Annotated in this window: 41 protein-coding genes and 1 pseudogene (1 of these 42 running past the window's edge); 13 read left to right on the forward strand and 29 right to left on the reverse strand. The window is 71.9% G+C overall.

All coding sequences use genetic code 11. From position 1 onward, the window contains the following. Positions 1–21: the end of an ABC transporter substrate-binding protein gene (locus tag TR50_RS11430; RefSeq protein WP_042418721.1), read on the forward strand. The gene continues 1,641 nt to the left of window position 1, outside the view; 21 of the gene's 1,662 nt are visible here — the last part of the coding sequence; the start codon falls outside the window, past its left edge; the stop codon is at positions 19–21. Between the two features lie 20 nt (positions 22–41). Here TR50_RS11430 and TR50_RS11435 read toward each other — a convergent pair whose 3' ends face one another. Then, the gene (locus TR50_RS11435; protein WP_042418725.1) at positions 42–581 is read right to left on the reverse strand and encodes a hypothetical protein; all 540 of its coding nucleotides are present in this window, start codon (positions 579–581) and stop codon (positions 42–44) included. A 310-nt stretch (positions 582–891) separates the two neighbouring features. On the opposite strand from TR50_RS11435, the gene TR50_RS11440 reads away from it, so the two are divergent. Then, positions 892–1,560: a TetR/AcrR family transcriptional regulator gene (locus TR50_RS11440; protein WP_042418728.1), complete on the forward strand. Its 669-nt coding sequence runs from the start codon at positions 892–894 to the stop codon at positions 1,558–1,560. A gap of 424 nt (positions 1,561–1,984) precedes the next feature. Continuing rightward, complete coding sequence (locus tag TR50_RS11445) at positions 1,985–3,592, forward strand: amidohydrolase (protein ID WP_042418954.1); 1,608 nt, start codon at positions 1,985–1,987, stop codon at positions 3,590–3,592. 405 nt (positions 3,593–3,997) lie between these two features. On the opposite strand, the gene TR50_RS11450 is transcribed toward TR50_RS11445, so the two are convergent. Next, positions 3,998–4,750: a maleylpyruvate isomerase family mycothiol-dependent enzyme gene (locus TR50_RS11450; RefSeq protein WP_042418731.1), complete on the reverse strand. Its 753-nt coding sequence runs from the start codon at positions 4,748–4,750 to the stop codon at positions 3,998–4,000. 198 nt (positions 4,751–4,948) lie between these two features. Between TR50_RS11450 and TR50_RS11455 the strand changes: the two genes are divergently transcribed. Together TR50_RS11455 and TR50_RS11460 are read left to right on the forward strand one after the other, a co-directional pair. Next, positions 4,949–5,293: an antibiotic biosynthesis monooxygenase family protein gene (locus TR50_RS11455; protein WP_042418734.1), complete on the forward strand. Its 345-nt coding sequence runs from the start codon at positions 4,949–4,951 to the stop codon at positions 5,291–5,293. Between the two features lie 53 nt (positions 5,294–5,346). Then, positions 5,347–6,180, forward strand: a complete 834-nt coding sequence (locus TR50_RS11460; protein WP_042418738.1) for an alpha/beta fold hydrolase — start codon at positions 5,347–5,349, stop codon at positions 6,178–6,180. A 52-nt stretch (positions 6,181–6,232) separates the two neighbouring features. Here TR50_RS11460 and TR50_RS11465 read toward each other — a convergent pair whose 3' ends face one another. After that, a complete protein-coding gene (locus TR50_RS11465; protein WP_042418741.1) occupies positions 6,233–6,661 on the reverse strand; it encodes a DUF6221 family protein in 429 nt (142 codons plus the stop codon). Between the two features lie 186 nt (positions 6,662–6,847). On the opposite strand from TR50_RS11465, the gene TR50_RS11470 reads away from it, so the two are divergent. Beyond that, complete coding sequence (locus TR50_RS11470) at positions 6,848–7,249, forward strand: hypothetical protein (protein ID WP_042418745.1); 402 nt, start codon at positions 6,848–6,850, stop codon at positions 7,247–7,249. 77 nt (positions 7,250–7,326) lie between these two features. Here TR50_RS11470 and TR50_RS11475 read toward each other — a convergent pair whose 3' ends face one another. From TR50_RS11475 to TR50_RS11485, 3 genes are all read right to left on the reverse strand, one after another. Next, a complete protein-coding gene (locus TR50_RS11475; RefSeq protein ID WP_152648353.1) occupies positions 7,327–8,001 on the reverse strand; it encodes a vitamin K epoxide reductase family protein in 675 nt (224 codons plus the stop codon). A gap of 26 nt (positions 8,002–8,027) precedes the next feature. Beyond that, positions 8,028–8,912 carry a DsbA family protein gene (locus TR50_RS11480; protein WP_052440920.1) on the reverse strand — a complete coding sequence of 295 codons (885 nt, stop codon included), beginning with the start codon at positions 8,910–8,912 and terminating at the stop codon, positions 8,028–8,030. Positions 8,913–9,045: 133 nt separating this feature from the next. Continuing rightward, positions 9,046–9,717: a hypothetical protein gene (locus tag TR50_RS11485; protein ID WP_152648354.1), complete on the reverse strand. Its 672-nt coding sequence runs from the start codon at positions 9,715–9,717 to the stop codon at positions 9,046–9,048. A 155-nt stretch (positions 9,718–9,872) separates the two neighbouring features. Between TR50_RS11485 and TR50_RS11490 the strand changes: the two genes are divergently transcribed. The 3 genes from TR50_RS11490 to TR50_RS11500 all read left to right on the forward strand — a co-directional run bounded on the left by TR50_RS11490 (position 9,873) and on the right by TR50_RS11500 (position 13,852). Then, positions 9,873–10,553 carry a hypothetical protein gene (locus TR50_RS11490; protein ID WP_042418748.1) on the forward strand — a complete coding sequence of 227 codons (681 nt, stop codon included), beginning with the start codon at positions 9,873–9,875 and terminating at the stop codon, positions 10,551–10,553. 243 nt (positions 10,554–10,796) lie between these two features. Continuing rightward, positions 10,797–11,651: a hypothetical protein gene (locus TR50_RS11495; RefSeq protein ID WP_042418751.1), complete on the forward strand. Its 855-nt coding sequence runs from the start codon at positions 10,797–10,799 to the stop codon at positions 11,649–11,651. A 140-nt stretch (positions 11,652–11,791) separates the two neighbouring features. Further along, the gene (locus TR50_RS11500; RefSeq protein ID WP_042418765.1) at positions 11,792–13,852 is read left to right on the forward strand and encodes a phosphocholine-specific phospholipase C; all 2,061 of its coding nucleotides are present in this window, start codon (positions 11,792–11,794) and stop codon (positions 13,850–13,852) included. Positions 13,853–13,864: 12 nt separating this feature from the next. Here the strand turns inward: TR50_RS11500 and TR50_RS11505 are convergent, their stop codons facing one another. Next, on the reverse strand, positions 13,865–14,296 hold the full coding sequence (locus tag TR50_RS11505) for an ATP-binding protein (protein WP_052440922.1): 432 nt from the start codon (positions 14,294–14,296) through the stop codon (positions 13,865–13,867). A 252-nt stretch (positions 14,297–14,548) separates the two neighbouring features. Between TR50_RS11505 and TR50_RS11510 the strand changes: the two genes are divergently transcribed. Beyond that, positions 14,549–16,024: an MFS transporter gene (locus TR50_RS11510; protein ID WP_042418768.1), complete on the forward strand. Its 1,476-nt coding sequence runs from the start codon at positions 14,549–14,551 to the stop codon at positions 16,022–16,024. Positions 16,025–16,048: 24 nt separating this feature from the next. Here TR50_RS11510 and TR50_RS11515 read toward each other — a convergent pair whose 3' ends face one another. Continuing rightward, positions 16,049–18,109 (reverse strand): phosphocholine-specific phospholipase C, encoded by a 2,061-nt coding sequence (locus tag TR50_RS11515; RefSeq protein ID WP_042418769.1) that lies wholly within the window; start codon positions 18,107–18,109, stop codon positions 16,049–16,051. Between the two features lie 236 nt (positions 18,110–18,345). On the opposite strand from TR50_RS11515, the gene TR50_RS11520 reads away from it, so the two are divergent. After that, on the forward strand, positions 18,346–19,569 hold the full coding sequence (locus tag TR50_RS11520) for a multidrug effflux MFS transporter (protein WP_042418772.1): 1,224 nt from the start codon (positions 18,346–18,348) through the stop codon (positions 19,567–19,569). A 184-nt stretch (positions 19,570–19,753) separates the two neighbouring features. Further along, positions 19,754–20,962, forward strand: a complete 1,209-nt coding sequence (locus tag TR50_RS11525) for a serpin family protein (RefSeq protein ID WP_042418774.1) — start codon at positions 19,754–19,756, stop codon at positions 20,960–20,962. 1 nt (position 20,963) lies between these two features. Here TR50_RS11525 and TR50_RS11530 read toward each other — a convergent pair whose 3' ends face one another. The 20 genes from TR50_RS11530 to arc all read right to left on the reverse strand — a co-directional run bounded on the left by TR50_RS11530 (position 20,964) and on the right by arc (position 40,866). Continuing rightward, positions 20,964–21,578 carry a TetR/AcrR family transcriptional regulator gene (locus TR50_RS11530; RefSeq protein WP_042418777.1) on the reverse strand — a complete coding sequence of 205 codons (615 nt, stop codon included), beginning with the start codon at positions 21,576–21,578 and terminating at the stop codon, positions 20,964–20,966. 37 nt (positions 21,579–21,615) lie between these two features. Then, complete coding sequence (locus tag TR50_RS11535) at positions 21,616–22,395, reverse strand: ABC transporter permease (protein WP_042418779.1); 780 nt, start codon at positions 22,393–22,395, stop codon at positions 21,616–21,618. Then, on the reverse strand, positions 22,392–23,468 hold the full coding sequence (locus tag TR50_RS11540) for an ATP-binding cassette domain-containing protein (RefSeq protein WP_084700125.1): 1,077 nt from the start codon (positions 23,466–23,468) through the stop codon (positions 22,392–22,394). Before TR50_RS11540 ends, TR50_RS11535 begins: the two co-directional genes overlap by 4 nt. A gap of 195 nt (positions 23,469–23,663) precedes the next feature. After that, a complete protein-coding gene (locus tag TR50_RS11545) occupies positions 23,664–24,317 on the reverse strand; it encodes a PadR family transcriptional regulator (protein WP_042418783.1) in 654 nt (217 codons plus the stop codon). 70 nt (positions 24,318–24,387) lie between these two features. Then, positions 24,388–25,089, reverse strand: a complete 702-nt coding sequence (locus TR50_RS11550) for a transglycosylase SLT domain-containing protein (protein WP_042418785.1) — start codon at positions 25,087–25,089, stop codon at positions 24,388–24,390. 7 nt (positions 25,090–25,096) lie between these two features. Next, on the reverse strand, positions 25,097–27,988 hold the full coding sequence (locus TR50_RS11555; protein ID WP_042418787.1) for a DEAD/DEAH box helicase: 2,892 nt from the start codon (positions 27,986–27,988) through the stop codon (positions 25,097–25,099). Between the two features lie 93 nt (positions 27,989–28,081). Beyond that, positions 28,082–28,990, reverse strand: coding sequence for a twin-arginine translocase subunit TatC (tatC, locus tag TR50_RS11560; protein ID WP_042418790.1), 909 nt, complete (start codon positions 28,988–28,990; stop codon positions 28,082–28,084). A 100-nt stretch (positions 28,991–29,090) separates the two neighbouring features. Next, positions 29,091–29,384 carry a Sec-independent protein translocase subunit TatA gene (gene tatA / locus TR50_RS11565; RefSeq protein WP_042418795.1) on the reverse strand — a complete coding sequence of 98 codons (294 nt, stop codon included), beginning with the start codon at positions 29,382–29,384 and terminating at the stop codon, positions 29,091–29,093. A 114-nt stretch (positions 29,385–29,498) separates the two neighbouring features. Beyond that, a complete protein-coding gene (locus TR50_RS11570) occupies positions 29,499–29,726 on the reverse strand; it encodes a hypothetical protein (RefSeq protein ID WP_042418799.1) in 228 nt (75 codons plus the stop codon). A 222-nt stretch (positions 29,727–29,948) separates the two neighbouring features. Beyond that, positions 29,949–30,179 carry a hypothetical protein gene (locus tag TR50_RS11575; RefSeq protein WP_042382847.1) on the reverse strand — a complete coding sequence of 77 codons (231 nt, stop codon included), beginning with the start codon at positions 30,177–30,179 and terminating at the stop codon, positions 29,949–29,951. A 5-nt stretch (positions 30,180–30,184) separates the two neighbouring features. Continuing rightward, entirely contained in the window at positions 30,185–31,132 is a 948-nt protein-coding gene (locus TR50_RS11580) for a helix-turn-helix transcriptional regulator (protein WP_042418802.1), read from the reverse strand. After that, positions 31,129–32,133 (reverse strand): helix-turn-helix transcriptional regulator, encoded by a 1,005-nt coding sequence (locus tag TR50_RS11585; RefSeq protein ID WP_042418805.1) that lies wholly within the window; start codon positions 32,131–32,133, stop codon positions 31,129–31,131. Before TR50_RS11585 ends, TR50_RS11580 begins: the two co-directional genes overlap by 4 nt. A gap of 169 nt (positions 32,134–32,302) precedes the next feature. Further along, positions 32,303–32,674, reverse strand: coding sequence for an FKBP-type peptidyl-prolyl cis-trans isomerase (locus TR50_RS11590; protein ID WP_042418808.1), 372 nt, complete (start codon positions 32,672–32,674; stop codon positions 32,303–32,305). A gap of 43 nt (positions 32,675–32,717) precedes the next feature. Next, positions 32,718–33,722 (reverse strand): FKBP-type peptidyl-prolyl cis-trans isomerase, encoded by a 1,005-nt coding sequence (locus TR50_RS11595; RefSeq protein ID WP_042418812.1) that lies wholly within the window; start codon positions 33,720–33,722, stop codon positions 32,718–32,720. Positions 33,723–33,872: 150 nt separating this feature from the next. Continuing rightward, entirely contained in the window at positions 33,873–35,234 is a 1,362-nt protein-coding gene (gene pafA, locus TR50_RS11600) for a Pup--protein ligase (RefSeq protein WP_042418815.1), read from the reverse strand. 78 nt (positions 35,235–35,312) lie between these two features. Then, positions 35,313–36,083, reverse strand: a complete 771-nt coding sequence (gene prcA / locus TR50_RS11605) for a proteasome subunit alpha (RefSeq protein ID WP_042418817.1) — start codon at positions 36,081–36,083, stop codon at positions 35,313–35,315. A gap of 67 nt (positions 36,084–36,150) precedes the next feature. Then, positions 36,151–36,996, reverse strand: coding sequence for a proteasome subunit beta (prcB, locus tag TR50_RS11610; protein WP_042418819.1), 846 nt, complete (start codon positions 36,994–36,996; stop codon positions 36,151–36,153). A 39-nt stretch (positions 36,997–37,035) separates the two neighbouring features. Further along, entirely contained in the window at positions 37,036–37,254 is a 219-nt protein-coding gene (locus tag TR50_RS11615; RefSeq protein WP_042418833.1) for a ubiquitin-like protein Pup, read from the reverse strand. 173 nt (positions 37,255–37,427) lie between these two features. Beyond that, a complete protein-coding gene (gene dop, locus TR50_RS11620; protein WP_042418837.1) occupies positions 37,428–38,939 on the reverse strand; it encodes a depupylase/deamidase Dop in 1,512 nt (503 codons plus the stop codon). Between the two features lie 160 nt (positions 38,940–39,099). Then, positions 39,100–40,866, reverse strand: coding sequence for a proteasome ATPase (gene arc / locus TR50_RS11625; RefSeq protein WP_042418840.1), 1,767 nt, complete (start codon positions 40,864–40,866; stop codon positions 39,100–39,102). A 219-nt stretch (positions 40,867–41,085) separates the two neighbouring features. On the opposite strand from arc, the gene TR50_RS11630 reads away from it, so the two are divergent. Next, a complete protein-coding gene (locus TR50_RS11630; protein WP_042418842.1) occupies positions 41,086–41,388 on the forward strand; it encodes a ferredoxin in 303 nt (100 codons plus the stop codon). A gap of 106 nt (positions 41,389–41,494) precedes the next feature. Here the strand turns inward: TR50_RS11630 and TR50_RS46665 are convergent. Then, positions 41,495–41,938, reverse strand: a pseudogene (locus TR50_RS46665) (hypothetical protein); the annotation flags it as partial.

The raw sequence follows: 41,938 nt of genomic DNA on the forward strand, positions 1-41,938 counted from the left end.
CCGGGGTGCGCCCAGCACTGACCGCGTCGCAGGAGGCGCGGTCAGGAGAGACCGAGGCTCTGCAGGGCCGTCGTCCAGTCCGTGGCGATCGCGTTCTGCGCGGCGGCGAGCCGGACCGTGCCCTTGCAGACCGCGTTCTTGAGCTTGGTCTCCACCCCGTCCTTGGTGTACGAGGTGCCGCTGCCGACCGTGGTGTAGTGCGGCTCGGGCCACAGGTTGTTCGGGTCGCGCGGAGCGCCGCCGAGCTCCAGCGGGATGAAGTGGTCCTCCTCGTAGTCGGCCATGTTGGTGTCGCTGTAGCCGTACTCGGCGATCTGCTGCTTCTTGAGCGCGTTGGTGTAGGAGGTCGACGGCCGGATGGTCTCCGTCCAGCCGGAGACGCAGATGGTGGAGCCGATGGTGGCCTGCGTGACGTCCGGGTTGGTCGCGCCGGGCGTGCAGCTCGGGTCCGGCAGCGGCAGGTACGCCTCGGAGCAGATGGCCGCGGCATGGGCTGTGGAGCCGGTGCCGACGACGAACCCGCCCACCGTGAGGGCGAGTGCGGCGGAGGATATGAGCAGACGACGGACGGCGGCGGGCATGGACGACTCCGTTCTCGATGGGGTGCGTACATGACACCACCCGCCGGTGGAGACCGGAGGAGCCCTCGGCGGAACACCTGATGTCGGGTCAGTAACCGCTCAGTCAACGCGCGGAGACTCCCCAGGCGCCGCCTCGCGCGGCCTCGGCGCGGCGGCCCGCCCGCCGACCGCGATCTCCTGCGGAGCCCCCTGCGCGGCGCGTGGAATCGTGGACCCCATGACGCCTTCACGGTCCACCGCCCCACAGGAGCCGCAGCCCGCCAAGGGGGCGGTCTTGCCTATTGGTCGAGCATCCAATAGCGTTCAGGGCATGTCGCCGCCGAGTGCTCCCCCCAAGCGGGTCCGCAAGAGCCCCGAGGCGCGCCGGGCCGAGATCGTGGGCCGGGCCGCCACGATCGCGCTGACCGAGGGTCTGGAGTGCATCACCATGCGACGGGTCGCCGAGGACCTCGCGGTGCGTCCGGGGCTGATCAGTCACTACTTCCCCGTGGCGGAGGAGCTGGTGGCCGAGGCGTTCGGCACCGCCGCGAGCGACGAACTGGAGGAGCTGATCCCGGCCGAGCGGCCGATCGGCTCCGCACTGGACTCCCTGGCACGGTTCTTCGCGCTCTCGGCGGGCGCGCGGTACGACGACATGAGCCGGCTCTGGCTCAACGCCCGCCACCTGAGCCGGTTCCGGCCGGTGCTCGCCGAACGGGTCGCCGCCCAGGAGGCCGCCTGGCGCGACCGGATCACCGAGGTGCTGCGCGAGGGGACCGCCGAGGGCGTGTTCCGGCCCGAGGATCCGGCGGTCGCAGCCATCCTGATCCTGGTGGTCCTCGACGGCCTCGGCGTCCACGCCAACACCGACCGCAGCAACCGGCCCGCCGCCGTGACGAACATGGCCGTCACGACCGCCGAACGCGAACTCGGCCTCGCGAGCGGCACCTTGCTCGCGCTCGTGGAGGGAGCCGCCGCCTCGGCCGCTCCTACCGACTGACGCGCCTGCTGCCGGAGCCCGGGTGAGGACAGTCCGGCAGCCGCCTCCTCCGGGCACCCGCACCCGCACCCGCGCCCCCTCCCCCGGCTTTCGGCGGGGCCGCACCACACGTCCGGGCTCCGGTCATCAGGCCGGCCCGCCCGCGCTCCCCGGCCTTCGGCGGGCCGCCCCCACACGTTCGGCGTCCGCCCACCGGGCCGGCCCGGCCCGGCGCAGCCGGATGCCGCACGGCCGGTGCCGAGTCGAAGGAGGCCCACCGCGCGTCACTCGGCGCAGACCGACGGGGCGGCCCGAGCCGACGACCACCCTGCCCCGCACTCACCCCCACCCCTCCCAGGAGCCGTCCGTGCACCCCGACCACCGCGACCACCGCGACGAGCGCGAGCGCAGCGACCACAGCGACCGCAGCGCCGACCCCGACCTCGTGCTCCTCTCCGCCCGCCTGCTCGATCCGGCGACCGGCGGCTTCCTTCCGCAGACGGCGCTCGCCACGGCGCGAGGCGAGATCGTCGCGCTCGGCGACGACGGCGGGATCCGCGCGCTCGCCGGTCCCGCGACGACCGTGGTCGACCTGCGCGGCGCGGTCGTCACCCCGGGGCTGGTCGATGGCCACCTCCACCCGGTCTCGGGCGCGGAGCGGACCCGGGGCGTGGACCTGTCCGGCTGCACTGACCTGGACGGTGTCCGCGCGGCGCTGGCCGCGGCCGCGCGCGAGCTCGCGCCGGGCGCGTGGCTGCGCGGCTGGGGTCTGGACCCGAACACCTTCGGCGACCAGCCCGTCGCCGCCGCCTCGCTCGGCCCGGTGCTGGACAGCGTCCCGGCCCTGCTCGATCTCTTCGACGGCCACTCCCAGCTCGCGAGCGCCCGCGCGCTGGAACGGGCGGGCGTCGACGGACCGCGCTCCTTCGAGCAGTCCGCCGAGGTCGTCTGCGACGCGGACGGCCGGCCCACCGGCCTGCTGCTGGAGGACGCCGCCTGCGAGCTGGTCGAGGCGGTCGCGCCGAAGGCGACCAAGGACGAGATCCGCGACGCGACCGCCGAGGCGCTGCGCCGGATGGCAGCGGCCGGCCTGACCGGCGGTCACGCGATGGACGCGATCGGGGACAGCCTCGCGGTCTACGCCGAACTGGAGGAACGCGGCGAGCTCGCGCTGCGGGTCCGCGTCGCGCCGTGGTGCCAGCCGGGCGCCGACGAGCAGGCCGTCGCCGAGCTGATCGCGCTCCAGGGCCGAGGCGGCGCGCTCTGGCAGGTCGCGGGCGTGAAGATGTTCATGGACGGCACCATCGACAACGGCACGGCGTGGCTGGAACAGCCCGACTGCCACGGCCAGTCCACCCACGCCTTCTGGCCCGAGCCCGAGGCGTACACGCGCGTCGTCGCCCAGCTCCACGCGGCGGGCGTGCCGACCGCGACCCACGCCATCGGCGACGCCGCCGTCCGCCACGTCCTCGACTCCGTCGAGAAGGCGCGCGCCGACCACGCGCTCGTAGTGCGCCACCGGGTCGAGCACATCGAGACCGTTCCGGACGACACCGTCCGGCGCTTCGCCGAGCTGGGTGTCACCGCGTCCATGCAGCCGACGCACTGCTGTGAGTACACCCGGGCCGACCACACCGACAACTGGTCGCGGCGCCTGGGCGAGGAGCGGGCGTCGCGTGCGTTCCGCTGCCGTGACCTCTGGGACGCGGGCGTGCGGGTCGTCCTGGGCTCGGACTGGCCGATCGCGCCGTTCGCGCCGCTCGGCGTCATGGCCGGCGCCCGGCACCGCCGCCCGAGCGACCTCTCGCTGCCCCCGCACGGGCCGGAGCAGGCGTTGACCCCGCTCCAGGCGCTCCAGGGGTACACCCTCAACCCGGCCTGGGCGGCCGGCGACGAGGGCCGAGCGGGCCGCATCGCCCTCGGTCACCGCGCCGACCTCACGGTCTTCGCGGAGAACCCGCTCTCCGTCCCCGACACGGATCTGGCCGCGCTCCCGGTCCTCCTCACCGTCGTCGCGGGCCGCCCGACGCACCGCGACGCCGCACTGGGTTGACCGTCGCCGGGTCGACCGTGCGCTGGGCCGGCGGACCCGCCGAGGACGCGTCCCGGCCGGGCGGACCCGCCGAGGACGTGTCCTGGCCGGGAGGACGCCGTCCGGCCACGACGTTCCCGGGCCCGGCCCGGCCCGCCCGGCCCAACCAGACCCGTCCCAGCCCGTGCCGACCCGCCCGGCACTCCACCCGGCGGCGGTCACCCAGGGCCGCCGGCGGCGGCATGCCGGACCACCGCGGAAGCCACCGCCTCCCGGAGACGCGCGGTGCGAAGCACACGCGCAGCGGCGCCCACCGGCACGCACTGACGCCCGGTCAGGTTGCGCTCAGCGGTGCGGTCACCGCGCGACCCAGCCGTCCGCCCGATCCGGGACGGGCTGCCAGGCAGAAGGCGCAGAGGGCAGTGGTCAGCCCCACCCAGGGACGGGCGGCTGCGGCCACGGCGGCGGGCTGGGCAGCGGGCTCGGCAGCGGACCGTCGGTGGCCAGGCCCGTCCCGTCGCCGCGTCCGCTCAGCCAGCCGAGCAGCGCATGGCCCGTCCCGGTGACGGCGAGCCCCTCCGGGGCCGGCTTCCAGACCAGGCCGAGGTCGACCGCCTCGACGCGGGCCAGCGGGAAGCCGCGATCGCCGAGCGCGGCGAGGGTGGAGTCGAGGGCCCACGCCACGTAGTCCTCGGGCCAGTCGGCGGCGGTGTACCCGACGGCGAGGTCGACGTGGTGGGTCTCCAGCTCGCGTCGCGCCCGGTGCAGGACGAACCACGCCGGATGCCGCCATCCCGCGAGCGCGCTGACCAGCGTCGGCCACCGGTCGGCGGGCATCCCGGCCGCCGCCTCCAGCATCGCCTCCAGGCTGCCGCGCAGGTCTGCCGCCAGGGCCGCGGCGGACCGGTCGGCGCCTTCGCGCAGCGCGCGTTCGAGCGCGGCGGCGTCGGCGCGCGGACCCGGCTCGACCCCGGTCCGCGCCAGCCCCAGCAACCACCGGTAGACGTCCGCGCTGCGCGCGACGTGGGTGATCACATGGCTGCGGCTCCACCCGGGCAGGGCGGAATCCGCTGCCGCCTGGCGATCCGTCAGACCGTCGGCGGCCGCCAGCAGCCGGGCGGCCGCGCGGTCGACCGAGGCCAGCAGCGCGACGGGGTCGTCTCGAAGATCACGTGCCATGGCTCCGCACTCTAGAGGGCGCGTGAGCGGTGCGGGCGTCATCCGCCGCGAAAGCGTGACGCGCATCACGCGAGACGGGAACCGGCCCGGACGCTCGTACGTCCAACAGGCGGGACGTCCCCTCAGCCCGGCAGGGCCGGGGGTGACGCCCCGCCAGGCATCCGGGCTCCGGTGAGGCCAGGCTGGCAAGATGGGGCCATGAGCATCGTCAAGATCAACGCGCTCACCGTTCCGACGGAGATGCGCGCCACCCTGGAGCAGCGATTCGCGTCCCGCGCGGGCGCAGTGGAGAGCTCCGACGGCTTCGAGTGGTTCGAGCTGCTGCGCCCGGTCGAGGGCACCGACCAGTACCTCGTGTACACGCGTTGGCGCAGCGAGGAGGACTACCAGAACTGGATGTCCGGTCCCATGCAGGCCGCGCACGGCGGCGGCCAGGGCGGTCGGCCGCAGGGCGAGGGCGGCGGCGCGCCGAAGCCCGCCGCGACCGGCTCGACGCTCTGGTCCTTCGAGGTCGTCCAGCAGGCCGCCCCGAAGTCCGCCTGAGCCTGCGCCTGCGTCTGAGAAGTCCGAGCCCGAGTCCGGAGAACACCCGCACCATGCCGTACGCCACCGCGCCCGACGGGACCCGCATCGCCTACCAGGTCCAGGGCCCGCGCGGGAGCGGGAGCGCGGACGGAGGCGAGGGTGGAGATGAGGGCGGGGGCGTGCCGCTCGTCCTGCTCTCGGGGCAGTCGAACAGCCACCACTGGTGGGACAGCGTCCGCGCGGACTTCGACGGGACGCGGACGACCGTCACGATCGACTACCGCGGCACCGGCGACAGCGACAAGCCCGACGTGCCCTACAGCACGCCGGGCTTCGCCGAGGACGTCGTGGCCGTCCTGGACGCGCTGGGCCTGCCCCGCGCGGACGTCTACGGCACCTCGATGGGTGGGCGCGTGGCGCAGTGGGTGGCGGCGCGTCACCCCGCACGGGTACGGCGGCTCGTCCTCGGCTGCACCTCGCCCGGCGGCCTGCACGGCTTCGAGCGGGACCGGTCCGTCAGCACCGCGCTGGCCTCGCGCGACCACCGCGCGGCCCGCGCCACGCTGCTCGACCTGATGTACACCCCCGCGTGGCTGGCCACCCACCCCGGGCCGTACGGCACGATCGGCGACCCGCGGATGCCCGCCTACGCCCGCGGCCGCCACCTCACCGCCAGCCGCCGCCACGACGCCTGGGACGTGCTGCCGGACATCACCGCCCCGACGCTCGTCGTCCACGGCACCGCGGACCTCTTCAACCCGACCGCGAACGCCCCGCTGATCACGCGTCGCATCCCGAACGCCCGGATGCACCTGATCCCCGACGCCCGGCACGCCTACTTCGAGGAGTTCCGCGAGGTCGCGAGCCCCCTGGTGCTGGACTTCCTGGACGCGCCCGCCGACTGACCGAGGCCGTGTGACGCGATGACGCCGCACGTCATGACGTCATGACGCCGCGTCAGCCCGATCCCCCCTCGCCCCCGCCCTGCCCGGTCTGCGCCGACCAGCCCCAGGCCCGTGCCAGCGCGAGGACCGTCGGACACGGCCACTCCAGCGCCCGCCGGCCCGCGGCGGGGTCCGCGCAGACGGCGCAGCAGCCGTCGGCGTCGGCATGGTCGGCGAGGATGCCGCGTTCGGCCTCCACCCGCAGCAGCACCGCCTCCGGCATGTGCAGCCGGATGTGCGCCTCCGCGGCGCGCGTCTCGAGCGTGGACACCTCCTGCCCGGCGAGCAGGAACTCCACCGGATGGGTGGGCCACAGCAGCAGCGCCGGCTCACTCGCCGCCCGCGCCGCCTCCACCGCCCGCGCCTGCGCCTCCCGCAGGAACGCGACAGCCGGATGCACCGCCGCCCCACCGCCTCGACCCTCGCCCTGCACCGTGCCCACTCAGCCACCTCCCGCACGCCGGACCACCGACCCGCCTCGCCCCAGAGTCTCACCACACCCGCGCCGTCGGACGATCCGCGCCGCACGGCGCGGTACCTCACAGCCGACAGCGCATCCGGGGGCCCCGTGTCTCGTTATGCCACGTGCCACGGGGACAAGATCACAACGATGCGCTGGAGTGAACCCATGAAGACCGCACGCCTGGCAGGCATGGCCCTGGCCGCCACGTTGGCGCTGGTCGCTGGATCGCCGACCTCCGCGGCGCCGAAGCACCTCCACCTTGCCAACCGGGACGACCGGCAGTCCTTGACCGTGCACAAGGGCGACGAGATCACCGTTCAGCTCGCCGGCCGGCAGAGCGCGGACTCGACCTGGGCCTGGAGCGCCCCCACCTCCGCCGACGGCACCGTCCTCCGCCGGGACGAGGCCGGCACGGCGGCGGACGGTGACGCCAGCGCCGTGTTCCATGCCCGAGCCGACGGGACGACCACGCTCGACGCCCGGTTCCGCTGCGTGCCTCGCAAGGAAGGGCAGCCCTGCTCGCACGCGGTCGTGCCGTGGCAGGTCACAGTGAGGGCGCGCAGGTAGCGGCGGAGAGTCCCGCAACGTCCGAACTGCGGCTCCCCTCCGCAGAACCGCAGGTGGGAGCCGCAGTGGTCACGTCGTCACAGCAGCGTGCGCCAGTAGTACCAGAAGCGGTCCAGCACGAGCAGGGCGATGGTGAGGTAGCCCGCGAAGGGGACCAGCCAGTACCAGCCCGCCGCGGCGGTGACGCGGGCGCGGCCGCCGACGGGGAGGGGGATCGTGCCGGAGCGGAGGTTGTGGACCGTGGTGTACCAGAACAGCGGGATCATCGCCGTCCAGACCACCATGCAGTACGGGCAGACCGCGCCGATGGAGTAGAGCGTCTGGTCGATCAGCCAGCCGACGAAGCAGATGCCGAACAGCGTGCCCGCCTGGAGGCCGAGCCAGAACCAGCGCGGCAGGCGGACGCCGGTCAGCGCCACGACGCCGATCGTCACCACGACCGCGAACGCGCCCAGCCCGATGAGGGAGTTGGGGAAGCCGAAGGCGGAGGCCTGGTCGGTGCGCATCACCGAGCCGCAGCTGATGATCGGGTTGATGTTGCAGCTGGGGTTGTAGTGCGGGTCCTCCAGCAGCCGGATCTTCTCCAGCGTCAGCACGGTCGCGGCGATGAGCGCGATCGCGCCGGCGATCACCAGCAGCAGCGCGTAGCCGCGCGAGGCGGCGACGCGGGTCGTCGCCCAGCCGCGGTCGGGCTCGGCGGCAACCCCCGCGCCCGACGCAGACAGCGCGTCCGGCGCCTCCGGCGGGATCATCGGGTCCAGCGTCCCCCGGCCCGCCATCACTTCGCCCCGGTCGTCTGCTGGACCAGGGCCGTGTACGCGCTCGGGCTGATCGGGTTGCCCTGGCTGTCGAAGACGTTGATCTGCTTGCCGTCGAGCTTCAGCGTCGGCGTGCCCTGGACGCCGCTGGCGTTGAACGCGGCGGTGACCTTCTGCGCCCACGGGGCGTAGACACGGTCCTGGACGTCCTTGGTGAACTGCGGGGTGACCAGGCCCGGCACCTTCTTGGCCAGGTCCAGCAGGGTGTTCAGGTTGCCGAAGCCGTCGGTGGTCTCCTCGGGCTGGTTGGCGTAGAGGACGTCGTGGAACGCCTTGAACTTCGCCACACCGCCGTCGTTCAGGGCGGCGCCCGCGACCTCGAGCGCGTCCATCGACCCCGTGCCGCCGAGGTTGTCGTCCAGGAACGTCGCCATGTGGTACTGGATCTTGTACGTGCCGTTGTCGGCGAGCTGCTGGACCGTCGGACCGTCGGTCTTCTCCAGCTTGTCGCAGATCGGGCAGCGGAAGTCCTCGTAGACGTCCAGGGTGTGCTTGGCGTTCGGGTCGCCGTAGACGATCACGGTGTTGTCGCTGCTGGACACGTGCGCGGGCACGACGAGCTTCTGCGAGGCCGCGCCCGTGCCCGACGCGCCGCCGGAGGCGGCGCTCTTGCCGGACGAGGACGAGCCGCCGAGGTTGCTCACGACGACCGCGCCGACCGCGATCACGGCCACCGCGGCCGCGACGCCCGCGCCGATGCCGACGCGGCGCAGCCGCTGACGGCGCTCGTCCTCGGCGGCGCGGGCGCTGCGCAGTCGCTCTCGGGCGTCGGCGCTCTGGGGGTTGGTCCGGTTCCGGCCCTGGTTCTGGCTCTGGTTCTTGCCGTTGGTCTTGCTGGCGCTCATGGCCGTCCTCACACGGGTGGTGCTGAAGGGAGAAGGAAAGTGAGGGAACGGGCCCGGAGGGCAGGCAGCACGGAACGGCCGCGACGAGCGGCCGGGAGGAGCTCTCAGGCTCGGATGACGGGTGTGCTGCGGCTCAGCGGGCCCAGGCCAGGGCCGGCGGGCCGCGACGCGGAGCCGTGCGCGGCAGCGACTCCTGCGGGCCGAGCGCCTTGGGCCGGCGACTGACCGCCGGCGGGCACGGCGGCGCGGCCGGCGCGAGCAGCGGCGCGGCGAGCCGGAGCAGGAGCGCGCGGACGCGCGGGCGGATCGTGAGCGCGACGGTGGCGATCAGGCCGAAGAGCGCGGCCTCGCCGCGTCGCAGCCACCAGGCCGCGGCGAGCGCGAGCACCAGGTGCAGGCCGAGCAGCAGCAGCGCCTGTCCGCTGGTGAGCGCGATCAACGCGCGGGGGGCCTGTTCGGTGAGGCCGAGCAGCCCCGGGCGGATCGTGCCGCCACCGCAGGCGATCACGCCCCACCCCGGCAGGCCCGGCGCCGCGCCGGGTCCCGGCGGACAGCTCTGCTGTCCCGCGTTGAACAGCGCGTTCATCGCGACCTGCAAGGGCAGCAGCGTCAGTGCTATCGCCCAGTACCGCCGCTCGCCGCGGAAGACGACGAGCGCGGCGAGCAGAGACCCGCCAAAGGCCAGCAGTGCGACGTCCACGGGCACCGGTTCCCCGGTCACCGCGAGGCGTGCCCCGATCGGAAGCAGGACGGAGAGCGCGGCGAACACCGCCGCGCGCAGGAGCCTCAGCCCTTTTCCGTCCATCCTTCGGAGTATCGCAAACCTTCGAAGGAAAGGGACAGCCCGCCTCGGGTGAGCAGTTCCTGAGAAGCAGCTCCCGGGAAGCCGCGCGCGGCCTGGTAGCCTGCCCGGATCTTCGACCGGGAGGCGGGATGGCCGGAGTCAGGAGAGTCAGGGGCGTGACGGCCGGAGTGGCCGGACTCACGTTGGGCGCGACGCTGGCCGGGTGCGGGGGCGCGCCCGCCGGGCCGGTGGCGGTGGCGACGCACGCCACTCCGCCGCTGTCCGCCGGGGCGCTGCGGGCCGGTCTGCTGCCGGCCAGGCTCCCCCACGGCTGGGTCGTCCAGCAGGCGGCCGTGAACCCCGCGCCCGGCAGCCCTGCGGGGGTCACGCCCCCGCCGGGCTGCCAGGTGCTGCTCGGGGAGGACGTCGTCGACGACAGCGCGACCGCCGCGGGCGCCTCCGCCTCGGCCCGGGTCTCGCAGAGCCGCGGCGCGAGCGCGACCGAGACGCTCTACGCCTTCAGCGGTCGCGACGCGAGCACAGCCGTCGCCGCGATCCGCGCCCTCGTCCGTCGCTGCGCGAAGCAGGTCTCCCCGGACGGGACCACGACGGTCTTCTCCGTCACCGAGGGCCCCTCCCTCGGCGACGACAGCCTCGTGGTTCACGCGCGGCAGACGTACAAGGCCGAGCCGGGTGTCGAGCGGTTCGCGGACGCGAGCGTCGTCCGGATCGGGCACTTCCTCGTCTCGCTGTCCACCTTCCCGGTGTCGCGCGCGGAGAGCGCCGCCGTCGCGTCCCTGGTGCCCCTCGCCGTCACCCGGCTCGAGCACGGCGCGCACGTCACCCCCTCCCGCTGAGCGGACACCCCGCTGGGCGGATCCGGCGGCGGCCGGGCGGGGGCCGAAGGCCGGGGCCGCAACCCCGCGCACCCCCGCCGGACACCGACAGCCCAGGCACCGGAGTCGGGGCCGGCTCAGGCGCGAGCCCCGTGCCCGGCCGCCGCAAAGGCGGGGCTGAATGCCCGGGTCCGTCGCACAATGGCGGTGGAGCACACGGCCCGTCGTGTACGACGGGCCGTCAGGTGTCGTGGGGGGGACGACATGGCAGGTGGATTCCGGGCGTGGTGGAACGGGCAGCCGAACGACGCGGTCAGGCGCGCCCGGGCGGCGCACCTCGCGGAGCCGAAGCCGTGGTCGCGGGACGCGCAGGCGGCGCGCTGCCCGGTGACGGAGACGCGGCGGGAGTGGACCGGGAAGGCGATGCGTTGGTGCGTCCGGGAGTTCGGGCTGGACGCGGCGCGCCGACCGGTCGCGGCGCCGGGCGCGGGGTTCGTCCCACCGGGCTGGAGCGGCTCGCAGGAGCAGGTCCGCGCCCTGGTGGGGTGGGTCTGCGGGGTGATGGACGTGGACCCGGAGTCGTTCTCCGTGGAGTTCTTCCGGACGCCGGAGGGCGAGCCCAGCCGCAAGCGGCACGCCATCGGCCGCTACCGCCGCGTCGGCGGGCGGAACGTCGTCGAGTTGGACCTGCGCGAGGTGGGCGATCCCGAGCGGCTGGCCGGGGTCGTCGCCCACGAGCTGGGCCACAAGCGGCTGTTGGGCGAGCCCCGGCGGCAACGGCTGCCGGCGGAGGGGGAGGAGATGACGGATCTGGTCACCGTCTACCTCGGCATGGGGATCTTCACCGCCAACGGAGCGCGCCGCTTCGCCCGGGCCGCACGCGGCTGGTCCGCGCTGCCGCTCGGCGACCTGACCGACGAGATGCTGAGCGCCTCGACGCACGAAGGGCTCAGCACTGTGGGTTATCTGACGGAGACGGAGTTGGGATTCGCGCTCGCGTGCCTGTGCCGTCTGCGCGGTGAGAGCGAGCCGCCCGCGTGGGCGGGCGCGCTGCATCCGGGACCGCGTGCGGCGCTGCTCCAGGGCCTGCGGTACCTGGCCGCGCACGGTCTGGACTGACCACGAAGCATCACCTTTGGGTAACGAGTCTGGTCCAACCGTTCGCTTTGTTTCACCCCCCTGCCACTTTGTTACCCGCCAGTCGTCATCCGACTGCCGGACAGTCCCCTAGTCGAACCGTCTCGCCCCGGAGGACTCACGTGGCGCCCGTCACTCGCCGTACCTTCCTCGGCTCCGCCGCCGCCCTCGGCGCGGCGCTGGGCCTGGATTCGCTGCCCGGCACCGCGACCAACGCGGCCGCAGCCACCACCGGCACGATCACCGACGTCAAGCACGTCGTCGTGCTGATGCAGGAGAACCGCAGCTTCGACCACTACTTCGGCACGCTGAAGGGCGTCCGCGGGTTCGGCGACCGCGCGACGATCCAGCTGTCCGGGGGCTACAACGTTTTCGACCAGCCCAACGGCAGCGGCCGCCAGTACCCGTGGCAGCTGAGCGCGACCAGCACCTGGTGGTGGGGGGTCAGCAAGGAGCAGCTCGCCCAGTGCGACGGCTCACTCGACCACTCCTGGTCGACGCAGCACTCCGCCTGGAACAACGGCAAGATGGACAACTGGGTCTCCGCCAAGAACTCGGTGCGGACCCTCGGCTTCATGAACCGCTCGGACATCCCGTTCCACTACGCGCTGGCCGACGCCTACACGATCTGCGACGCGTACCACTGCTCGATCCTGTCCGCGACCGGCCCCAACCGCACCTACCTGTGGTCGGGTTGGATCGACCCGGCGGGCACCGCGGGCGGCGCCGCCTACGACGGCGGCTCCGAGTCGGGCCTGAAGTGGCAGACCTACGCCGAGTCGCTACAGAACGCCGGTGTGAGCTGGAAGGTCTACCAGAACGCCGGCGACAACTTCGGCGACAACGCCCTCGCCTACTTCAACCAGTTCACCAGCGCGGCCAGTTCCAGCCCGCTGGCGCAGAACGGCATGGGCTCGGTGCCGTCGACCGGCTCCACGCCGGACGACATCGCTGCCGCGATCAGGAACGACTCGCTGGGCAACACGCTTCCGCAGGTCAGCTGGGTGGTCTCGAACCAGCTCTTCTCCGAGCACCCGGACGGCCCGCCGGAGAACGGCGCGCACTTCGTCAACCTCGTCATCCAGGCCCTGGCCGCCAACCCGGACGTGTTCAACTCGACCGTCCTGTTCCTGAACTACGACGAGAACGACGGCTTCTTCGACCACGTCCCGCCGCCGGCCGCGCCGTCGGGCACGTCCGCGGAGTTCTACTCGGGCACCAACATCGGCCTCGGCTTCCGCGTCCCGATGATCATCGTCTCGCCGTGGACCCGCGGCGGCTGGGTCGACTCCCAGGTCTACGACCACACCTCCGTCATCCGCTTCCTGGAGACCTGGACCGCGGCCATCGGCAAGCCCGCCAACTGCGGCAACATCTCCGCCTGGCGCCGCCAGGTCTGCGGCGACCTCACCGGCGCGTTCGACTTCACCAACCCCGTCTACGGGCTGCCCTCGCTGCCGGACACCAGCGCCACCATCAGCCAGGCCACGGCGAACCTGCAGATCAACCCGGCTCCCGGCACCAACTCGATGCCCACGCAGGAGCCCGGCACCCGCCCGGCCCGCGCGCTGCCCTACCAGCCGAACGCCTGGGTCGACCGCATCGAGTACGACGCCAACGGCCAGATCCTGCTCTGGATCGACATGGCCAACCAGGGCCCGCAGGCCACCGCCTACGCCCACTACTCCATCTACGCCAACAACTACCGCAGCGGCGGCCCGTGGCAGTACACCGTCGCGCCCTACGCCAACGGCGCCGACGGCACGGCGACCGACTACTTCAACATCGGCACGAACTACGGCAACGGCCAGTACGACCTCACCTGTGTCGGCCCGAACCGCTTCCTGCGCCGCTTCCAGGGCAACGCGAACGGCGCGGGCAAGGGCTGCGAGGCCACCACGTACTACGCTCCCGCGCCGAACACCGGCCAGGAGGCCGTGTGGTTCAAGATGACCAACACCGGCTCCAGCACGGTCACCTACACCATCACCTCCACCAACTACCGCACCGACGGCCCCTGGACCTACCAGGTCGCCCCGGGCGCGACGGTGTCGGACTACTTCAACGCGGTGGCGTACGACAACGGCTGGTACGACTTCACGGTCACCGTCGACGCGGACTCCTCCTGGAACCGCCGGGCCACCGGCCACATCGAGACCGGCTCGGCCAGCGTCAGCGGCTGACACGGCTCAGGCTCAGGGCGCGCCGGCCCCGACGGGTGCGGGGCGGAGGTGGAACCAGACCCACTTTCCGTCCCGCACCCGGACGTACCCCCAGTCGTCGCTGAGGTCGCTGATCAGCCTCAGCCCGCGCCCGGACTCGGCGGTGCGGGCGGCGACGCCCGGCCGCTCCGGCAGTGGAGTGGCCGGGTCGGTGTCGAAGACCGCGCAGAACATGCCGCCGGTCCGGCGGTCGACGCGGACCTCGACCGTCACAGAACTCCCCCGGGTGTGCTCGACCGCGTTCGCGACGGCCTCGGTGACGAGCAGCTTGCCGCGGTCGGCGACGTCCTCGTCGCACGGGGCGAGCGCCGCGACCGTGTGCCGCGCCTGCGCCGCCGCGCGGACGTGCCGGGGCAGCCTCAGCACAGCGGCCGGCGTGCGGGGGTCAGCTACGCGGGCGGGCATCTCGATCGCTCCTCTGCGGGCCTGGGAAACGTCTGCGGGCCTGGGAAACGAACCCGGCACGGGCAGGGCGCTCGGGGCACCGGGTCCTCACCCACGACACTACGGACTCCACCCGCCGGATCAGCACGGCGTTGGGCCGCGGATCGGCGGCCGAAAGGCGTTCCATCGCGGGACTTAGGTCCCGCCATACGGAGGGTGGCCGTCCTCGTCGTTCCTCGTGCCCGCCGGGCCGCCGCAACATAACCTTCGTATATGACGCCCACGCCCTCCCTGCGGTACGCGTCCGGCCCTGGTCGCTGGGTCCTCGCGGCGACCGTCCTCGGTTCCGGCCTGGCGTCGATCGACGCCACCGTCGTGGGGATCGCGCTGCCCGCGATCGGGCGGGACTTCCATGTCGGACTGGCCGACCTGCAGTGGGTGGTCACCGCCTACACACTGACGCTCGCGGGCCTGCTGCTGGTCGGAGGCTCGCTCGGGGACCGGTACGGGCGCAAGAAGATCTTCCTGATCGGCGTGGTCTGGTTCGCGCTGGCGAGCCTGGTCTGCGGGTTCGCACCGAACTCGGCGACGCTGATCGGGGCCCGCGCGCTCCAGGGCGTGGGGGCGGCGCTGCTCACGCCGGGGAGTCTGGCGATCATCGAGGCCTCGTTCGTGCCCGAGGACCGGGGGCGGGCCATCGGCGCCTGGTCGGGGCTGAGCGGGGTGGCGACAGCCATCGGGCCGTTCATCGGCGGGTGGCTGGTGCAGGCCGTCTCCTGGCGGCTGATCTTCGCGATCAACCTGCCGCTGGCCGTGGTGGTCGTGGTGCTCGGCATCCGGCACGTCCCCGAGTCGCGGGACCCGGCCGCGGCGGAGGGCAGCGTCGACGTGACCGGCGGGGCGCTGATCACGCTGGGGCTGGTGGGGTTGACCTACGGCCTGATCGAGGGGCCCTCGCGGGGCTGGCAGAGCGCCGCCGTGCTGACCTCGCTCCTCGGCGGCATCGCGATGCTCGGCGCCTTCGTCTGGTGGGAGAACCGGACGCCGCATCCCATGCTGCCGCTGTCGCTGTTCGCGTCACGGCAGTTCACCGCCACGAATGCGGTGACCTTCGTGCTGTACGGGGCGCTGGGCGGCGTGCTCTTCCTGCTGCCGATCCAGTTGCAGCAGGTCTCCGGCTACAGCGCGCTGGAAGCGGGGGTGTCGCTGCTGCCGGTGACGCTGATCATGCTGACGCTCTCCGCCCGCTCCGGTCAGCTCGCCGGGAGGATCGGGCCGCGGTTGCAGATGAGCGTCGGGCCGTGCCTGGCCGGGGTCGGCATCGCGCTGCTGAGCATGGTGGGCAGCTCGGGCTCCTACCTCACCGAGGTGCTCCCGGCGGTCGTGGTGCTCGGGCTCGGGTTGGCGACGACTGTCGCGCCGCTCACCTCGACCGCGCTGTCGTCCGCGCCCGCGCAGCACGCGGGCATGGCGTCGGCGGTGAACAACGACGTGGCCCGCGCGGCCGGGCTGATCGCGGTGGCCGTCCTGCCGGCCATCGCCGGGATCACCGGCTCCGCCTACCTGCATCCGGCGACGTTCTCGTCGGGCTTCCACAAGGCCGTGCTGTTCTCGGGCGCGCTGTGCGTGCTGAGCGGGCTGCTGGCGGCGGCGCTGATCCGCAACCCGGCCAGGGTCGCGCAGCAGGAGCCCGGTCCGGCGGCCCCGCAGCACAGCTGCGGGTTGGACGCGCCGCCGAACCGGTCGTGATGCCCTGCTACCGCTGCCGCGGAATCAGCCGCTGACGCTGGCCGTGCCGGTCTCGATGTGGCCGGTGACGCGACGGCTCCAGCTGGAGTCGGAGCTGACGGTGACGTTGAAGTCGTACCAGCCGTTCTGGTACGCGACGGCGTTGAAGTAGTCCGAGACCGTCTGACCGGCCGCGACCTGGTAGGTCCACGGGCCGTCGGTGCGGTAGTTGGTGGACGTGACGGTGAACGTGACCGTGCTGGAGCCGGTGTTGGTCATGTGCACCCACAGCGCCTCCTTGCCCGTGTCGGGCGCGGCGGCGTAGGTGGTGGTGGCCTCGCAGGTCTTGCCGGCCGCCGTGGTGTTGCCGGTGAAGCGGCGCAGGAAGCGGTTCGGGCCGACGCAGGTGAGGTCGTACTTGCCGTTGCCGTAGCTGGTGCCGACGTTGAAGTAGTCCATGGTCGTGCCGTCGGCGCCGTTGGCGTAGGGCGCGACGGTGTACTGCCACGGGCCGCCGCTGCGGTAGGCGTTGGCGTAGATCGAGTAGTGGGCGTAGGCGGTGGCCTGCGCACCCTGGTTGGCCATCCGGATCCACACCAGCGTCTTGCCGCCGGAGTCGAACTCGATGTGGTCCACCCACGCGTTCGGCTGGTACGGCAGCGCGCGGGCCGGGCGGGTGCCGGCCTCCTGCGCGGGCAGCGCGTTGGTGGTCGGGCTGGGGTTGGGCAGCGGGTCGCAGTTGGCCTGCCCGAAGACGGCGCTGGTGCTCGGCAGGGTCGGCGCGCCGTAGACGGGGTTGGTGAAGTCGAACGCGCCGGTGAGGTCGCCGCAGACCTGGCGGCGCCAGGCGGAGATGTTGCCGCAGTTCGCGGGGGTGCCCAGCGCCGCGGTCCAGGTCTCCAGGAAGCGGATGACGGAGGTGTGGTCGTAGACCTGGGAGTCGACCCAGCCGCCGCGGGTCCACGGCGAGACGATGATCATCGGGACGCGGAAGCCGAGGCCGATGTTGGTGCCCGAGTAGAACTCCGCGGCGGTGCCGGAGGGGGCGGCCGGCGGCGGGACGTGGTCGAAGAAGCCGTCGTTCTCGTCGTAGTTGATGAACAGGGCGGTGGAGTTGAAGACGTCCGGCGTGGCGGCGAGGGCCTGGATGACCAGGTTGAGGAAGTGCGCGCCGTCGTTCGGCGGGCAGTCGGGGTGCTCGGAGAAGGCCTGGTTGGCCACGACCCAGCTGACCTGCGGCAGCGTGCCGGCGGCCGCGTCGGCGGCGATGGCGGCCGCGATGTCGTCGGGCGTCGAGCCGGTCTTGGCCGGGACGGACGCCATGCCCTTCTGGTAAAGCGGGCTGGAGGTCGAGGCGCCGGAGAACTGGTTGAAGTACGCGAGGGCGTTGTCGCCGTAGTTGTCGTTGGCGTTCTGGTAGACCTTCCAGCTGACGCCCGCGTTCTGCAGCGCCTCGGCGTAGGTCTGCCACTTGAGGCCCGACTCGTCGCCGCCGTCGTAGGCCGGGCCGCCCGCGGTGCCGGAGGGGTCGATCCAACCCGACCACAGGTAGGTGCGGTTGGGGCCGGTCGCGGACAGGATCGAGCAGTGGTACGCGTCGCAGATCGTGTAGGCGTCGGCCAGCGCGTAGTGGAACGGGACGTCCGAGCGGTTCAGGTAGCCCATCGTGCGGACGGTGCCCTTGGCGGAGACCCAGGAGTCCATCTTGCCGTTGTTCCAGGCGGAGTGCTGCGTCGACCAGGAGTGGTCGAGCGAGCCGTCGCACTGGGCGATCTGCTCGGCGGTCTTCCCGGCGGCCGGGGCGGTCGTGCTCATCTGCCACGGGTACTGGCGGCCGCTGCCGTTGGGCTGGTCGAATACGTTGTAGCCGCCGGACAGCTGCACGGTGGCGCGGTCGCCGAAGCCGCGCACGCCCTTGAGCGTGCCGAAGTAGTGGTCGAAGCTGCGGTTCTCCTGCATCAGCACGACGACGTGCTTGACGTCCGTGATCGTGCCGGTGGTGGCCGCGTTCGCGCGCGGCGCGCTACCGGGCATGGCTTCCAGACCCAGAGCCGCGCCGAGAGCGGCGGCGGATCCGAGGAAGGTACGGCGGGTGACAGGCGCCACTGGGTCCTCCGGAGCTCGAGAGTTCGACCTGGGGACTATCGGGCCCGCAGATGACGCGGATCCCGGTCCAAGGTGGCAGGGACATGAAGCGGAGCCTACTGTTTGGACCAGACTCGTTATCGTTTTGTGATCTACGCGCGAAGCCCCGTTCGGACCGTGGACACCTGGACGTACTACCTTCCCGGGAAGGTATCGTGTGCGCTGCCGCCCGTCCCGACCCCGAGGAGCCGACCGCCGTGGACTCCGCCACCCTCGACCAGAGAACCGCCGCCGACCGCACCGCCCGTCAGGGCCGGCTGCGCCTGATCCTGATCCTCGGCGCGCTCTCCGCGTTCGGGCCGCTCTGCCTGGACATGTACCTCCCCGGCCTGCCGCAGCTCGCCGAGGACTTCCACGTCTCCGACGCGGCCGCCCAGTTGACCCTGACCAGCTGTCTGATCGGGCTCTCGCTCGGCCAGTTGCTGGCCGGACCGCTCGCGGACCGGTGGGGACGCCGCCGCCCGCTGCTCGTCGGCCTCGGCGGCTACGCCGTCGCGTCGGTGCTGTGCGCGCTCGCGCCCTCGGCCCCGGCGCTGACCGCGCTGCGGCTGGTGCAGGGACTCGCCGGCGGCGCGGGGATCGTCATATCCCGGGCGATCGTCTCCGACCTGTTCGAGGGCGTCGCCGCGGCACGCTTCTTCTCCCTGCTCATGCTGGTCAACGGCGCCGCCCCGATCCTCGCCCCGCTCTTCGGCGGCCAACTGCTGCGGATCACCGACTGGCGCGGCGTCTTCGTCGCCCTCTCCCTCATCGGCTGCGCGCTCATGGCCGCCGCGGCCCTCGGACTGCGCGAGACCCTCCCCGCGGCGGAACGCCGCCCCGGCGGCCTCCCCGACACGCTGCGCGGCATGGGCGCGCTGCTGCGCGACCGCGCCTTCGTCGGCTACGCGCTCAGCGGCGGCTTCGCGCTGGCGGCGATGTTCGCGTACATCTCCGGCTCGTCCTTCGTGCTGCAGAGCGTCTACGGGCTGAGCGCGCAGACCTTCTCGCTCGTCTTCGGCACCAACGCCCTCGGCATCGTGGCGCTCGGCCAGCTCAACACCGTGCTGCTGCGCCGCTTCGCGGTCGAGTCCCTGCTGCGGACGGGCCTCGCCCTCAGCGCGACGGGCGGCCTGCTCCTGCTCGCCTCCGTCCACTTCGGCTGGGGCCTGCCGGGCGTCCTGGCCGGGCTGTTCGTCCTGGTCTCCAGCATCGGCCTGATCGGCCCCAACGGCACCGCCCGCGCCATGGACGGCCACACCGGCCGCCGCGGCGCCGCCAGCGCCCTCGTCGGCCTCCTCCAGTACGGCGCCGGCGGCCTCGCCGCCCCCCTCGTCGGCCTCGGCGGCAGCGGCACGGCCCTGCCGATGGCCGTCGTCGCCTGCTCCTTCGCCGTGGGCGGCGTCCTGACCTACGCCCTGCTGGTCGGCCGCCGGGCCTGACGCCCGGCTCGGCCCGGGGCGCATACCAGCCCCGGCTTCAGCCAGGAATGCCGCGTCTGTGTCTGTAGAGCCCGTGTCGGTCATGGGCCGCGAGCCGAGCCCTCCGGTCGTGAAATCGGTTGCCGGGGCCTCCGGCTCGTCCCTTAGCCTCGGCTGATCACGGAACGAGGGGGCGGGAATCGGCATGGCAGCGGCAGGGGTGGTCCGAGCGGTCAACGCGCTGGCGGGGCGGTGGGCTCGGGCGGTGCTGCCCGTGGAGGCGGCGACGCGGGACACGGTCTTCTCCCCCGTGGGTCTGTGGCCGCTGCTGGCAGCGCTCGCCGCCGGGGCGGACGGGGACGCGCGGGAGGAGCTGGAGGCGGCCGTCGGGCTGCGGGCCCCCGAGGCGATGGCAGGCGCGCGCGAGTTGACGGCCGCGCTGCGCCGGATGCCTGGCGTCTCCGCCGCGTTGGGCCTGTGGGCGCGGGAGGAGCTGGAGCTGGAGCCCGGCTGGGCGCTCAGCCTGCCGGAGCAGACGCTCGGACGACTCACGGGCGACCCGGCGGTCGACAAGCCGCGCCTCGACGCATGGGCGAAGGAGTCGACCGGCGGCCGGATCGAGGCACTGCCGGTGGCCGTGGACGCGGAGACCGGGCTGGTGCTCGCCGCCGGCCTTCTCGCCCGTACCCGATGGCTGAACCCGTTCCTGGAGATCGGGCACTGGGCCGAGCAGGGCCCCTGGGCGGGCCGGGATGTCCACGCGCTGATCCGACACTCGGCTGTGCTGGACCGCACGGCCGTGATCGACGCGGCGACCGGCCCCGTCACCGAGCTGCGCGTGCTCGGCGACGCCGGGCTCGACGTGCACCTCCTGCTCGGCGCGGAGCACGCCGCGCCGAGCACCGTACTGGCCGCCGGACTCGACGCGCTGACCCGGCCACGCCTGCGCACGGGCGCGGACCGGCTGCCGGCAGGCACACCCGGTCCGGGCCTGAGCATCGGCTACGCGCGCTCGTTCCACCGGGAGCCCAGCCTGACGGCGCTGGTCGTGCCGTTCGACATGAGCAACGAGCACGACCTGCTGGACCACCGCGCGGTCTTCGGGCTGACCAGCGCCGCCGACATCAGCCGCGGCCACTTCTCCGGTATCAGCCTCGGCTCGCCCCTTGCGGTGGGCTCCGCCCGCCAGACGATGACGACGAAGTTGACTGCCCTGGGCTTCGAGGCAGCGGCGGTGACCGCCGTCAGCATGGTCGGGGCTGGAATCGCACCGCGCCCGCCCTACCGGGTGAAGCAGGTCGAGGTCACCTTCGACCGGCCGCACGGCTTCCTCGCCGTCCACCGCACCTCACGGCTCGTGCTGGCGGCGGGCTGGGTGGGCACGGCACAGACCTACGAGGAGCCCTGGGACTGAGTCAGCTCGCCAGCCCCCGCTCCACCAGGCCCAGCGTGCCCTCCAGCATGGCCGCGCGGGTCGGGGGGTCGCAGACGGCCAGGGGGCCGTCGATGGTGAGGAGGGCGAGGCCGTGGAGGGCGGCCCAGGCGGGGAACTCCGCGCCGGGGCGGCGGGAGGGGGGCATGAGGCCGGCGGCGAGGAGGGCGTCGAGGGCGGCGGCGACGATCCGGAAGGCGCGGTACTCCCCCAGGGCCTCGGGGCCGACCGCGAGTTCGCGGACGCCGTGGCAGAAGGCGGTGCGGAAGAGGCCGGGTTCCGCCTCGGCGAAGCCGACGTAGGCCGCGCCCAGGGCGCGCAGGCGCTCGCGTGGGTCGGCGTCCTGCGGCATCGCCGCCTCCAGGGCGTCCGCGAGGAGCTCGTGGGCGCGTTCCTTCGCCACCCGCAGCAGCTCCTCGTGGGAGGAGAAGTGCCGGTAGGCCGCCGCCGCGGAGACGCCCGCGCGGCGGGCGGCCTCGCGCAGGACGACGGCCTCGGGGCCGCCCTCGCGGGCGAGGGCGACCGCCTCGCGGGTGAGGGCGTTGGCGAGGTCGCCGTGGTGGTAGCGGGCGCGGGCGGCGGAACGGGTGTCGGACACACCCCGATTCTGCCGCCCGCGCCGCCGGAACGAGAGATCAGACCGACTTCTGGTAGCTGCGGAAGGTCCGCATCGACAGCCAGACCGCCGCGGCGGCGAGCAGCACCAGCCACCCGCCGTGGCTGAGCACGGACCACCAGTCGGCGTGGGCGGACATCGCCGAGCGGCCCGCCTCCAGCGCCCAGTTGACCGGGTTGAACCGGGCCACGACCTGCATCCAGTGCGGCATCAGCGTGGTGGCCATGAACGCGGAGGACAGGAAGGTCAGCGGCAGCAGCAGGAAGGTGTTGATGCCGATGATCGACTCCCGCTCCCGCACCAGCATGCCGAGCGCGTTGGAGAAGGCCCCGAAGATCGTGCCGAGCACCGACGAGGCGACGATCAGCACGATCAGGCCCGCCGCTCCGCCGGGGTAGTGCGCGCCGCCGATCCAGCCCAGCAGCACGATGATCACCGACTGGAAGGCGGTGGTCATCGCCTGCATCACCACGTTGGCGTTCATCAGCGCGCTGCGCCGGACCGGCGTGATGAGGAAGCGGTTCAGCGTGCCGCGTTCGATCTCCTCCAGCGTGCCCATGCCTGCCCACATGTTGGACGAGACCGCACTCATCACGATCACGCCGGGCACCAGGTAGTCGAGGTAGGAGCCGGAGCCGAAGCCGGGGATCTCGACGACCTTGCGGAACAGCGCGCCGAAGAGGAAGAGCCAGATCACCGGCTGGATGAGGGTGATGACGAGGTACGCGGGCTGGCGCAGGAAGGCCATGAACTGGCGCTGCGTCATGTACCAGGTGTCGCTGACGACGGCGGTGCTCATCGGCCCGCTCCTTCCAGGCCGGAGGTGGACTCGGCCGAGGAGAAGCTGCGGCCGGCGTAGCGGAGATAGACGTCGTCCAGCGACGGACGCGAGACGGTGACGGCGGCGACGCCGAGGCCGATCCGGTCCAGCGCGGCCAGGACCGCGGGGACCGCGGCCGCGCCGTCGTCCGCGCGGGCGGCGACGCGGCGGCCCGCCAGGGTGATGTCGCGGACGCCGTCGACGGAGCCGAGAGCGCCGATGACGGGCAGCTCGTCGGTGGCGGTGGCGGCGAGCTCCACGGCGAGGGCGTCACCGCGCAGCTCGCCCTTGAGCTCGTCGGGGGTGCCCTGGACGACGACGCGGCCGCGGTCGACGATGGCGAGGCGGGCGGCGAGCTTGTCCGCCTCCTCCAGGTAGTGCGTGGTGAGCAGGATGGTCAGGCCCTCGGCCCCCGCCAGGCGCTCGATCTCCTCCCACATGGCGGTGCGGGCCTCCGGGTCGAGGCCCGTGGTCGGCTCGTCGAGGAAGAGCACCTGCGGGCGGTGGACCAGCCCGATCGCGACGTCCAGGCGCCGCAGCATGCCGCCGGAGTAGGTCTTCACCTGCCGCCCGGCCGCGTCGGCCAGGTCGAAGCGGGCCAGCAACTCGTCGACGCGGCGGGTCAGCTGCACGCCGCGCAGGCCGTAGAGGCGGCCCTGGAGCAGCAGGTTGTCCCGGCCGGTCGCGACCGGGTCCGCGCCGGAGCGCTGGGCGACGACGCCGATGGCGCGGCGTACCTGGTCCGGCTCACGGGCGACGTCGTGCCCGGCCACCGTCGCGCTGCCGGAGTCCGCGGCGGCGAGAGTGGTGAGGATCTTGACGGTGGTCGACTTGCCGGCGCCGTTCGGGCCGAGCAGTCCGAAGACACTGCCCGGCTCGACGCTGATGCTGAGCCCGTCGAGGGCGCGCACGCCCTCCGGCTGAGCCTTGCCACGGCCCTTGGGGTGGTAGGTCTTGACCAGGTCGACCGCATGCACGGCGGCGTCGGCGGCGTCCGGGACGCCTTGGTCGGGGACGACGCCGAGCGGCGTCGTCCTGGTCTCGGTGTTCATGACGGGGGATTCCCTCCGGTCGTCACGGCTGTGCGATTGATCGCTGCCGATCTGCGACGGGGGATCCGGAGCTACGATGGAGCTGCGTGTTCCTCGTACGCACCGAATCCTGTTGCCGCAGGCCGGTTGCGAGGTTCCGGCCCCCGCTGGTGTTGCCGCACCGGGCGGGGGCTTTCATCTTGTGGTGTCCGAGCGTCAGTCGGGCCGTGGGAGCCCGCTCGTGCGCTCGTCCAGGTCCGACCACTCCTGCGGCGCCGCGCCGGTGGCGTGATAGGCACGCCAGCCGTCCAGGCCGCTCAGAGTGTCCGTCTCCATCCGCTGGAGCAGTCCGCGCAGCCACTCGGCCTCGGCCCGCTGCATGGTGAGCGCGTAGTCGGCCTCGACCAGGAAGATCTCGGGCAGAACCGCCCGGCACTCCTCCAGGACCTCGGCCTGCACCGACACGCCCTCGTCCAGCGTGGCGAGCCGCTTGCGCAGCAGCGCCTCGACCTCGTCCGGCGGGAGCGAGCCCGCCAGCGAGAGGCCGGCCTCGAACTGCGGGTACTCCTTCACCGGGACGCTGAGCAGCTCCGAGAGCCACTCGTGCATCTCGGCGCGGCCGCTCTCGGTGATGCCGTAGACCGTGCGCTCGGGCCTGCGGCCGTCGCGCTCGGTGCTCTCGGCCGCGATGAAGCCGTGCTTCTCCAGGTTCTGGACCACGGTGTAGAGCGAGCCGAAATTGATCTTGATGCTGGCCTGCTTGCCACGCTGGCGCAGCACCTGAGCCATCTCGTAGGGGTGACGCGGGGTCTCCGCGCACATCGAGAGCACCGCCAGCGCCAGCGGGTTGCTGAGCTTGCGCTTGGCCACGTCTCACACCTCCCGAACGCTCTTACTCGTACACGAGTATATGAGCGCGGGTATAGCGCGTGTCAATACGCTATATCGCGATAGCCTTCCCGGCCTTTGCCCAGTTGGAGCGCGTGGTGTCGAGATACTGCTGCGCCTGCGGCCCGAGGGCGACCCCGCGCGCGAAGGCGAGCATGTTGCCGGGGCCGGTGTTGTAGCCGAGGGCCAGCAGCTCGTCCGTGGTCAGCGAGGAGACGTGGTGCGCGGGCAGCTGGGCGTCGAGGTCGTGCAGGTACCAGGCCTCGGCGCGGATGGCCAGATCGGGATCGTCCGGCAGGTCCAGCCAGGAACGGTCCGCGAACGGACGGCCCTGCTTCACCTGGTCGAAGGTGGCCTGGTGCATGTTGGCGAGGCCGAGCGCGGCGGTCGGCTTGAGCTTCAGCCAGGCCTTCTCGAAGGACGGGTCGTGCGGCTTGTAGTCCTCGTCGTAGAGCACCGCCATGACCAACTGCGGGTCCACGCCCGCCTCGTGCGCGCGGTCGCGCACCTGGGCGGCGAACTGGGACGGGTCGTAGCTGCCGTGGTACCAGCTGCCGCCGCTCCCCGAAGGGCTCGGTGACGGACTGTCGGAGGGCGCGTGGGCACCGGAGGCCGAACCGGACGGCGACGCCGCCGCGTCACCGGACGAACCGCCGTGACCGTGCATCACCGCCCAGACGAGCACCCCCGCCACGGCGATGGCCAGCCACGCCCCCCAGGCCGAACGCCTCCGCTCCGACCGCCCCCGAGCCACCGCGCCGTCACCCCACCGAGGAGTAGGCGATGATGCCGCGCCGGACCGCCTCGACGGCCTTGCGCGCCGCCGTGCGGACCTCGCCGTCGGCCGAGGCCGCGTTCTGGATCTGGCCCAGCACGTCGATCAGCTGACGCGTCCAGCGGACGAAGTCGCCGGCCGGCATGTCGGCCTCGCGCAGCACCTTGTCCAGCGACTCCCCCGAGGCCCAGCGGAAGGCCGTCCAGGCGAAGCCCAGATCCGGCTCGCGCCGCACCCAGCCCTCCATCGTGGAGAGCTTGTGCTGCTCCTCCAGCGCGTCCAGGTGACCCCAGATGCGGACCATGGACTCCAGCGCCGGACGGGCCTTGCCCTCCGGCACCTTGGCCGCGCCCGCCTCCTCGTCGCCGCGCCGCGACTCGTAGACCAGCGCCGAGGCGCAGGCCGCGAGCTCGGCGGGCGCCAGGCCGTTCCACACGCCCTCGCGCAGGCACTCCGACGCCAGCAGGTCCAGATCGCCGTAGAGGCGGCCCAGGCGCTTGCCGTGGTCGGTGACGGTGTCCGCGTGCAGGTAGTCCAGATCCGTCAGCAGAGCGCAGACCCGGTCGAAGGTGCGGGCGATGGTGTGCGTGCGCGAGCGCATCCGGCGCTCGAGCTGCTCGGTGTCGCGCTTGAGCCGGTCGTAGCGCTCGGCCCAGCGGGCGTGGTCCTCGCGCTCGTCGCAGCCGTGGCACGGGTGCTGCCGCAGCTCGGCACGCAGGCGCGCGATCTCGGGATCGTCGGCCGCGGCCGCGCGGCCCTTGCGGACCCGACCCGGATCGATGTGCCCGGCCTTGCTGCGGAGCGCCGAGGCGAGGTCGCGGCGGGACTGCGGGCTGCGCGGGTTGAAGGACTTCGGGATGCGCAGCCGCTCGATCGGCTCGACCGGGACCGGGAAGTCGATCATCGCGAGGCGCTTGACCTGCCGCTCGGCGGTCAGCACCACCGGGCGCGGGCCCTCCTGGTACTCCTGGCCGCGACCGCCTCCGTAACCCCGGGTGCCGTGCCGGGACACCGGCGGCAGGCCAGGGTCGAGCACCAGCGCGAGCCCGGCGAAGCGTCCGCTCGGCACGTGGATCACGTCGCCGGGACGCAGCCGCTCCAGCGAGTCGGCCGCGCTGGCCCGGCGCTGCGCCTGCCCCTCGCGGGCGAGCGTCTGCTCGCGGTCCTTGAGCGCGCGGCGCAGGCCCATGTACGCGTCGAAGTCCCCGAGGTGGCAGGTGACCGCCTCGAGGTAGCCGGCCAGGCCCTCCTCGTTGCGCTGCACCTGCCGGGCGATGCCGACGACCGAGCGGTCCGCCTGGAACTGCGCGAAGGAGGTCTCCAGCAGCTCCCGGGCGGTGTGCCGCCCGTACTGGGAGACGAGGTTGACGGCCATGTTGTACGAGGGCTTGAACGAGGAGCGCAGCGGATACGTACGCGTCCCCGCCAGGCCCGCCAGCGCGGCCGGATCCAGCCCCGGCTGCCACAGCACGACGGCGTGGCCCTCGATGTCGATGCCGCGCCGCCCGGCGCGGCCGGTGAGCTGGGTGTACTCACCCGGCGTCACGTCGGCGTGGGTCTCGCCGTTCCACTTGACCAGCTTCTCCATGACGACGGAGCGGGCCGGCATGTTGATGCCGAGCGCGAGCGTCTCCGTCGCGAAGACCGCCTTGACCAGGCCGCGCTGGAACAGCTCCTCGACGACCTCCTTGAAGGTCGGCAGCATGCCCGCGTGGTGGGCGGCGATGCCGCGCTCCAGCGCGTCGAGCCACTCGAAGTAGCCGAGCACGTGCAGGTCCTCGGGCGGGATGTTCTCCGTCCGGGACTCGACCAGGGCGCGGACCTCGGCCCGCTCGGCGTCGTTGTTGAGCCGCAGGCCCGCGTGGAGGCACTGCTGGACGGCGGCCTCGCAGCCCGCGCGACTGAAGATGAACGTGATCGCGGGCAGCAGGCCCTCGGCGTCGAGGCGGTCGATGACCTCGACCCGGCTCGGCGTCCAGGCGCGGCCCGGTCTGCCGTTCGACATCGAGCGGCCGCGGCCGCGTCGGTCGAACCGGTCCCGCCCGGCCCCACGGCGGTCCTGCTCGGCGCGCGCGAGACGCACCAGCTCCGGGTTGACGTCCGCCTCTCCCCCGCGCCCCGCGCCGCCCTCGCGCTTGCGCCCGGAGGCGCGCTCCTCGGCGACGCGCGAGGTGAACAGGTCGTACATCCGGTGGCCGGCCAGCACGTGCTGCCACAGCGGCACCGGTCGGTGCTCGGAGACGATGACCTTGGTTCCGCCGCGGACGGTGTCCAGCCAGTCGCCGAACTCCTCCGCGTTCGACACGGTGGCGGAGAGCGAGACCAGGGTGACCGACTCGGGCAGGTGGATGATGACCTCCTCCCACACCGCGCCGCGGAAGCGGTCGGCGAGGTAGTGCACCTCGTCCATGACCACGTAGCCGAGGCCGGAGAGGGTGGAGGAGCCCGCGTAGAGCATGTTGCGCAGCACCTCCGTCGTCATGACGACGACGGACGCCTCGCTGTTGATGGTGTTGTCACCGGTCAGCAGGCCGACCCGGTCGGGGCCGTAGCGCTTGACCAGGTCCTGGTACTTCTGGTTCGACAGCGCCTTGATGGGCGTCGTGTAGAAGCACTTGCGGCCCTGGTTCAGCGCCAGGTGCACGGCGAACTCGCCGACGATGGTCTTTCCGGAGCCCGTGGGGGCGGCCACCAGCACGCCCTCGCCGCCCTCCAGCGCCTGGCACGCCTCCACCTGGAAGGCGTCCAGCGGGAAGTCGTACAGCTGGCGGAAGGCGTGCAGCGCGCTGGCTTCCTCCTTGGCGCGTTGCCGCGCCGCGGCGTAGCGCTCGGAGGGGCTGAGGGTCTCGTCAGCGGAAGACAGGTTCTGGTCAGTCATCTCGCCTAGGAGCGTACCCGTCCGGACCGACAGTCCACCTGAAGATTGTTTACCGACTGGTTAACGCCTTCAGGTGACGCCCCGGGTGACATCTCAGGTGACGTCGTCCGGGTGGTAGATCATGGGCTCGCCGGCCGCCAGTTCGGTGGCGTTGACCGGCTCCGGGATCGGCAGGTCGTCCGCGCCGAGGGCGGAGGGCCGCAGGTCGATCGAGGACGCCTCGTCGTCGTCCAGCCGGCTGTCCGGGTCCGCGGCCTTCCGCTTGGCCACGGCCTTGTCGCGCAGCGTGGCCACGCCGACGGCGGCGAAGTAGAGCAGGCACATCGGCACGGCGAGCACGGTCATGGTGACCGGGTCACCGGTCGGCACGGCGATCGCGGAGAAGACGAAGATCCCGAACACCGCGCCGCGCCACCAGCCGCGCAGGCGGGCGGCGCTCACCACGCCGAGGAAGTTCAGCATCACCAGCAGCAGCGGGATCTCGAAGGAGAGCCCGAAGACCAGCACCATCCGGATGAAGAAGTCCAGGAACTCGGCGCCGGAGAAGGCCAGCGAGAAGTTCTTGGGGTTGAAGCTCGCCAGGATCTGCAGGGCCTTGGGGAAGATGGTGTAGGCCAGGTAGGCGCCGCCCGCGAAGAGGGGAACGGCGGCGGCCACGAAGCCCAGCCCGTACTTCTTCTCCTTCTTGTACAGCCCCGGCGCGACGAACGCCCAGAGCTGGTAGCTCCACACCGGCGCGGCGAGGATGAAGCCGATCATCATCGAGATCTTGAAGGTGAAGGTCAGCGGCGAGAGCACGCCGTTGTTCACCAGCAGACCGTTGGGACAGGCAGCGGTCTTCTCGCCGTAGCCGTGCACCCCCGTGATGTGACAGGCCGGAGTGACCAGCTCGTTGATCGCCCAGGTGTGCAGGACCCAGCCCAGGACCGTGGTCACGAGCAGGGCGAGTACGCAGACGATCAGCCGGTACCGCAGCTCGCGGAGGTGGTCCGCGAGCGGCATCCGGCCTTCGTCGTTCTTCGGAGGACTCTGCCTCGTCTTTGTGTCGCTCACCGTGCGGCTGTGTCCCTGCGCGAAAGGAAGAAAGGGGAGGAGGTGCGGCTCAGCCCTGGGTCGTGGGCTGCTTGTCCTCGACGGGGCGAGCAGAGGCGGTGTCACCGGGAGCGGCCTGGATGGTCTTCGGAGCGGCGGCCTCGGGCTGCTGCTCGGAGGAGGTCTGCACGTTGCTGACGGCCGCGTCCTTCTTGCCGTCGTCCTTCATGGCGCCGACCTCGGACTTCAGGATGCGCAGCGACTTGCCGAGGGCACGCGCGGAGTCCGGGAGCCGCTTGGCCCCGAAGAGCAGCAGCACGATGACCGCAATGATGATGATTTCGAGAGCGCGGTTTTCGAGCATCGGGTTCCCTCTTCGTCGTCGTGTCTGCGCCGATGATACGCACCGTGACGTCACGGGCGTCCAGAGCGTCGCCGCAGATCTTGCCGCTTCGACGCATCTTCGATACTACGCGGATCAGTTTGTGCCTTGAACAGACGGTGAGGCAGCGGTGAACGCGAGTGCGCCCCCGTGTCGGGCGAGCACGTCGGCCTCGCGTTCGACCTCTGCACCCGCCCGCGCGAGACGCTCCGCGCTGCGGGACAGCGCCCTGCTGAGCAGAACCACCTCACGGTAGGCGAGAACGGCGAGGATTCCCAGCACCATGAGCCCCGTGGTGGTGAGGCCGACGATCATCCAGATCACAGGATGAGTCTAGTGACTCCGCCCGCGTACCCAGTGCCGCGCGCGCCAACCTTTGCCCTGCCGCGACGCCTGGCACGCCCATCTGCTGCGTTGACGAACCACCCCAGTACATCCAGCACGAGGGCGGTCCGCCGCCTTGCAGCTGCACGCTCCCCCCAGCCTCCGGCTGGGAGGTGCCCCACGACGACGCGGCTGGCCGGGCAAAGGTCGGCGGGCACGGCGCTAGCGGATCCCCACGTGCAGCCGCATGGTCGGGACGCCCGCGCCGGTGAGGGCGTCGATGATGCGCTCGCCGGCCGGCTTGCGGACGGCGACGCCGCAGGCCGGGCAGGTGAAGGAGTAGAAGGTGCGCTCCTTCGTGCGGCCGAGCGCCAGGCGGAAGGCGCGGGCCTCCAGCTCGGCCGTCGCGCGGCAGTCCGGGCACGAGGCCCGGAACCGCGTCGGGGAGACCATCGCGCTCACCCGGCGTACCGGGCCAGTGCCGCGTCCGCGGCCCTTCGCGCCTGCTCGGCGAGCGTCGCGGGGGCGAGCACGCGGCCGTCGGGGCCGAGGCGCAGGACGAGGCGCAGCAGGGAGGAGGGGTCCGGCGTGCGCAGCACGATGCGGAGACCGCCGTCGGGGAGCTCCTCGGCCGACTCGTGCGGGTAGTACTCGGCGACCCAGCGGCCGCCGGGGGCGACCTCCAGGACGACCTGCGGGTCCTCGCTGGACGGGTGGACCAGGCCCTCGGACAGGTCGCGCAGCTCCAGCGGCGGCGGGTCGGACGGCGTGTCCAGGACCTTGATCTCGGCGATCCGGTCCAGCCGGAACATCCGGCGGTCCTCCGAGAGCCGGCACCAGGCCTCGAGGTAGGTGTGTCCCTCGGTGATCAGGCGGATCGGGTCGACCTCGCGCTCGGTCAGCTCACCGCGCCCGGAGGACCAGTAGTTCAGCCACAGCCGCTTGCGCTCGGTGAACGCCCGGTCGATCTCGGCGAAGACGTCGCCCTCGGCCTCGAAGGTGACGCCGACGCGGGTGCTGCCCTCGGCGACGTCGCCGGCCGCGGCCTCCAGCTTGGCGACGGCGCGGGTCAGCGCCTGGCGGTCGCGCTCGCGCAGGCCGGGCATCCCGGCGACCGCCCGTGCGGCGACCAGCAGCGAGGTCGCCTCGTCGGCGGCCAGCCGCAGCGGCTGGGCGACGTCGTCGGCGTTGTGCCACCAGATCTGCTCGCCGTCGGTGTCGATGTCGAGCAGATCGCCGCCGCGGAAGCTGGTGCCGCACATCGGCAGCACGCTCAGGTCGCGGATCAGCTCGCGCTCGGTGACGCCGAAGGCGCGGGCGACCTCGCTGACCCGGGCGCCGGGGCGCTCGCGCAGGTAGGTGACGAGCGAGAGCATCCGACGGGTCTGGTCGATGGCGCTGCTCATGCGCCCACCTCACTCTCGCTCGCGACAGCACCGACACCCGCCACCGCGCGCAGCCGCGCGATGACGTCCGCCCGCAACTCCGCGGGCTCCAGCACGACCACGTCGGGGCCGTACTCCACCAGATCCGCCGCCAGCCCGAGGCCGTAGGGGATGTCCAGCTCGTCCCACTCCGCGTCGACGGGCTGCGCCGAGACGGCCTTGGCGCGCAGCGGGAAACCCGCCTTGCGGCGGACGCGAACCCGGGCCCGCTCCGTCGCGCCCTCGCCGGCGAACCGGGCGACCGCCTGCCGGACGTCCACGTGGTCGGGGACCTCGGCCGTGAAACGCCCGCCCTTGCTGCGGACCTTCCCCATGATCCGACTCAGCCGGAAGACGCGGACGTCCTCGCGGTCGCGGTCCCAGCCGGCGAGGTACCAGTGGCCGTGCCAGAACTCCAGCGCCCAGGGCTCGACCGTGCGGGCCTCGGCGACGGCGGAGCCGCTCTTGCGGTAGTCGAAGCCCACCGGACGGCGGTCGCGCGCGGCGACCAGCAGCGGCTCGAACGCCGCCTCGCGGGCGGGGATGCGCGGCTGGAGCGCGGTACGGCCCTCGGCGTCGTCCTCGGCGAGCGAGCCGGCCGCGCGCAGCTTCTGCAGGGCGCCGCTGGCGGCCCCGGCGAGACGGGCCTGCTCCCAGACGCCGGCGGCGAGGCTCAGCGCCGCGGCCTCCTCGGCGTCCAGATGGATCTCCGGCAGGCGATTGACGTCGCGTCGGGCCAGGTAGCCCAGTTCGCCGTCGAGGGGGTTCTCCACCACGTCGATGAGCAGCCCGAGTTCGCGCAGGTCGTCCTTGTCGCGCTCGAACATGCGGTTGAAGGCGTCCTCGCTGGCCTGCTCCCCCGCCGCCCCGGCCTCACGGTACGCCTCGATGGACTCCCGCAGCTCCCGCTTGCTCAACGGGCGCTTGGTGTTCATCAGGCACAGCGCGAGGTTCATCAGGCGCTCGGACTTGGCGATGGGCATCGCTCACCCTTCTCTACGCGCGGCTCCCGGCCGCGGCGGGCCACTCGGACCACGCATCAACTGACCGTACCGGTAGGCACCTGCGCCACAAAGCGCACCCCCGCCCGAAGGCCGGCTGTGGTAGCGCGGCACCTCGAACGGGGGTGTGGCGATCGAACCTCTGACGACGTCAGACGGCCACGAGGTCGCAGACGAAGATCAGCGTCTCGCCGGGGGCGATCGCGCTGCCGGCACCGCGGTCGCCGTAGGCGAGGTGCGCCGGGATGATCAGCTCGCGGCGACCGCCGACCTTCATGCCCTGGACACCCTGGTCCCAGCCCGCGATGACCTGCCCGACGCCGAGCTTGAACTGGAGCGGCGTGCCCCGGTTCCAGCTGGCGTCGAACTCCTCACCCGAGCTGAAGGCCACGCCGACGTAGTGGACCTTGACCATGTCGCCGGCCTTCGCCTCGACACCGTCGCCCACCCAGATGTCGCGGATCTGCAGCGTGGCGGGAGCCTCGCCACCCGGGAAGTCGATCTCCGGCTTTTCGATGTTCAAGGTAGTGCTCTCCTCAGAACGAACGTGATTGCTCAGGCCTACGTTACGCGGCGCCGAGGATGTCCACGACGAAGACCAGGTTGGAGTTGGCGGGAATGCCCTGGTTCCCCTGGGCGCCGTAGGCGTCGGCGGACGGGATGGAGAGGATCACGCGCGAGCCGACGGTCTGGCCGACCAGGCCCTTGTCCCAGCCCGGGATGACCTTGCCGGCGCCGATCTGGAACTGGCTGGCGCCGCCGTGGCTCCAGGAGGAGTCGAAGACGGAGCCGTCCTTGAGCAGCGCACCGGTGTACTGGGCGAAGAGCTGCTGGCCGGGCTTGACCACCGGGCCCTTGCCCTTGATCAGCACGCCGATGCCCAGCTTCTTCGGGTCCCGCTCGGCGTCGGTGATGGTGAACTTCGCGGCGGCCTTGTCACCCATGGTGACCTGCGGCAGGCCGGCCGGCGGCGTCTGCGGCGTGCCCGAGGCCTGCGCGTCGTGGGCGAGGGCCATGGTGATGTCGACGACCAGCACGTTGGTGTCGTGGCAGGTGATGTTGTACTTCGAGTACCCGGCGTTCTGGAAGCCGGCGGCCGGGGGCGCGACGACCAGCACGCGGCTGCCGACCTTGTGGCCCTGAACGGCGTCGGCGAACATCGGCATCATCTGCGTCTGGGACTGGTCGACCAGCGCGGCCGGGCCGCCGTCCGCGTAGGAGTTCTGCCAGTTGCGGCCGGCCCAGGTGTCGGCGACCAGGTTGAAGCTGACGAAGTCCTGCTTGCCGACCACCTGGCCGGTGCCCTCGGAGAGGGTCTTCACGACGAACTTGCCGTCCGGGTCGCCCTTGACGGGGGTGATCTTCGCGGCCTTGCCGAAGCTGCCGGAGACGGCCGGGAGCGTGCTGTCGTCGCTCACCGGGGTCGGCACGGTCATGGGCGAGGACGCGGCACTGCCGGACGGGCAGGGGCTGGTGGTCGAGGAGTCGGCCGAGGCCTGCTTGGCGCTGCTCCCACAGCCGGTGAGCAGCAGTGCGGGCGCGAGAAGCAGCGCGGCGGCGAGTCGGCGCACGGTGATCCTTAGGGTGGTCGCGAATCCGATGGTCCGCGCCACTCTATGGCCTTGCGCCGACTCCGCGCTGGGACCCGCGACACAACACGGGTCACATTTTCGGCACGTACATGCCGATACACGGCGTGACCGAACTGATCACATCACCGGTCACATCCCGGCGATCAGCTTCTCCACTCGCTCGTCCACGGAACGGAACGGGTCCTTGCACAGCACGGTGCGCTGCGCCTGGTCGTTCAGCTTGAGGTGCACCCAGTCGACGGTGAAGTCCCGCCGCTGCTCCTGCGCGCGCCGGATGAAGTCGCCGCGCAGCCGCGCCCGGGTGGTCTGCGGGGGCACCGACTTGGCCTCGAAGATCTTCAGGTCGTCGCTGACCCGCTCGGCCTGGCCGCGGTTCTGCAGCAGGTAGTACAGCCCCCGACGGCGGTGGATGTCGTGGTAGGCGAGGTCGATCTGGGCGACCCGGGGGTGCGACATCGAGATGCCGTTCTTGGCCCGGTAGCGCTCGATCAGCTGGTACTTCATGACCCAGTCGATCTCGCGGTCCACCTTGGAGTAGTCCTCCGTGCGCACCGCCTCCAGCGTGCGGCCCCACAGGTCCAGCACGCGGGCGACGTTGCCGGTGCGGATGCCCCGGTTGTCCGCGAAGTCGGACGCCTTGTTGAAGTACTCCTGCTGGATCTCCAGGGCGCTGGCCTCGCGGCCGTTGGCGAGCCTGACCAGCCGGGATCCGGTCAGGTCGTGGGAGACCTCCCGGATGGCCCGGATCGGGTTCTCCAGGGTGAGGTCGCGCAGCACCGTGCCCGCCTCGATCATCCGCAGCACCAGGTCGGTCGCGCCGACCTTGAGCAGCGTGGTGGTCTCCGACATGTTGGAGTCGCCCACGATGACGTGCAGGCGGCGGTAGCGCTCGGCGTCAGCGTGCGGCTCGTCGCGGGTGTTGATGATCGGGCGCGAGCGCGTCGTGGCGGAGCTGACGCCCTCCCAGATGTGCTCCGCGCGCTGGCTGACGCAGTAGACCGCGCCGCGCGGGGTCTGCAGCACCTTGCCGGCGCCGCAGATCAGCTGCCTGGTGACCAGGAACGGGATCAGTATGTCGGCGAGCCGGGAGAACTCGCCATGGCGGGCGACCAGGTAGTTCTCGTGGCAGCCGTAGGAGTTGCCGGCGGAGTCGGTGTTGTTCTTGAACAGGTAGACGTCCCCGGCGATGCCCTCCTCGTGCAGGCGCCGCTCGGCGTCGACGAGGAGGCCCTCCAGGATCCGCTCCCCCGCCTTGTCGTGCGTCACCAGCTCCGCGACGTCGTCGCATTCGGGGGTGGCGTACTCGGGGTGCGAGCCCACGTCGAGGTAGAGACGGGCCCCGTTGCGCAGGAAGACGTTGCTGCTGCGGCCCCATGACACGACACGGCGGAAGAGGTACCGCGCCACCTCGTCCGGTGACAGTCGCCGCTGCCCCCGGAACGTGCAGGTGACGCCGTACTCGTTCTCCAGCCCGAAGATTCGGCGGTCCATGCCTAGTTGTTCACCTTCCCGCCCAGTCTCGAAACCGTGGGAAAAGCTGTGCTGTCGGGGACGGCCCCCGACGCCGCACTACTCGGCGTCGGGCGCGGCCTCCTCGCCTGCCGCCGGGGCGGCCTCGTCGTCCGTCGCGGCACTGGCGTCGCCCTCGAGGAGCCGGGCCAGTTGGGTGCCGAGCAGCCGCTTGAACTTGCGCTGCTGCCAGCGGCCGCGGTCCAGCACCGCGACCTCCAGCTGATCCGGCGTCATGGTGCGGGCCGCGCCGCCGTTCGGGTCCCGGGCCAGGCTGTCGACGGCGAGCTTGAGCGCCTCCGGCAGACTCAGGCCCTCCTCGTGCCGCTGGTCCAGGTAACTCGCGATCGACTCGGCGTTGCCGCCGACGGCGACGCTGCTGTGCTCGTCGACGACCGACCCGTCCGGAGTGAGCCGGTAGATCTGGTCGTCGCCGGGGTTCTTGCCCACCTCGGCCACGATCAGCTCGACCTCGTAGGGCTTCTCGCCGGTGGACGAGAAGATGGTGCCCAGGGTCTGGGCGTAGACGTTGGCCAGGCCGCGCGCGTTGACGTCGGCGCGGTCGTAGGAGTAGCCGCGCAGGTCGGCGTAGCGGACGCCGCCGATGCGGAGGTTCTCGAACTCGTTGTAGCGGCCGACGGCGGCGAAGGCGATCCGGTCGTAGATCTCGGAGACCTTGTGCAGCGCGCGGGAGGTGTTCTCCGCGACGAAGACGATGCCGTCGGCGTAGGTGAGCACGACCACGGACCGGCCCCGCGCGATGCCCTTGCGGGCGTACTCGGCGCGGTCGGCCATGGCCTGCTGGGGTGAGACGTAGAACGGCGTCGACACCGGTCGCCCCTTCTCTTCGGATCCCTGCGGATTGTCTCGGCTTGTCGGACGGTCAGGTGGGGTGAGGTCAGAGCATCGGTGCCTGCGGGCCGTCCGGCTGCGACAGGCGGTGGCCGAGAACGGCCTCGGCGAGCTCGCCGACCTCGGCGTCGGCGAGGCGGCGGAAGCCCTCCTCGGTGATGACCGAGACGATCGGGAAGATCCGGCGGGTGAGGTCGGGGCCACCGGTGGCGGAGTCGTCGTCGGCGGCGTCGTAGAGCGCCTGGATGGCGACGGTGGCCGCGCCCTCGGCGGTCAGGTCGGAGCGGTACAGCTTCTTGAGCGAGCCCTTGGCGAACAGCGAGCCGGAGCCCACCGTCGCGAAGCCCGTCTCCTCGGAGCGGCCGCCGGTGACGTCGTAGGTGAAGATGCGGCCCCTGCCCTGTTCGAGGTCGTAGCCCGCGAACATCGGGACCACGGCCAGGCCCTGCATGGCCATCCCCAGGTTGCCCCGGATCATGGTGGTCAGGCGGTTGGCCTTGCCCTCGAGCGAGAGCGAGGTGCCCTCGATCTTCTCGTAGTGCTCCAGCTCCAGCTGGAACAGGCGCACCATCTCGACCGCGAGACCGGCGGCGCCGGCGATGCCGACCGCGGAGTACTCGTCGGCCGGGAAGACCTTCTCGATGTCACGCTGGGCGATGATGTTGCCCATGGTGGCCCGGCGGTCACCGGCGAGGACCACGCCGCCGTCGAAGGTGGCCGAGACGATGGTGGTGCCGTGCGGCGCCTCCAGCGGCTGCACCCCGGCCGGCAGCGTCCGCCGGCCGGGCAGCAGCTCGGGCTGGTGGTCGGCCAGGAACTCCAGGAACGACGACGAGCCCGGCTTGAGGAAGGCAGCCGGCAGACGCCCGGTGCCAGAGAGATAGGCTTCCACAGCTTTCCTTCCGGTGAGTGAGTCGATCAAGGAGAGAATCTACTCTCCGCCCTTCTGGACGAAGCCCCGGACGAAGTCCTCCGCGTTGGACTCGAGCACCTCGTCGATCTCGTCGAGGACCGCGTCGACGTCGTCGTCCAGCTTCTCCTTGCGCTCCTTCAGGTCCGAGGCCTCGTTCGCCTCGGCCTCGGTCTCCTCGACCTCCTCGGAGGAGCGGTTCGCCCGCTGCTGGCCGCCGCCGGTGTCCTTGGTCGCCATGTCCCTCACCCCGCTCTTGAGTGGATCAGCTGATCTCTGACCCTACGGCTTGTAGTCGGTGAACGTCGATCGTTGCCCGGATGATGCCCAACGGCATGCAGTTCACCCATGGTGAACAGATGCCCCCGGACAGTTACGCTCTGCGCGTACACGCGTTCAAGTGAGCCTCGTGCCTACCCTCCGCTGAGCACCCGCACCAGCTCCTCGGCCGTGCGGCAGCGGTCCAGCAACGCCTTGACGTGGTTCCTGGTGCCGCGCAGCGGCTCCAGGGTGGGTACACGCTGGAGCGAGTCCCGGCCCGGGATGTCGAAGATCACCGAATCCCAGGAGGCCGCGGCCACGTGGTCCGCGTACTGCTCCAGGCAGCGGCCGCGGAAGTAGGCACGGGTGTCCTCCGGGGGCTGGTGGGCGGCGCGCAGCACCTCCTGCTCGTCCAGCAGGCGCTCCATGCGCCCGCGCGCCACCAGGCGGTTGTACAGGCCCTTCTCGGCCCGCACGTCGGCGTACTGCAGGTCGACCAGGTGCAGCCGGGCGTCGTCCCACTCGAGGTTGTCGCGGCGGCGGTAGCCCTCGAGGATCTCCTTCTTGGCCACCCAGTCCAGCTGCCGCGAGAGCGACATCGGGTCGCGCTCCAGCTTGCCGAGCACGTCCTCCCAGCGGTCCAGCACGTCGCGGGTCTGCTCGTCGGCGTCCTGGCCGTAGCGGTCCTCGACGTACTTGCGGGCCAGCTCGCAGTACTCCATCTGGAGCTGCACGGCGGTGAGCTTGCGGCCGCTGCGCAGCTGGATCAGGTACTCCAGCGTCGGGTCGTGCGAGACCCGGTGCAGGGTGCGGACGGGCTGGTCGACGGCCAGGTCGACGGTGACGAAGGCGTCCTCGATCATCGACAGGACCAGGGAGGTCGTGCCGAGCTTGAGGTAGGTGGAGATCTCCGACAGGTTGGCGTCGCCGATGATCACGTGCAGCCGGCGGTACTTCTCGGCGTCGGCGTGGGGCTCGTCGCGGGTGTTGATGATGGGCCGCTTGAGCGTCGTCTCGAGGCCCACCTCGACCTCGAAGTAGTCGGCGCGCTGGCTCAGCTGGAAGCCGTGCGCCGAGCCGTCCTGGTGCAGGCCGACGCGGCCGGCGCCGGTGACCACCTGGCGGGAGACGAAGAACGGGGTGAGGTGCTTGACGATGTCGGCGAACGGCGTCGCCCGCTTCATCAGGTAGTTCTCGTGGGTGCCGTAGGAGGCGCCCTTGTTGTCGGTGTTGTTCTTGTACAGGTGGATCGGCTGCGCGCCGGGCAGCTGGAGGGCGCGGTTGGCCGCCTCCTCCATGATCCGCTCGCCGGCCTTGTCCCAGAGCACGGCGTCGCGCGGGTTGGTGACCTCGGGCGAGGAGTACTCGGGGTGGGCGTGGTCGACGTAGAACCGCGCCCCGTTGGTCAGGATGATGTTGGCGAGGCCGATGTCCTCGTCGGTCAGCTGGCTGGCGTCCGCCGCGTCACGTGCCAGGTCGAAGCCGCGCGCGTCGCGCAGCGGGTTCTCCTCCTCGAAGTCCCAGCGGGCTCTGCGGGCCCGGTGCATCGCCGCCGCGTAGGCGTTGACGATCTGGGACGAGGTGAGCATGGCGTTGGCGTTGGGGTGCCCCGGGACGGAGATCCCGTACTCCGTCTCGATGCCCATGACGCGCCGTACAGACATGCGGCCCTCCTTCGCGTTACCGCGGACGAACCGGTGCGGTAACCCGAGACTAGATCCACCCGGTGACAACCGGGAGATCGCTGACACGAACGTCCGGCCGCGAGGGCCCACGGGCTCCCGCAGCCGGACGTCGAGAGGTGGTGCTGTTGTCCTACAGGTGTTACAGGTACTGACCCGTGTTGGCCACGGTGTCGATGGAGCGGCCGGACTCGGCGCCCTGCTTGCCGGTGACCAGCGTGCGGATGAAGACGATCCGCTCGCCCTTCTTGCCGGAGATGCGGGCCCAGTCGTCCGGGTTGGTGGTGTTGGGCAGGTCCTCGTTCTCCTTGAACTCGTCCACGCACGCGGAGAGCAGGTGGGAGACGCGCAGACCGCGCTGGCCGTGGTCGAGGAAGTCCTTGATCGCCATCTTCTTGGCCCGGTCCACGATGTTCTGGATCATGGCGCCGGAGTTGAAGTCCTTGAAGTACAGGACCTCCTTGTCACCGTTGGCGTAGGTGACCTCCAGGAAGCGGTTCTCCTCGGACTCGGTGTACATCCGCTCCACGACGGCCTGGATCATGGCCGCGACGGCGGCGTCGCCCGAGTCGCCGTGCTCCTTGACGTCGTCCGGGTGCAGCGGCAGCGAGGTCTTCAGGTACTTGGAGAAGATGTCCTTCGCGCCCTCGGCGTCCGGCCGCTCGATCTTGATCTTGACGTCCAGGCGGCCGGGCCGCAGGATCGCCGGGTCGATCATGTCCTCGCGGTTGGAGGCGCCGATGACGATGACGTTCTCCAGGCCCTCCACACCGTCGATCTCGGCCAGCAGCTGCGGGACGATGGTGTTCTCCACGTCCGAGCTGACACCCGAGCCGCGGGTGCGGAAGAGCGACTCCATCTCGTCGAAGAAGACGATGACGGGCGTGCCCTCGCTCGCCTTCTCTCTCGCCCGCTGGAAGACCAGGCGGATCTGCCGCTCGGTCTCGCCGACGTACTTGTTGAGCAGCTCCGGGCCCTTGATGTTGAGGAAGTAGCTCTTCCCCTGGGGCTGGCCGGTGACCTCGGCGACCTTCTTGGCCAGCGAGTTCGCGACCGCCTTGGCGATCATCGTCTTGCCGCAGCCGGGCGGGCCGTACAGCAGCACGCCCTTGGGCGGCCGCAGCTCGAACTCGCGGAACAGGTCCGCGTGCAGGTACGGAAGCTCGACCGCGTCGCGGATCTGCTCGATCTGCTGGCCCAGGCCGCCGATCTTGGAGTAGTCCGTGTCCGGGACCTCCTCCAGGACCAGCTCCTCGACCTCGCTCTTCGGGACGACCTCGTAGACGTAGCCGGAGCGCGGCTCCATCAGCAGCGCGTCGCCGGGGCGCAGCACCATGTCCCGCAGCGGCTCGGCGAGGCGGACCACCTTCTCCTCGTCGGTGTGGCCGGTGACCAGCGCACGCTCGCCGTCCTCCAGCACCTCCTTGAGGGTGACGATGTCGCCGATGCTCTCGAAGGCCATCGCCGCGACGATGTTCAGCGCCTCGTTGAGCATGACCTCCTGGCCGCGGCGCAGCTCGGCGAGCGGGACGCTCGGGCTGACGTTGACCCGGAGTTTGCGGCCTCCGGTGAAGATGTCCGCGGTCTCGTCCTCGTTGGCGCTCAAGAAGGTGCCGAAGCCGGCGGGCGGCTGCGCGAGCCGGTCGACCTCCTCCTTCAGCGCCACGATCTGGTCCCGCGCCTCGCGCAGGGTAGAGGCGAGCCGCTCGTTCTGGGCGGTGACCCCGTTCAGGTTGGTCTGCAGCTCGACGATCCGCTCTTCCAGGATCCTCGTGTGCCGCGTGGGCTCGGCGATCTTGCGGCGCAGGACTGCGATCTCCTGCTCGAGCATCGAGATCTGTGCCTGTGCATCTTCAGAACCCCGTGCGGGCCTGCCGCCTCGGGCGTAGTCGTCATCGTGGGCTGCCACGGTCCTCACCTCCTCCGGGGGGAGCTGACGCTTCCAGACCCTACCTGCGCCTGGCAGTGTTGAAACCCCTTGATCGAAAGTCCGAAGGGGTGTGTCCGATCTTCACCCTTGCGCACGTCCCCTCTGGTAGTGCACATACCCACCTCCACGTTGCTCGAAAGCGGGCGGGGGTAGGCTGACGAGGTCAGCACCATCGAGAACGCGGAACGGGCGGCGCAGATGTCCACCAGCACCGAGTCGGGGGCCGCAGAGGCCCTGGAAGTCTGGATCGACCAGGACCTGTGCACCGGCGACGGCATCTGCGTCCAGTACGCGCCCGAGGTGTTCGAGCTCGACATCGACGGCCTGGCGTACGTCAAGGGCGACGACGACGAGCTGCGCACCGAGCCCGGGGCTTGCGTGCCGGTGCCCTTGACGCTCCTTCAGGACGTGGCGGATTCGGCCAAGGACTGCCCCGGCGACTGCATCCACGTCCGCCGCGCGCACGACCGGGTCGAGGTGTACGGACCTGACGCGGAGTAGGAACCGGCAGGAAGCCCGCACGCAAACACCCCCCGCCACGTGACGAAGGTCACATGACGGGGGGTGAGCTGTTCCTGCGTCAGTTCGGAACCGGGCCGGTTCCGGTTCAGACCTGGGCCGAGGTGGACGTGACCACCGGCGCGCCCCACGTGCCGTCGGCGGCCAGGGTCCAGTTCAACGTCTCCGAGAGGTCCGGGCAGCAGTCCGGGACCGAGGCCGAGGAGTAGCCGACGACGACGGCGTGGATCGAGCCGTCGCTGCGCATGGCCATGCTCCGGACGGTCATGCGCTTGGCCGGGTCGAGCAGTTGGATCGCGGCGGCGCGGCCCGCCTGGAGGACGTAGAGGCCGTCCGGCGGGGAGCCCGCGCCGGCGTCGCAGCGGGCGGCGACCACCGTCACCGGGGCGCCGGCGCCCGGCAGCGCGGCCGAGAAGTGCTGGTCGATGTGGACCGGCAGCGGGCCGCAGTCGATCGGCAGCTTGGCCTTGGCCGGGTCCGGAGCCGCGACCGCCGCGCCGCCGGCCAGCGGGTGGGCGGCGCCGGGCCGGCC

This window comes from Streptacidiphilus anmyonensis (assembly GCF_000787855.1).
Classification (GTDB): Bacteria; Actinomycetota; Actinomycetes; order Streptomycetales; family Streptomycetaceae; genus Streptacidiphilus; species Streptacidiphilus anmyonensis.

Excerpts from the sequence above, each read along its gene's own strand:
- pafA (WP_042418815.1), bottom strand. The coding sequence starts at position 35,234 with ATGGACCGCCGAATCTTCGGGCTGGAGAACGAGTACGGCGTCACCTGC.
- TR50_RS11615 (WP_042418833.1), bottom strand. The coding sequence starts at position 37,254 with ATGGCGACCAAGGACACCGGCGGCGGCCAGCAGCGGGCGAACCGCTCC.
- TR50_RS11470 (WP_042418745.1), top strand. The coding sequence starts at position 6,848 with ATGAAGACCGCACGCCTGGCAGGCATGGCCCTGGCCGCCACGTTGGCG.
- TR50_RS11475 (WP_152648353.1), bottom strand. The coding sequence starts at position 8,001 with ATGATCCCGCCGGAGGCGCCGGACGCGCTGTCTGCGTCGGGCGCGGGG.
- TR50_RS11480 (WP_052440920.1), bottom strand. The coding sequence starts at position 8,912 with ATGAGCGCCAGCAAGACCAACGGCAAGAACCAGAGCCAGAACCAGGGC.
- dop (WP_042418837.1), bottom strand. The coding sequence starts at position 38,939 with ATGTCTGTACGGCGCGTCATGGGCATCGAGACGGAGTACGGGATCTCC.
- TR50_RS11535 (WP_042418779.1), bottom strand. The coding sequence starts at position 22,395 with ATGAGCACCGCCGTCGTCAGCGACACCTGGTACATGACGCAGCGCCAG.
- TR50_RS11525 (WP_042418774.1), top strand. The coding sequence starts at position 19,754 with ATGGCAGCGGCAGGGGTGGTCCGAGCGGTCAACGCGCTGGCGGGGCGG.
- TR50_RS11435 (WP_042418725.1), bottom strand. The coding sequence starts at position 581 with ATGCCCGCCGCCGTCCGTCGTCTGCTCATATCCTCCGCCGCACTCGCC.
- TR50_RS11440 (WP_042418728.1), top strand. The coding sequence starts at position 892 with ATGTCGCCGCCGAGTGCTCCCCCCAAGCGGGTCCGCAAGAGCCCCGAG.
- TR50_RS11485 (WP_152648354.1), bottom strand. The coding sequence starts at position 9,717 with ATGGACGGAAAAGGGCTGAGGCTCCTGCGCGCGGCGGTGTTCGCCGCG.
- TR50_RS11555 (WP_042418787.1), bottom strand. The coding sequence starts at position 27,988 with ATGACTGACCAGAACCTGTCTTCCGCTGACGAGACCCTCAGCCCCTCC.
- TR50_RS11460 (WP_042418738.1), top strand. The coding sequence starts at position 5,347 with ATGCCGTACGCCACCGCGCCCGACGGGACCCGCATCGCCTACCAGGTC.
- TR50_RS11450 (WP_042418731.1), bottom strand. The coding sequence starts at position 4,750 with ATGGCACGTGATCTTCGAGACGACCCCGTCGCGCTGCTGGCCTCGGTC.
- TR50_RS11495 (WP_042418751.1), top strand. The coding sequence starts at position 10,797 with ATGGCAGGTGGATTCCGGGCGTGGTGGAACGGGCAGCCGAACGACGCG.
- TR50_RS11630 (WP_042418842.1), top strand. The coding sequence starts at position 41,086 with ATGTCCACCAGCACCGAGTCGGGGGCCGCAGAGGCCCTGGAAGTCTGG.
- tatC (WP_042418790.1), bottom strand. The coding sequence starts at position 28,990 with ATGCCGCTCGCGGACCACCTCCGCGAGCTGCGGTACCGGCTGATCGTC.
- TR50_RS11455 (WP_042418734.1), top strand. The coding sequence starts at position 4,949 with ATGAGCATCGTCAAGATCAACGCGCTCACCGTTCCGACGGAGATGCGC.
- TR50_RS11540 (WP_084700125.1), bottom strand. The coding sequence starts at position 23,468 with ATGAACACCGAGACCAGGACGACGCCGCTCGGCGTCGTCCCCGACCAA.
- TR50_RS11585 (WP_042418805.1), bottom strand. The coding sequence starts at position 32,133 with ATGCCCATCGCCAAGTCCGAGCGCCTGATGAACCTCGCGCTGTGCCTG.
- TR50_RS11505 (WP_052440922.1), bottom strand. The coding sequence starts at position 14,296 with ATGCCCGCCCGCGTAGCTGACCCCCGCACGCCGGCCGCTGTGCTGAGG.
- TR50_RS11575 (WP_042382847.1), bottom strand. The coding sequence starts at position 30,179 with ATGGTCTCCCCGACGCGGTTCCGGGCCTCGTGCCCGGACTGCCGCGCG.
- TR50_RS11580 (WP_042418802.1), bottom strand. The coding sequence starts at position 31,132 with ATGAGCAGCGCCATCGACCAGACCCGTCGGATGCTCTCGCTCGTCACC.
- TR50_RS11510 (WP_042418768.1), top strand. The coding sequence starts at position 14,549 with ATGACGCCCACGCCCTCCCTGCGGTACGCGTCCGGCCCTGGTCGCTGG.
- tatA (WP_042418795.1), bottom strand. The coding sequence starts at position 29,384 with ATGCTCGAAAACCGCGCTCTCGAAATCATCATCATTGCGGTCATCGTG.